Genomic DNA, 57,671 nt, shown 5'->3' with positions numbered 1-57,671 from the left:
GTCATGGCAAAGTGATGCCGGGATTCAGGGTTTACATGAAATGAGCTGGTCATCAACCAATGCAATCATCAACGGATTGTATTACCGTTCCTACTTTCAGATTACCTTGTGTAATGATTTCATTAACCAATCATCAGATGATAATTTAAGCAAACATGGAATTACAGGAGCAGATGCTGTAGCGGTGCGCAGGTTCAGGGCAGAAGCACGTTTCATCAGGGCATTTCAGTATTCGGTTTTAATGGATCTTTATGGAAACGTACCAATGGTAACGGAACAAACGCAGATTGGCGGGAAAGATTTGCCATTACAGATGCAGCGTAAAGAAGTGTTTAATTATGTAGAGTCAGAACTTAAAGCCATAGAAACCGAACTGGCTCCGGCCAAAACCAACGAATATGGCCGTGCAGATCAGGCGGCTGACTGGGCATTATTGAGCCGGATTTATTTAAATGCTGAAGTATACACTGGCACGCCGAGATATACTGATGCCATTACCTATTGTAATAAAATTACGGGTGCAGGTTATGCCTTACATAACAATTACCGTGAATTAACCATTGCTGATAATCATTTGAATAAAGATGAATTTATTTTAACCATTAACTACGATGGTACCAGTACACAGAATTATGGCGGTACCACTTACCTGATGCATGGTCCGGCTGGTGTACCTGCAGAGGTTTCAGGTTCTAGCGGAACTTGGGGCGGGTTGCGCATTACGCAGCAGTTTGTGAATCTTTTTGCAGATAAAACAGGGGCGACAGATAGCAGGGCGCAGTTTTACACGAGCGGACAAAATCTGGAAGTGAATGATTTGTATACCTCTACCGATGGCTATTCGAGTACCAAATACCGAAACAAAACCCGTTCAGGCGGACCGGCACCTCATCAGGATGTAGCGAAAGATTTCTCTGATATTGATTTCCCGCTTTTCCGTTTAGGCGAAATTTATCTCACTTATGCAGAATCTGTTTTAAGAGGGGGCACTGGCGGAAGTTTAAGTACTGCATTGGGTTATGTGAACCAATTGCGCACAAGAGCTTACAATGGAAGTACCGCAGGAAATATTAGTTCTGGCGCTTTAACTACTGATTTTATTCTGGATGAACGCGGAAGAGAACTTTGGTACGAAGCCTTCAGGAGAACCGATTTGATTCGCTTTGGTAAATTTACCTCGGCTAACTATTTATGGGCATGGAAAGGTGGTACCCGAAACGGAACGGCGGTAAATGCCAGATTTTCATTGTATCCACTGCCTCCGACAGATCTATCTGCCAATCCAAACCTTCGTCAAAATCCTGGTTATTAATTAACGTTTCAGCAAAATGAAAAAAATATTCAACTCCTTATTTACCCTTCTGCTATTTAGCATTTTTATGCCGGGTTGCAAAAAGGATGAAAGTAATAACGTGGTCGTCAATCCATCAGCATCAGCTTTAGCATTTAAAACTTCATCTGCTGCGGTAGTATTAAGTCCTGCCAATGATGCAGCCAATGTGGTAACCTTTAGTTTTAATGCAGCAAATTTTGGGGCAAATATAGTAACGGCTTATTCTTTGGAATTTGATCTGCCTGCAGATACCAGTGGCACCAATGCCTGGGCAAATGCAGTGGTGGTGAAAATTCCTGCAGGCACCTTACAGAAAACATATACCGGTGCTGATTTTAATGCATTAAGCGGTGTGCAACTCACATTGCCAACAGGTACTTCCAGCACAATCGCTGTAAGGTTAAAAGCAGAAGTATACCAAAATACGGGGGTAGCCTCTGCCATTAAACCAGTGTACTCCACCATCACCATGACGGTAAACCCTTACAAAGCCATTGTAGAATATCCGGCATTGCTGGTTAAAGGAGGCAATTCATGGAAAACACCAGCCACTAGAACCAATGGTTTTTTACTGGCATCTTCCAAATTTAACAGTAAATACGAAGGTTACCTGAACCTGCCCAACGCAGATGGTTATGGTGGTGATGCTTTTCAACTGGTATCAACCCTGGATGCGAGTAAAGTATATGGCTGGGGCGGAACGGCAACAACCATGAGCTTGAATAGTGGTAATTTATACCTTTCACCTTCACCAGCATATATGAAAGTTAATGCTGATGTAGCAGCTTTAACCATCACTTATACACCGGTTAAATTTTTCATCTCTGGAGATGATAATGGCTGGAGTACCTCTGCTACACCATTGAATTACAATGCCACAACCGGAAAACTGGAAGCCGCAAACGTAGCACTAACCGCCGGAAAATCATTTGTATTTACCTGTAATGGTGGTTATGACATTAGCTACAAAGTTGATGCCTCTGGCAATTTGGTCTTTGCAGGTGCACCAGTGTGGGGTGGAATCAATATCCCGGTTACCAAAACCGGCGTGTTTACTGTTACTTTAGATTTAAGTGCGGGCGACGGAAATTATACTTATACCATTAAATAAAATGAATATGTTCGCAAATTATATAAAAAGCATCAAATGGTTTACTTTAGTGGTGATCATAATTTTAACAGGTGCTGGTTGCAAGAAAACCATTAAAGGTGAAACGCAATTTTACCCTGAAGCTGATGCGGTAGGTACCTATGCTAAAGGTGCCGATGTAAGCTGGGTAACCGAAATGGAAGCCGTAGGGCGGAAGTTTTTCAACAGCGCCGGCGTGCAACAGGATTTGTTTAAAATTCTAAAAGATAAAGGTATTAACACCATCCGCTTAAGGGTTTGGGTTAATCCGGCTTCGGGATATTGTAATACCGCCGATGTATTGGCCAAAGCAAAACGGGCGAAGGCTGCGAATATGCGTGTGCTGATTGATTTTCATTATAGCGATACGTGGGCAGATCCTGCGCAGCAGAACAAACCAGCGGCCTGGGCCAATCAGGATTTCACCACCTTAAAAGCTTCCGTTCGCAGTCATACTGTTGCCGTTTTAACGGCTTTGAAAACAGAGAACATTATCCCGGAATGGGTGCAGGTAGGTAATGAAACCAACGATGGTATGTTGTGGAATGATGGAAAGGCATCTGTAAGCATGAAAAATTTTGCGGAATTGATTCAGGCAGGTTATGAAGGCGTGAAGGCTGTAGATCCAGCTTCTAAAGTGGTGGTACATATAGCCAATGGATATGATAATAGTTTATTCAGGTGGATTTTTGACGGACTAAAAGCCAATGGTACCAAGTGGGACGTAGTGGGCATGTCGCTTTACCCAACTGCGGCAGATTGGTCTGCAAAAAATACCCAATGTTTAGCCAATATGAATGATATGGTTACACGTTATGGTTCTGAAGTGATGATTTGTGAAGTGGGGATGCCGGTTACGGATGCTTCTGCTTGCAGAGACTTTATTAAAGATATTATGGCGAAAAATAAATCGCTTGCCAATAATAAAGGCTTAGGTGTTTTTTACTGGGAACCACAAGCTTACAACAGCTGGAATGGCTACAAGTTAGGCGCATTCGATGATTCGGGCAAACCTACCGTTGCGATGGATGCCTTTTTGCCTTAATTTGCAAGCTGTATAAGTCGTGACCATTCCCTCTTAGCGGGTACCCAAAGGGAAGGAGTGGTGACAAAAAACACATTTGATCAAAAACTTCTTACATGATTTTAAATAAACAATATTTATTTATTCTGGTCTTTATTTTAATGTCCGGCTTTGGCCAGGCACAAAATAAGCAAGGCATTTATGTAGATGCGAAAGGGGTGATCCGCTGGGAAAAAAACCATCAGGAAGCTGCCTTTTTCGGTACCAATTACACAGTGCCCTTTGCCTATGGCAATCGGGCTATCTTAAAAACGGGAATTAGTGCAGAACAGGCCATTAAAGATGATGTTTATCATTTCTCCCGTTTAGGTTTAGATGCCTTCAGGGTACATATATGGGATACGGAAATTTCAGATTCATTGGGGAACCTACTAAACAATGAACATTTACGCCTGTTCGATTTTTTACTGGCAGAACTGAAAAAGAGAAAAATCAAAACATTAGTCACACCCATTGCTTTTTGGGGCAATGGATACCCGGAAAAAGATGAGCCTACCGGAAGTTTCTCCAGTAAATACGGTAAACACAATGCGTTAATGAATGAAGCAGCTTTTAAGGCTCAGGAAAACTACCTGAAACAGTTCTTCAAGCATAAAAATCCATATACGGGGTTAACCTATCAGCAAGATGCGGATATTCTGGCAACTGAAGTGAACAATGAACCCCAGCATAGTGGCGCACCTGAACGCACAACAGAATACATCAACAGAATGGTGAGTGCCATTAAAAGTACCGGGTGGAGCAAACCCATTTTTTACAACATCAGCGAATCGCCTAAGTACGCGGCGGCCATTGTTAAAGCCGATGTGCAGGGACATAGTTTTCAATGGTACCCAACCGGTTTAGTAGCAGGCCATACCTTAAAAGGCAATTTCCTGCCGAATGTAGCTGCGTATAAAATTCCGTTTGATACCATTCCTGCCTTTGCCAACCGTGCAAAAGTGGTGTATGAATTTGATGCAGGCGATGTGATGACCCCCATTATGTATCCCGCCATGGCGAAAAGTTTCAGGGCAGCTGGTTTTCAATGGGCCACACAATTTGCCTATGATCCAATGGCTACAGCCTATGCCAATACCGAGTACCAAACCCATTATTTAAACCTGGCTTACACGCCTTAAAAAGCCATTAGCTTATTAATTGCCTCCAAAGCATTCCATCAGCTTCCAAGGTTATTTAAATCCGATAGTGAAACCAGTTTTGGTGCTTTTAAACTTGATTACAAAAAGGCACTCAGCGAAATGAATACAGCAGAGGCTTTTTATTATACCAATTCAACTGTTTCAAAACCAGTTAACAGCCTAAAAATTAAACATATTGCAGGAGTAGGCAGTTCTCCTGTAGTTCAATACCAGGGCAATGGCGCTTATTTTATTGATCAGGTGGCAAAAGGAATCTGGCGTTTGGAAGTGATGCCTGATGCCATTCCAGTCAGTGATCCTTTTGCAAAAGCTTCGCCTCAAAAAACGGTTACACAAATTGATTGGAAAAATTCAGTGATGGAAGTTAAACTGGATGATTTGGGCGCAGCATTTGAAATTAAAGGCCTAAATGCTGGTAATCAGTATGCTGCTCAAACAAAGACTGGTCGATTCAATATTTCGCCAGGAAGTTATTTGCTCATAAAGAAAGGGCTGAAGTCACAATGGAAAGCTAAAGATGCCTATGAAAATATCGTCCTTGGCGATTTCGTTGCACCAAAGGCCAGTTTAAAGGGGGTTTTTGTGAAACATCAACCTTTAAAAACCGCGAGTGAAAATGTAGATCTGGCAATTAAAATGGAAATTTTTGGTCTTGATCAAAAAGATTCTGCTTACATAGCATTGAACAATGCGCCTGGCCAATGGAAAAGCATGGGCTTAAATAAAATAGATCCGTACCATTTCACGGCAATTGTTCCTGCCGAAATGTTAAAGCCTGGAGTATTAAATTACCGGGTTATGGTTCACCAGGCCAATGGAAAATACCATACTTTTCCAGGGAATGTTCCGGGCAATCCTTATGTTTGGGATAGGCCGGAAACCGAAAGTTACCAAACCTATGTCGCGGCGAAAAATGCACATCTGGAAGTTTTCAATCCCGAATCAGACCGGAATAACATCAATATTTATAATCCGGATTGGAAGAATAATAAAATGGAATTTACCTCCTCTGAAAATCCGCTAAACCTGGAATTAAAGCTTTCAATGAATGCACCTGAAAAGGCAGCGATGATGGGTTTTCAAAGTTTTATTGGCGATTACCTGTCGGGAAGAATGACTGACTTATCCGGCATGAGCACATTGGTGATCCGGATGAAATCGAACCTTAAAAACACAAAAGTAAAAGTGGGTTTGATTGATACTGATGCACATTTCTTTTCAAAAGAAATTTCAGCTGACCACGATTTCCGGGAAATAGAGATTCCGTTAAACCAGTTGAAAGCAGACCAGCAATTGTTATTGCCACGACCATATCCTGGTTTCCTGCCCTTATATTATCAATCGCCAATAAACGCCGGGTTTGATTTAAACCGAATTGAAAAACTGGAAGTTACTTTTGGTTACAGCGACAAAATTCAACCCGTTAACTTAACCATATCATCCGTTTACTTTAAATAAGTGATTACCTTCATTTTAGCTTGATACCTTACTCCATTACATTGATCCTTTATGAAAATTTATTCTTTAAAAAGCACGCTGATTATCCTTTTCCTATTCACTGTTACGTTTACTTCATTTGCACAAAATAGAACTGAACAACTGCTTACCGACGGATGGAAGTTTTTTAAAGGTAAAAATGAAGCCTCATTTGCAAAAGATTTTAATGACAGGGCCTGGAGAAATGTCACCGTTCCGCATGACTGGGCAATAGAAGGGCCTTTTGATAAGGAAATTGATAAGCAAATGGTGGCCATTGTGCAAAATGGAGAATCAAAGCCGAGTGAGAAAACCGGTCGCACCGGTGCATTGCCTTATATCGGTGAAGCCTGGTACCGAAATACATTTAGCCTGCCAGCCAGTGCAAAAAACAAGCAGGTAATTTTGCAGTTTGATGGGGCAATGAGTGAACCCAAAGTGTATTTAAACGGTGTTAAAGTGGGCGAATGGAATTACGGTTATAACTACTTTTATATGGATATTACCGATCACATACTTGCCGGCCAAAAGAATGTATTGGCGGTTCACCTGAGTAATCAGCCAAAGTCATCCAGGTGGTATCCTGGTGCAGGTTTGTACCGCAATGTTCGATTGATTACTAAAAATAAAGAAAACATTGAACAGTGGGGTGTAAGCATTACTACACCAGAAGTAAGCAAGGATTTCGCCAAGGTGAACATCAAAACCAAACTTTCTGCTGCGGGGGCTAAACTGATCACCAGAATTTTAGATGGTCAGGGAAAGTTGGTTGCTACAGATACGGCCAAAACATACTTTGGCAATGAAGCCGATCAAAATATTAAAGTATTACATCCAAATTTATGGAGCCCTGAAACACCTTATCTGTATACCGCTGTTTCTAGCTTATATGATGGGAACAAACTTTTAGATGAAGTAACTACCCGTTTTGGTGTCAGATCAATCAGCTACCTTGCCGGAACTGGCTTCAGTTTAAATGGAAAGGTTCGGAAGTTTAAGGGCGTTTGCCTGCACCATGATTTAGGTCCGCTGGGCACGGCCATTAATATTGCTGCATTGCGCAGACAACTGCTGATTTTAAAGGATATGGGTTGTGATGCCATTCGCAGTTCGCACAATATGCCATCTTTAGAGCAACTGGAATTGTGTGATGAACTTGGTTTTATGTTCCTGGCCGAAACTTTTGATGAATGGGCCAAGCCAAAAGTAGAAAATGGTTATCACCGCTTCTTCCAGCAGGATGCGGAAAAAGATGTTGTGAATTTAGTTAAAGCCACCAAAAATCATCCCTGCATTGTCATGTGGAGTTCGGGCAATGAAGTACCGGATCAGTTTGGCGCAGAGGGTGTGAAAAGGGCTAAATGGTTACAGGAAATTTTCCACCGGGAAGATCCAACACGTCCGGTAACGGTAGGCATGGATCAGGTAAAAGCCACCATGGCTTCTGGTTTTGGTGCCTTGCTGGATATTCCGGGCTTAAACTATAGGGTGCATTTATACGATGAAGCATATAAAGCTTTTCCTCAAGGCATGTTATTGGGTTCTGAAACGGCTTCAACGGTAAGTTCAAGAGGGATCTATAAATTCCCGGTTGTTAAAGCTAAGAATAAAACTTATCCTGATTTCCAGAGTTCATCTTACGATCTGGAATGTTGTGATTGGTCTAACGTGCCGGATGATGACTTCGTAATGCAGGACGATAAGCCCTGGGTAATTGGTGAGTTTGTATGGACCGGTTTTGATTACCTGGGTGAGCCTACACCATATGATGAAAGCTGGCCTTCACGAAGTTCTTATTTTGGTATGTGTGATTTAGCCGGGATTCCAAAAGACCGTTATTATCTATACAGAAGCAGGTGGAATACAGGAAAGCCAACCTTACACTTACTTCCACACTGGAATTGGGAAGGCAGAGAAGGACAAACTACACCCGTTTTTGTTTACACAAATTATGAAAGCGCAGAGCTTTTTTTAAATGGTAAAAGCTTAGGGGTGCAAAAGAAGAACAAGGCCACGCCTCAAAACCGTTACCGTTTAATGTGGATGGATGTAAAATACGAGCCAGGTACATTGAAAGTGGTAGCCTATGATCAAAATGGCAAGGCTGTTGCAGAGGAAACGAAAACTACCGCGGGTAAACCTTACCGCATTGTACTTGATCCTGACCGGAAACAGATCGTTGCTGATGGAAAAGATATCTCATTCGTTACCGCAACAATAGTGGATCAAAATGGAAACCCTTGTCCAACCACTAGCGAGAGATTGAATTTTGAAGTGAAGGGTGAAGGCAAATTCAAAGCGGTTTGTAATGGAGATGCCACCTCATTGGAAATGTTCGATCAACCGACCATGAAACTGTTTAGCGGTAAACTGGTCATCCTGGTACAGTCTACAGGCAAGCCGGGCAATATGATCTTAACAGTGAAAGGTAAGTCACTGATCAGTGGATCTGTAGAAATTGCTGCCCTAAAGAAACAATAAATGAGAGAGGCTGCTTGAAAAATGAATTGATGTTCAATAAAATCTGGATTTATTGAACATCAATCAAAAAGCTTAATGGCTTACTGACCAGAATTGGCAGATTTTATTTCCTCTTCTTTTCTTAAACTTTCTTTGTGAATGGCATTGAAAACTTCAGTTACAAAATCAGGCGATAAATCATGCTTTTTACCTGCGGCTATATTTTTCTCCAGCACCTGCTGAAAACGTGCGGCCTGTAGGGGTGGGATGTGGTTCTTTGCTTTATAAATCCCTATTTCCTTCACTACAAGTTCGCGCTGACCCAATAGCTCAATGAGTTGCCGATCTAGGGAATCTATTTTCTTTCTATTACTTTCCAATGGGTTCATGGTAGAGGATGGAGAAGTTGATTGTGCAAACAGACGATCGCTGCCAATGATTAATAAAGTAACGAATAAAAATTTTTGAAGTTTCATAACCCATTAACGTCAATTGAAACAGAATTGATATTAAAACTGTAGTTATTATTTTTTAGAAAGCAGATTATAATACATTTTAATATTAAATAAAGAATGGCTTTGCAATGATTTAACATTAACGATAATTTTCATTTGTTTATCTACTTATATCAGTAGTATATCTATATTCTTATTTTACGTTCCAGCGAGATGGTATGTTTGCATAATAGTTCTCTATTCCAATAAACCCCAAACAAATTGATTGCTGTTTCGCATAAATGCCCTAAATGTAAGAACCCTGAAACTTATAGGGTGAAAAGAGGATTTCTTTTCAGTTCAGTATTCACGTTTATTCCGGTAAGGCGGTTTAAATGTTACCGCTGCTTCAATAAATTCTATATTTTTTAAGTTATAATTTTTAGTTTTTAATTCAGCCGATCGTTTAACAACATCGGTTTTTTGTGAAAAGATTAAAACTAAAATAACTAAAATTCTCATTTGATCTTATGATTGCGATCTTTATTGAGGAACAATAGTGTGAAAATAAAGGTTTTGTTTTGATGACAGATATTTGAAATTTAAGTAAAATTAATCATACAATTTGCATTTATTTTGATCAGTCGATGGAGGTCGCTTTTTTATAAATGATAATTTCTGCAGTATTTAGCGGTTATTTGTTTAAAATAACTGCTATCGGCGTCTTTTTTGACATGACTAACGCCAGAAATGAGGAATGAGAATAAAATTATTCCCTATATTTAGAGTTCAAATAATATATTCCTGATTTTTCCAAATAAATTCTATTTCGCAAATGCCTGCTTTTTACGCTTCAATTACTGATGAAAAGTTGTTAGCGATGATTAAAACCGCTGATAAGGATGCTTTTGCAGAAATTTACAATCGCTATTGGCCCATACTATACCGGCATGCCTTAAAAATGTTGAAAAATCACGACGAGAGTGAAGATGTTGTTCAGGATGTTTTTGTGAAATTATGGAAAATAGCGAATCAACTGGATGAAAATATATCCATTGGAGCCTATCTGTATGCTGCCACAAGAAATGGTATATTAAATATTTTCAGCAGAAGTACGGTAAAGGATAATTACCTGGCTGAGATCCGAAGTTTTATGAAAGAAGGATATGAAATAGCAGACCACAGGGTGAGGGAAAATATTTTAGCCCATCTCATTGAATCTGAAATTCAGAAACTTCCGTCCAGAATGCGTGAAGTATTCGAATTAAAACGCAAGCATAACCTTTCTTATAAAGAAATAGCCGAAAAAATGGATATTTCCGAACTCACCGTGAAAACCCAAATGAATAAAGCCATTTCCACCTTAAGAACTAAATTTGGAAATCACCTCGGCATTTTTATTGCCTTTTTATAATCTCCTCAAAAAAATAACAAAAAAATAACTTTTTTTTAATACGGCATACAACATTGTGTAGAGCTGCCTGTCATGCTAATATACCACCTATGATAGCGCATGAATAATAATAGCAAAAGTCAACCCGTCAGTGATTACCTGAGCAATAAGTTATCCGCTCAGGAAAGCGCACGACTGGAGACCTGGTATTTGCAAAATGCTGAAGCAGCAGCAGATCAGGAAATAGAAATTAATTACCCGGAGATTGGAAACAACATTTGGACAAAAATCAACCAAAACATTGAATTAGATCAAAGTGCTTTCAAAGGAAAAGAAAAAAGATCCTTTATCGCATCATTATCAACCTTCACTAAGCTTGGAATTGCAGCATCATTGCTTGTAATGATGGGTTTGGCCGTTATTTTAACTAAAAATAGCCATGAAGATCAGGATCACTTTGTAGTTGCTAAAGAAAAAGACATTGCTCCGGGTAAAAATATTGCCCTGTTAACATTGTCAAATGGAAGAAAAATAGATCTTGCTCAAATGGTTAATGGCCAGATGATTAAGGAGAATGGTTTAGAAATTATTAAAACAGCAGATGGTCAGTTAATTTATAATGTAACAGCCGATGCGAAAGGTCATTCAGGTCTTAATACCGTTTCAACGCCTGCCGGGGGGCAATACAAGATCGTTTTACCTGATGGATCAACCGTTTGGTTAAATGCAAGCTCGTCATTAACGTATCCGACTAAATTTGCTTCCAATGAGCGGAACGTTACCCTTACCGGAGAAGGTTATTTTGAAATCAAACACATAGAAGGCAAAAGTGGCAGATTACCATTTTCCGTTTCAGTGAAAAAAAATAATGCTGAATATGAAAGTGTTCAGGTTTTGGGTACACATTTTAACATTAATGCTTATTTGGATGAGCCTGCAATAAAAACGACCCTGCTTCAGGGAAGTGTGCGGATTGAAGGAGTGGAAGGCCAGACTGCCTTAATGAAACCCGGACAACAAGCTGAGGTTTACAAGGGGAAAATGCAGTTGCGGAATGCGGATACAGAGGAAGCGGTGGCATGGAAAAACGGCGAGTTTATTTTTAGGGAGGACTTACAAAGTGCGATGCGTAAGATAGCCAGGTGGTATGATGTAGAAGTATTTTATGACGAATCTGCACCAAAACAGCTCATGCTGGGCGGATGGATGTCGAGAGCAACTAATATATCTGAAGTATTGAACCATATTCAATTAACCGGAAAAGTTCATTTTAAATTAGAAGGAAGGAGGATCACCGTTTCCAAATAATCATCCGGTATCTAAAAAAAACCAGAAGTGCTTGGCGGCACCTCTGGAAGAAATTTGGATGCTGATAATAATTATCAACTATTAACCACATCATGCAAAGCCTTCGAAACGTAAGCATGGTGCTAAACCAAACAAACAAATGTATAAAAATTTTACTTCACTCGGGTTGCTCCACAGGCAGCTCAGCAAACTGCTGCTTGTTATGCGACTTACAGCCATGATCTTAATGATTGCTTTTATGCAACTGAGCGCAGCAACCAAGGCGCAGAAAGTTTCTATTGTGGAAAAAAATGCACCACTGGAACGCATCCTGAAAGAGATTCGTAAGCAAAGTAGTTACGACATTATTTATGATCTCAGCATTGTGCTGGATGCCAAGCCTGTATCTATCAATGTTAACCAGGTTAGCGTATTCGAGGCTATTCAAAAATCATTAAACAACCAGGGCCTTACTTTTTCGCTGGATGGCAAAACCATTGTAATTAAAGAAAAAAGTGTAACGGATAAACTGGTTGATATTATAAAGGCCGTTGATGTAAAGGTTTCGGTAAGGGATTCTTCGGGCAGACCACTTCCCGGAGCCAATGTGTACAACAAAACAATCAATAAGGTGTATACCACCGACAAAAACGGAGACTTGGTGATTAATGATGTGCCTGCCAATGGTTATGTCTTGCAAATTAATTATCTGGGCTTTAAGGGCGAGGAGATTTTCGTTGACCGGAAGACCATTACTTATTACATCATACTCCGACAGTCTTCAGCTGCGCTCGAGGAAGTGTCGGTAGTTTCAAACGGATATCAGAAAATAAGTAAGGAGCGTGCCGCAGGTGCCTATTCGGTTATTACCGGTAAAGAACTGGCAGCTAACCCGGCTGTAAATATTCTGGAACGCCTGGAAGGGCAGGTAGCGGGTGTTAAATTTGACATTAAAAACAACGCTGTACAAATTCGCGGTGTAAATAATTATGGAGCCGGCAACGGCATCCCGCTCATCGTAGTAGATGGATTTCCTTTAATGAATCCGAGCGACCGTGCAACCTTAACCTCACCCGTAAGCGGCAATACCTTTGGTAACTCAATTATCAGTAACATTAATATGGCAGATATTGAGCAGATTACCTTTCTTAAAGATGCTTCAGCTACATCCATATGGGGTTCAAGAGCAGCAAACGGGGTAATTGTTATAGAAACTAAGAAAGGAAAAAAGATTGCCCCGTCCTTGAACGTTGGTTATATTTTTGGCATATCAAAAAATCCTTCCATTGCAGATTTGCATTGGATGACCAGTGCGCAATACATTAATTTGGAGCAGGAGATGGTGGATAAAGGAATACTTGTAGACCCTTTAACAGCAGGGCAGGGGAATGAAATTTACACGCCCAACAACAGTGAAGCTACCGAATGGATGTTCCGGGTTAAAAGGGGTACAGCAACTGTGGCACAGCGCGATGCCGCACTGGCTGAAATTGCATCGAGAGATGGCATGAAGCAGATTGAAAAATATTTACTTCAGAATGCTATTAATCATCAGTATAATCTTTCTTATTCAGGCGGTTCTGAAAGCAGTACCTATTATATTTCTGGAAATTACACCAAAGATACTCCAATATTTAGAAGCAATTATGGCGAAAATGCTTTTGTAAATGCCAATACCTCAACCGATTTTTTTAATAAAAAAGTAACCTTGAGGGCATTGTTTAATTACCAGTATTCCAGGTCCCAGTTTAACCAGGCTGCAGTAAATGCACTTTCGGTAAGTACTACAGCGCTCCGTCCTTATGATTTATTGCAGGATGCAAATGGCAATAGTATTGGCAGAAATATTATCATTACCGATGCTTACGCAAACAAATTGGTAGGCCAGGGTTATCTGCCATTTACTTACAATACATTGGATGAGTTAAATTATTCAAATTCTATTGCTAAAAATAATGTACTCAGGATGAGTGCAGGTTTAAATGGTAAAATTGCGAAATGGCTAAATGCTGATGTTTCCATATCTAATCAGCGGCAGTTTGGTAGCTCCTATACACTGGATGATGCAAATAGTTATGCAGGCAGACTGCTTACAAATAACTTTACCCCGCTTGTTAATGGCCGGGCAGTTCCACCATCTTTTGCGGGTGGACGCTACATTACCTATGGGAACACATCATCAGAAACATCTCTAAGAGGTCAGCTAAACTCTGACTTTAATATCGGCGGTAAACACCAGTTCAATGCCATTGCTGGTGCCGAAATCAGAGAAACCAATTCGGATAATACATCTGAAACCAGGTACGGATTTAACGCAGATACACGTACAACTGCAACAGTTAATCCTACGCAAATATATCCGGATATTTATGGTTATGGCCAGTCTTTAGGTGCTAATTTAAGTAGTCTAATTGCTTACCGTAAGAGGTATTTATCCTATTATGGTAATGCATCATACAGTTATGAGGAAAAATATTTTGTTACTGGTAGTTTAAGGTTTGACGATGCCACGCTACTGGGAGTTGACAGGCGTAAAAGAGCCGTACCATTTTGGTCAGTTGGTTTGAGGTGGAATGCGAACAAAGAAGAATTTTTACAGAATACAGAATGGCTGAACGCACTTAGCGTTCGTGCAACTTTAGGTACGGCTGGTGTAGCACCACTGACTGGCACAAATGTGCCTATATTAACAATAACAGGTACCGATCCACGCACCAACCAGCCAGTAGGCAATATCGATTTACCTGCCAATTCTGATCTGGGTTGGGAAACCACAAAAATGGCCAACCTGGGAGTTGATTTTGGATTTTTTAAGGGCAGATTAAATGGAAGCTTTGATGTATATTTAAAAAGAACAACAGGCATTTTAGGGAACTTTGCCTATAACCCGACATATGGATGGTCGAACCTTAATTTCAATAGTGGCACCTTAAACGGCAGTGGTTATGAATTCACTTTAAACGGTGAAATTATCAGGGCTGGCAAGTTCAGCTGGAAGTCGATATTGAATTTTGGCTATAACACCAATAAGGTTACTGATCAGCGATATGCCAATAACGCCAGTAGTATCGCAGGGACAGCAGCGACAATTGAGGGCATGCCATTAGGAGCTACCTATGTTTATCGCTGGGCAGGACTTGATAATAAAGGTCAATCGCAGATTTATGACCGCAACAACAACATCATCAACAATACAACCAATCTTACCAATGCATTTACCAAAGATGATTTAGTTTACGTGGGTAGACGCTTTGCGCCTTATACGGCCGGTTTCAACCACAACTTCAGCTATGGTCAGTTGGAGTTAGGAGTAAGATTTGTAGGTTATTTTGGCCATATTTTCTTAAAAAATGCCGTGACCAATTATCCAAATTTTGCAGGCACATATTCAGGCGTGCTTGGTCGTCAGGGAGAACTGGATAATCGCTGGAGAAAACCAGGTGATGAAGCCAATCCTGATGTTATTCCGGGATTGACAGATTTGAACTTTAACAGCATTAACCGTTACCGTTTTTCAGATGCTTTGGTTCGAAATGCAGATAACATCCGTTTACAACAGATTTCTCTAGCGTATATCGTTCCACAGCGCTTCCTGCCCCGCAACTTTGTGAAATCTTTGTCGCTATCGGCAAATGTGCGAAACCTGGGGATTGTCTGGCGGGCAAATAAAGATGGTATCGATCCAGAATTTATCAATACAGGAAATTTTGGTAGCGTAACACCTACGCCAAGTTATGTTTTTGGAATTAATGCAACGCTTTAATCAACATGAAAAATAGATATTCAATTATATTGTTTGCCTTAGCAATTACTTTGGCGAGCTGCAGAAAATATGTGGAGATTGATCAGCTTTCAGTCAGGACACTAAAATATACTTCCGATTTCAGGAATACCATGAATAATAATAGTGTTCTGGAACCGACCTATTCTTATCCGATTCTTTCAGGTGATGATATAGAAATAACAGATGCAACAAGGCAAAACGCACTTGGCGATATTTTAGGCAATGTATACACCTGGGCACCAAAGTATACTTCAGAAAGTCAAAGCGATGCCGATTGGGACAAGCTATATAAAACCATTTATGTATGCAACCAGGTGTTAGACGGTGTTTTAGCATCTCAGGATGGGACGGAAGCAGAAAAGCAGCAGATTTATGCAGAGGCTTTGGTACACCGGGCATATACTTATCTGGTGTTGGTAAATACATACGGCAAGCAATATAATGCAGCCTCAGCATCAACTGACCTGGGCGTTCCGCTGCTGACCACACCAAATTTATTTGCTAAACTCAACAGAGCCTCTGTTGCCGATGTGTATAAGCAGATATTAAATGATTTAAGAATATCAATAAGTCGTTTGCCCGCGGTTGCAGCGTATAATGTACGCCCGGCGAAAGTATCAGGCTATGCCATATTTGCCAAAACATACCTCAACATGCGCGATTTTAATAATGCAGCGTTATACGCGGATAGCGCCCTGGCATTGCAAAGTGGCTTACTCGACTTAAAAACCTACGAAAATACACCTGTAGCCATTCCTATTAGGCTATTGAATCCTGAAATCCTGTTTTCCAAGATTTCAAATGTAGTTTACCCTGCTACTTCCCTAAGTAGTGACTTACTGACTTCCTTAGGAACGACAGACTTGCGCTATAAGTTGTTTTCAGATGTTAGAAGCAAGTTTGGCAATCAGTTTAGCACCTCCTTTACCGGAAGGGCATCCACCAAATACCTGATTAATGAATTTGTAATCAACAATGGCCCTACTGTGCCTGAAATGATGCTGATTAAAGCAGAATGTTTAGCCAGGGCTGGAAAAACTGCAGATGCAATGAGTTTGGTCAATAATTTGAGAATTAAGCGCTTTACAACGGCTAATTATGTTCCATTAACAGCGGCAAGTGCCGGTGATGCGCTTCGTATCGTTGTTGAAGAAAAAAGAAGGGAATTTTTTGGAACAGGGATGCGCTGGTTTGACCAGAAACGTCTGAATCTTGATAACGATTTCGCGATAACAAAGAATCGCAGTTTCAAGGGGGTTAATTATACTTTACAACCCAATAGCAACCTTTACTTATATCCTGTCGGAGATAAATACATTCTTCTGAACCCCGAATTGCAACAAAACCCTAGATAGAAAATCAATCCATGAAAAAACATTTTTTTAGAAAATGTATGCTACTGCTTTGCCCGTTTTTCGGGCAGCAGTTAGCTGCACAAACGGTAACCTGGCAGCCCGAAATACTAAAGCAAAACCAGAAAATCAGCTTTCAATACCAACCGAAAGGTGGCGATCTTGAATTTAGTGACGGGCCTAAAGCACTCGCGGCCGTATACAACGGTAACAAATGGACTACTGTCCCTGTTCAGTTAGCAAAAAAGAGCGACATCTGGACAGGAAACTATCAGCTTCCGGATCATGCCCTATTAATCGCTTTGAAATTTTATCAGGGTGATCTTCAAAATCCTGAAGCAGTTGACAATCAGAATGGTAAAGGTTATTACCATCAGGTTATGGATACTAAGGGAAAAATAATTCCAGGTACCTATCTGGCAGAAGCCGGTTTGAAAGCAGGCGCGACCGGCGATTGGACACTGAACAGCTTTGTTAGTCCTTCCAAGGACCAAAAGATGATTGATTCTTTGCTGCAAAAGGAAGAAAAGCTTTCTAAACGTATACCAAGGTCACTTCTGTTCAATTATCTCGATTTGAAGCAACTCATCATGCCTGCTGCTGAGTTCAGCGTAATGGCAGATAACCTGTTAAAGGGCGAACTAAAAAACGGAAATCTTAACGAACAGTTTTTAGCACAGGCACAACGCTATTACGATAAATTAAAAGATAAAAATGGTTCAGCAGCAGTAGAATCAGTTATTTTGAAAGATTACCCAAAAAGCAGCACGGCCAGGTTTTTAAGCTTCAGAAAAAATACGCAGGGAAAATACGGAAAGGATTTTGAAACAGGTGCTGAAGATTTTCTTAAGGCTTTTCCATACAGCGACTGGAAGAAATCGCCAGACAATCAGGGATATATTTACTATACGATATTCAGAAACCTGGCGACACAATACTTTGACGACGGGCAAAATGAAAAATTTTTAGGCTTATTTAAGGATATTGATTTTAAAACTGCCAACGAAATCTACCGCTGGAACATCACCCGAAATCAAATGGCGGGAAAAAGCGATCAGAAATTACTTTATAACGATAGCCGCATAATTATTCCTTATCTGCTGGAAAGACAAAAGGACAAATCTTATTCAGGCGATTTCGATGATGCCGAAAAAGCTCAGGAAAATGCGAATAATCAAATGGATGATCGCTTATTTACGCACATTGCCCTTGCAAATGCCCAGGGTGATTATGCCGGGGCAAACCAGTACTTCAAATATTTATCAGAAAAAGGCACTTTCGGAAATGCGGATTTAAATGAAATGCATGTTAATGTGTTAGAAAAACTGAACGATACCAAAGCCATTAAGCCCTTATTGGAATCGAGCGTGGCTGCCAATGCCGTAACGCCGGTTATGTTTACCAAACTTAAGGATTTGTATAAAAGCGAGCATGGCGGTAAGGAAGAAGGCTATGAGCATTACCTTGCCGGTTTAACACCATCAGACAAGAAAAATGAAATGAAGGTGCATGTAATGGCGAACATGGTTAACTACCCGCTTACGCCATTTAGTTTAGAAAATGCCGATGGTAAAATGGTTAATTCTAAAGATTGGGCAGACCAGATTGTGGTGATTGACTTCTGGGCAACATGGTGCAGACCATGCATTGAGGCTTTCCCGGGTATGCAACTTCTGGTTGACCAGTATGCTAAAGATCCGAAGGTTGCCGTATATATGATTGGTACCATGCAGTTTGGCGATTATAAAGCCAAATCTGTAAACTATGTAAAAAGTCAGGGCTTTCGTTTCAATCTTTTGCATGATGCTATTAGTCAGACAGGGACACAGGATCAAGTATTTAAGAGCCTTTTACCATTGTTTAAACAGTCCTCTATCCCACGCAAAATCATCGTAAAAAACGGTGTTGTACGCTACAGTTCAGAAGGATATTCCGGTAGTCCGAGCCAGTTACGCGATGAATTATCTACCGCGATTGAGATTTTAAGAGCAGAGAAATGATGATAAGAAAAACGATAATTACAGCCTTTTTTTCCTTTTGGATTGGGCTTTCTGTTCAGGCACAGATGAATCCGAAGATTAAGCTGCAGGATGCCTTAAAACTGATCCAGGATAACTATGTAGATCCGGTAAATGATGAGCAGGTTGTTGATGCGGCCATTAAAGCGATGTTAAGCAGCCTCGATCCGCATTCCAGTTACATCAGCCGGGAAGAAATTGAAGCCATGAATGAGCAAATGACCGGTAGTTTTGCCGGTATTGGGATCTCATTTGCCATGGTGGCTGATAGCACCTTTATAACGGGTATTAATTCTGATGGCCCGGCGGCAAGGGCAGGTTTGCAGGTAGGCGACCGGATTAGTACGGTTGACGGCGCCTCCATTTTCGGCAAAGGTTTAAGAAACCAGGATGTGATGCGACTGCTGCGGGGTGAAAAAGGGAAGGCTGTTAAGTTAGGCATTATGCGCAAGTTGCAAACCGCACCGCTTGAATTTAATGTGATGAGGGAACAGATTGCTGATCTCTCCATCAATACCAGTTACATGGTCAGCAAAAATATAGGCTATATTTCGTTGGCTATATTCAGTCTGTCAACCAGGAGAGAAATGGATGCAGCACTAAAGAAGTTAAAGGCTTTAGGCATGACCAAATTAATCCTGGACTTACAATCTAACGGAGGCGGACTTGTTGAAGCTGCTATCGGTGTAGCGGATGAATTCCTTCCGAAGGAGAAACTGGTTTTCTATTCGGTAACCAACTCCGGTGTAAAAGATAACTATATGACGGGTGGTTTTGGCCAGTTTATGACAGGCGATCTGGTGGTTTTGATTGATGAGTCAACAGCTTCATCAAGCGAAATATTAACAGGCGCTTTACAGGATTGGGACAGGGCAGTGGTCATCGGTAGAAGAAGCTTTGGTAAAGGCATCATGCAAAAAGGCCTTGAGTTAAGCGATGGTTCTGTAATCAAACTGACAGCTGCACGCTACTACACGCCATCGGGCAGATCAATTCAAAAGTCTTATGCTAAAGGTAAAACAGATTACTTTGAAGATTTTAACAGGCGTATGGCCTCTGGTGAACTGACTGAAGGCGGGCACATCAACTTTCCGGATTCTTTAAAACATACCACCCTCTTAAATAAAAGAACGGTTTATGGCGGAGGCGGGATTATGCCCGATAAGTTCATACCAATTGATACGGCGATTTACAGCGCATGGTTAAATAAATTGATGAACAGCGGGCGGGTAACACAGGCGGCTTTCAATTATGTACAACAAAACCGAAAAAGCTTAACAGACAAATATGCTGACTTTGATGCTTTTGATCATTCCTTTAATATAGAGGAGCAAATGATTGATCAGATCATGACCAGTGCGATTAAGCAGGGGCTTAAACTTCCGCCAGTAAGCGATAAGGTAGCAAGAAAAACCATTGCTGTAGAATTAAAGGCAGAGATGGCCGATATGCTCTATCTGGGTAAAGGCTATGCGCTTCGTGTTCGAAATGAAGCGAGTACGGCCTTTAGTACAGCATTAGATATCCTAAATAACCAAAAGATTTATAATCAATTCCTGGAAGCAAAACCTTCTAAAAATACAACCGCTCCATCCAAAATCACGAAAAAATAATCTATAAACCATGAAAAAAACAGTATTGGCAGCAACATTAGTGATAAGTGCTTTTGTTGCCTCTGCACAAACAGGCTATGTGATCAAAGGCCAGATCGGCAAACTGGGCAAACCCGCAAAAGCCTTTCTCTTAACTAAACCGGAAGGGAAGGAAAAACTAGATTCAGTAGAACTGGTTAACGGGGCTTTCACCTTTAAAGGTTCAGTGCCTTCACCAATGGAGGCTACGCTTCGCTTAAAACACGACAAATCCATCGATACACCCGGACGACGGATTAAAATTGATGGTATGGCCATCATTTTAGGAAACGAAAATATTACCATTACCGGGAAAGATTCCATTAAAACAGCTACAATCAAAGGTTCAACTTTAACCGATGAAAGTAAAAAAGTTGATGCCTTTTTAAGTCCTATTTATGGGAAACTGAAAGCCCTGGATAAAGAATTTGCTGATCAACCAGAAGCTAAAAAACAGGATAGAACCTATATCATGGACCTGGAAAAACGAGCAAAAGTGATCGAGAAAGAGATTTTTGATGCCAAAATTAATTATGTGAAGCAAAATCCCAATAAGTATATGGCTTTGATGGCGCTTAACTCCACATTAGGTCCGGGTTTCGACGCCGTAGAGATGGAGAAAATCTTCGCCTATATTTCTCCTGAACTCAGGACTTCTTTTTTAGGAAAGCAGGTTGCTGAACGTATTGCTAGCTTTAAAAAAACGCAGGAAGGTGTGGAGGCACAGGATTTCTCCCAACCTGATGTGGACGGTAAAATGGTTAAGCTTTCCGACTACAGAGGTAAATATGTGCTGATTGACTTCTGGGCATCATGGTGTGCACCATGCAGAAGGGAAAACCCGAACCTCGTTAAAGTATATGAGCAATATAAATCAAAAGGATTTGAAATTTTAGGTGTTTCACTTGATAAGGCTGCCGATAAAGCAAAATGGCTTAAAGCCATTGCTGATGATAAATTGACCTGGAAACAGGTTGGAGATTTAAAAGGCTGGGAAAATTCAGCTGCAGCTCAATATGATGTTAAGGCCATTCCGATGAATTTTCTGATTGATCCAAGTGGAAAAATTATTGCCAAGGAACTTCGCGGCCCTGCGCTCGAAGCGAAAATAAAAGAGATTTATGAAAATAAATCTAAGTAAAATTTTTTTTAGTTAATGATGACGAATGCAGGTTGATGGATGTCGCCTGCATTTTTTTGTTCTATTGGTTTAAATATTCCGGAACAGACCAGGTGGTTTACCTTGTTATTAATGGCTAAAATTAGAAAATCTACTTTTTTCCGCTGATTTGTATAAAAGGCCTCACCATCTTTTGGCCGTCTGCAGCTATCAATTCTTCCGTCATTTGTTTCACTTCGATGGTTTCAAAGCCAGATATTCTGAAGAATGTTTTCAGCTCGTTAAGTTCATAAAATTTAAAATCCGCTTGCGTCCAGGGTAAATCTCTTCCAAATTCTTTTTCGATAAAAGTCAGATTGAATAGTCCGCCAGTACGCAAAACCCGGTAAATCTCTTTAAAAATGAGTACCGGTTGTGCCCAGAAATAAACGGTATTGGCCATAAAACAACAATCAAAAAAGCGATCCTCAAAATTTAATTTTCCATCATTTGGTAAGGTTATCAATTCGCCGTAGCCATCATTTTTTTTAAAAAATTCAACTGATTTAGTTTGTTCCTTCACTTCTTCAGAAAACTGTATGCCATAATAACCAATCTCCTTGGCCTGTTGTAAGAGGAATGGCAGGTGGTGGTTGTTTTGCCGGTCAATCTCAAGTACAAAAGAATGGTCAGACAGGTTAAGCGCTTCTATCGTTTTATAAATGGCGGTTTGAGGTTTTGGTGATATGCCCTGTTTGTTTTTTCTGGCTGGTTTATGCGCAATAGCTGCTATTTGTTGGCTCTTCTTTTTATAATCAGTTGACTTTTCCATACGGCATTGTGAATCTCTTTCCATCAAAAAATTACTTTGTGCTTTAATTATTGAAATATAAATTGATCTGCAAAAGTGAGTATTGACAGCTTAAACGATTTACATAAAAAGGATTCTTTTTTGCAAGAAATGTAAATTTTAAAAATCATTGGGGTATAGTTCCGTTTTTTTTATCATTATTGCCCATATGGGGATTAATGTTGGTAAAGATTATGGCGCCTGGAAAAACGTGGGTGGGCGTTTTGAGCAGTTTCCAGATGAGAAACAGGTTATCAAGGAGCGCAGAAATCAATATAGTTTTTCTTTTAGTGAGGCTGAACTGGTACAGATGAGCACGCCAGACCTTTATATTGTATATGGTGATATTCGCTTCAAGCAAAATCAGATCTATTTCAGCCCGGGCCGTGATGTTCCGGATATGGTTAAATTGCGCTTCACCTTATCAGGAAGTGCAAGGATATACAACCAGGTGAATAAGAAACAATATGATTTTAACGCGAACCAGCAAAACATTATTTATATGCCTGAACTGGATGGTACCGGTGTGTATGATACCAACCAGAATTACCGTTTCTTTGAAGTGCATTTTGCTAAAGAAAAGTTCCTGCAGCTCGCTGAAAACTCCAATCAGGCCCTTCAGGTTTTAGCTGATCATCTGGATAGCGGGCGTTATGCGCAAATTGCTGAACAGGATCTTCCGGTTTCCTGGGCCATGCAAAACTGTATGCAGGAAATTCTACATTGTCAATACACCGGCGGATTAAAACTTCTTTTCATTGAATCAAAATGCACAGAATTACTGGTGCTCCAGGCCGAATCTTTTGAAAGGGCAGTGGCTAAAAAAAATAATTTACCATTGCCGTCTGCATACGATAAGGACTGTATCTATTTTGCCAGGGATTATTTAATTAAACATATTCATCAACCGCCATCTGTTGCAGCTTTAGCCAGGATCTGTGGTATAAACGAGTATAAACTGAAACAGGGATTTAAAGGCCTTTTTGATAAAAGCATATTCGGTTATCTAAATGATCACAAACTGCAGCAGGCCAAGGAAATGCTGCTGGAGGGGACACCCATAAAATCTGTTGCATTTCAATTGGGCTATTCATCCGTCCAGCATTTCAGCAATGCATTCAAGCAAAAGTTTGCCGTTTCACCTGGAAAGGTGAGGAATTAACGATTAAATCATTGATGACCAGTTAATGTCTTCATTTTGGCAGGCAGAAAGACTGAAGTATTTGTGGAAGAAACTTGCACCCCTTTTAACTTTATCCCGATCTGATAGCGCCACTCACCAGGGCTGAAAGCATGGTTGCCATTTTGATGGCTGCGGTATTTTAGCGTGAATAAACTTACTTGCCTGATTTTCGTTTCTTCGGCTGACTTTTATTATACCACATGATGAATCCCGTTACCGGCATTGTGGCGCAAATAAGAGAAATGATAAAAGCCAGTATTTTAGAAGGCATTCCGGCATAGGCACCAGTATGTAAGTCGTAATTCATGCTTCTGAATTTCTCTCCGCCAATAACCGTTTTATCATTATACTGCATCAGCAATTTTCCGGTATTCCGGTCAAAATAGTACCACTCAAAAAGGTGTGTTCGGTTTTTGGCCAGCCTCACCTGCACATCAAGCGGGTCGGTTACTTTTTCCCTGAAACGGATGGAAAAAAGATCCGCAGTATGGTGTTTGGTCAGTAAATTCTCCACTACACGATCTGTTGGCAGGGCAGGGTAAGCACTATTGGCTGTTGATGCCGGAATACTTCGCTTTTTGACCGTTTTAGCACCGTTTGCCAGGTATTGTACCGACTGATCTGCCCATGAAAAAGCGAAAACAAGTCCTGTAATACAGATCAGCATGGCTGGGATCAGGATATAAAACCCCATTACATTATGCAGATCATAATTAAAGCGCTTTTTTCCAACTCCTGATTGCAGCAATAAGCCCTTTTTGAAACCTTTTTTTGTCCATTTCCTGGGAAACCATAACACCAGGCCACTCAATAATAAAATAAAAAAACATGCCGCGGCTATTCCCGTAATCATGGTGCCGATGGAATCACCAAGCAGTAAATTCATATGCAGATTCAGCACCAGTTGAAAGAATTCATTTTTGGTGTTTTCCACATACATCACCTTGCCAGTATAGGGGTTAACGTAAACACGATAATAATATTTGTACTGCTTCCAGTAACCGAAAGCCTTTTTATTGGTCGCGGATGCGCGAAATACCCAGCTGCGGTTTTTGCCCGGATAAATTTCTGCCCGGGAAATCTTAACGCCTGGTTTCAGCGCATTCTGTGCAGCACCACGCAGTTGAGTAAAACTTAAAAAACGATCGTTTGGCCTGTTTTCAACATATAATCTGTCCCGGTAAAAAAATGCTTTAAGTTCATCTGAAAAAACATTGATACAGCCCGTTATACTCACGATGAAAACAACCAGACCAGTAATTAGGCCCATCCATTTATGTAACCAGAAAAACGATTTCCGAAGCATTACTAAAAAGAATAATTTAAGTTTAAACTCATGGTTGCGCCAATGCCACGCACATACTCTGCATCAATGGCACGGTACTGGCTGACTACTGGATAATATGAGTTATTCAGTAAGTTTTCTACACCTAAACCAGCAGACCATTTCTGACTGAAGCGGTAGCCTGCAGAAAGGTTAAAAAGACTGACCTCTTTTACATCACCCTCACTGTTGGCAAACAAGCCATTGGCACGTACATCAAAGCGGTCGCGGCTTCCGGTATATACCCAGAATAATTTCAGGTCAAGTGCTGATACCGGACGATAAGTCAGGTAAGCCGTTGCTTTAGGCGGAGCAATACGTAACCCATTCATGTAAACTTTGGTACCATTGGCTTGTTCTGCTTTTCCTTCTGTATAAGCATAACTGCCTCCAAGCGCCCATTGCGGACTGAAGTTTAAGTCTGCCGTAATTTCATAGCCCTTTATTTTTTCCGGCTCACGCTGTGGTACCAGAAAGCCACCCACATCTACCAGGTTTGCGCCCAGTTTTGAGGTGCTGATGAAATAGGCGGCTGTTACATTTAAAATTCCTAACCTGCTACTGAAACCAGCTTCATAATTATTGGTGATGATCGGATCTGTTGCAATACTTTCCAGCGTGCTGCTGGTAGCTGTTCGCAGGATCCGGCCCAGTTCGTTGATGGCAAAGCCTTGTGAAAAACTAACAAAGGGGTTAAAAATGTCATATTTGTTGTATCTTAAACCAGCATTAAAGGTGGTGGCACGATAAGGAATTTTTCCACCACTTACCGGGATACTTCCCTGCCCGTTAGGTCCGCGGGCAATGGTATTAAAATCTTTTACTTTAACAGTCGCATTTTCATATCGGATGCCTGCTTTCAGGATGAAATTGGTGAGGATATCAAATTTCATCTGGGCATAAGGTGCTATATTGAGCATGTTCATATCAGGGATGTAAACCCTTCCATCCGTTAATACCTGGTTGGTGCGGTCATTTAATACATCCAGTCCATAGGTTAATTCACCATTGCCCAAACTTCCGGCTTTCCATGGCGTATTTAATGTCAGCCTGACGCCTCTTTTAAAGGATTGTATTTTGGTTTGACCGGGGCCATACCAGGCTGTTCCCTGCGCAACATATCGGTTCATGGAAACAAATCCATTATAATAGGCGGAAAGGTCCAAGCTGCTCGATAGGGGTAAGGCCGTGTTGCGATAAGCCACCAATACATTATGATTATAAGGGGTGCCTGCCGCCTCGCCTGGATCATCACCTTTTTGCCCTACTGACGGGGTAATGCCATATTTGCCAACTACATTTACATAATCACTGTTTTGTACACTTCTGAAAAGGTTATAGGAAGCCACCATTTCGCTATGAGCATTGGGCTTGTAGGCCAGTTTGATAAAGGCATTATACAATGAATTTTCTCCAAGTCCGTCAGGCTGGGCAATGACATTCCCATCTGCGTCTTTCTGTACACCGGTGTAATTGTAAGTGCCGTTAACTACATATGAAAACTTGTTTATTGTGCCTGAAAAACCTTGTGAAAAACGGTATCCCAAAGTATTGGAGGGATGGGCTAAATTACCACTTATTCCCATGCTCGAAGTACTGCTTAAAGTTTGATCAGTATTTGGTTTTTTAGTGATGAAGTTAATAATACCGCCTGCAGAGCCATTCCCGTATATGGAGGTTGCCCCCTTGATTACCTCAATTCTTTCAATTACGGATGGATCAAGCGTTCTGATATCACGACTACCATTCATCAAAGGAGTGGATTGAGGAATACCATCAATTAAAACCAATACCTGCCTGCCCCTTAGGGTTTGCCCCGAATTGGTTGCTTTATTATTTGAAGTTCCAAGGCCAGGAACGGTATTACCAAGTATGGCGCTAACAGATGGGTTAACGTTTAATTGTTCTTTCACATCACGTGCGTTCAAAATGGTTACAGAAGATGGTACATCTTTCAAACTTTCAGCTTTCCTTCCTGCTGTTACAATGACTTCATTTAGGGCGTTTGCTGGTTGAAGTACGAAAGCGATGTTAAGAGTGGAATCACTGATCAGTGCAACATCCTGTTTTAAAGTTTCGTAGCCGATCAAGCTGATGGATAAACTGTATTTGCCAGATGATAATGTCTTTAAAATAAATTTTCCGTAGGTATCGGTCTGGCTCTTTTTTCCATTACTGAGGCTTATCGTTGCATTTGGCAAGGGTTGTCCTTCTGTATCTTTTACCGTACCGGATATAGAGGCATTGATCAAATCATTCTGCTGTGCCGTGGAATTTAACGGAATAAGCAAAAATAATATAAAAGAAATTAGGAGTGTAGACGGACTAAAAGGTAATAAGTAGGAATAGTTTCTGCTAAACATTTTCAGTAATGGCTTAAATAGGGAATATTGATATTAAATGTAATTTTTGCAAATATATCCTTATTTAGACTGAATACAAACTGTTTAAGGAAATCACTGGCAGACTTTAATTAAAAACCACTTCTAACCGCTTAGAAGATAAGAATGGGACTCAACAACATAATTTTTCTATTGAGGTTTTCCTTTTAAGAGAAAGTTTCCAACAGGCAGATAGGACGCGTTGTAACAAAACTGTTCGGCAATGAATACTTAACATTAGGTTAATACACGGTGTGGTAATTTTGTGGTAACCAATGGTAAGTAAATGTAAAATCAACAAACAAGCTCTGAAAGCTTTATCTGCCTTTCTCAGCAGGATGATGAGAGAAGATGAAAAACATAGACAATGTTCTGAGTTCATCTATTTTGCAGGATGTCCATACTTACCACTGGTACAGCGCTCCATTAAAAAAAACAAGATATTGATTCTGCGAATTGAAAAATAGATGTCTGAAGGTGAGTTACACCTTAAACCCTGCAGTTGGTTACCCGTTTTGATCAGGCTAAAAAACAATATGAATACGAAGTAAGTGAAAATGTTGAGGATAAGCAGGCAGTGGGCACACCGTACCAGATACCACTTGCCACAGATACTCGTTTTAAGATCATAAATAAATATAATGGATACCCGTAGAGATTTTATAAAAAAGGCAGCCCTGCTATCAGGCGGTGCTGCCTTATCCGGCATGTTGCCTCCAGCCATACAAAAGGCGCTTGCCATCGACCCTGCCATTGGAAGTACCTTTTATGATGCAGAGCATATTGTTTTCCTGATGCAGGAAAACCGCTCTTTTGATCATGCTTTTGGCATGATGCAGGGGGTGAGGGGCTTTAACGATCCACGAGCGATTACTTTGGCCAATCAGAATAAAGTCTGGCTTCAATCCAATAAAGAAGGTGAAACCTATGCACCATGGCACCTGAATATCAAAGAAACCAAAATTGCCTGGATGGGTTCAACGCGACATAACTGGACCGATCAGACTGATGCAAGAAATGGTGGCAAATATGACCGGTGGCTGGATGTAAAAAAGGCATATATAGCAACATATGCCCATATGCCGCTTACCATTGGCTACTGCAAAAGGGAAGACTTTCCCTTCTACTATGCACTGGCCGATGCCTTTACCGTTTGCGATCAGAATTTTTGTTCTGTTATTGCAGGAACACACCCCAACCGTTTTTACTGGATGACAGGAACAGTAAGGGAAAGCAATAAGCCAGAAGGCGTAGCGCACTTATGGAATAACAGCAATTATGATAAACCAACATTAAACTGGAAAACCTTTCCGGAGCGCCTCGAAGAAAATGATGTATCATGGAAAATTTACCAGAATGAATTAACCATGGGCTTTGGTCTTAATGGAGAGGAAAGCTCCTGGTTGAGCAATTTCGGTACCAATGTGATGGAATATTTTCAGCAATATAATGTTCGTTTGCATCCGGGAGCAATTGCTAACCTGACAGAAAAGAAAGCCTTGCTGCTGAAACAAATTGCAGAAGCTGCGAAACAGCCACTTACTGAAGAGGAGCAAAATAAAGTAGAGGCCATCAGAAAATTGCTGGCAAAAACAGAAGAGGAAATGAAAAGTTATACCATGGAAAATCATGCTGACTTATCTGACCTGTCTAAAAACTTAAACGCAAAAGCCTTTGGAATTAATTCAAATGATCCTGATTTTCACCAGTTAAGTCCTTTAAAGTATGATGAAAATGGTGTGGAAAGAGTGTTGAATATTCCTAAGGGAGATATTCTTCACCAGTTTCGTCAGGATGTGGATAATGGAACCTTGCCTACGGTTTCCTGGTTAATGACCCCGGCTAATTTCTCTGATCATCCGGGCGTGCCATGGTTTGGGTCATGGTTTGTAAGTGAAGTAATGGAAATCCTGACCAAGAATCCGGAGCAATGGAAAAAAACCATTTTTATCATGACTTACGATGAAAATGATGGTTATTTTGATCATGTACCGCCTTTTGTGCCGCCACATCCTTTTAAAAAAGATGCGGGAAAGGTATCGGATGGAATTGATACCTTATTGGATTATGCAGCGAAAGATCAGCAAACCAATCCCTCTACAAAAGAAAGTAATATCAGGGAAAGCCAGATTGGCCTGGGCTACCGCGTGCCAATGGTAATTGTTTCGCCATGGACCAGAGGCGGTTTGGTATGTTCGGAAGTGTTTGATCATACTTCTTCACTTCAGTTTCTCGAAAACTTTATTCAGAAAAAGTATAATAAAAAAATCGTGGAAGAGAATATCAGTCCATGGCGGAGAACGATTTGCGGAGATTTAAGCTCGGTTTTCAGGCCCTATAACGGTGAAAAGATTACCCATCCCACCTTAATGGAAAAAGAGCCTTTTATGCAAACCATTTATTCTGCTAAATTCAAAGAGCTTCCTGATAATTACCGTAAATTAAGTCAGGAAGAAATTAAGGTAATTAATACGAATCATCGCCTTTCACCATATTTTCCGCAGCAGGAAAAAGGAATCCGGGCGGCCTGTGCATTACCCTACGAACTTTATGTTAGTGGAAGGCTAAAAGGAGATCATTTCCAGCTTCAATTAAGTGCCGGCAATACCGCATTTGCTAAAAAGGCAGCAGGTTCGGCTTTTACAGTATATGGTATGAAGCCATTTAAGGGAGAACAATTAAAAGTATGGGATTATACCGTGAAAGCTGGTGATAAGTTAACGGACGAATTTGCCCTGGCAGATTTTGAAAATGGCCATTATCATTTAAAAGTTCATGGCCCTAACGGATTCATGAGAGAGTTTGCCGGTGATCAGCATAATCCTGCCCTGTCAGTAGCTTGTACTTACGAAAATCAGGCAGGAAAATTAACGGGTAATATCATGTTGTTGATCAGAAATACCAGCCGGCAGGCAGTAGTTGTAACTTTGAATGATTTAAGTTATAAAACCGGAAATAAAGTGATTAAAGTTGCTGCAGAAAGTACAGTAAATTATCTGGTTGATTTGACTAAAAGTTATAATTGGTATGATTTCAGTATCAGCGTAGCGGGAAAAAAGCAATACATCGAGCGTTATGCAGGCAGGGTAGAAACCGGCCGTGTGGGCAAAACCGATCCCTTAATGGGTGGTGTAGTATAGCATTTAAATAAATACTGCTGTGGTGATGGAAATTTAATGTTAAGGAATGGCTGTTCATTATCGGCAAACGATTTTCGCTGGCGGGTGTTATACTATAAAAGTAGATCAATTGGAAAATTCACGCCCTCAGGACCTGGCCGTCCTGGTACATGATAAGCTCAGGCTCACGAAGCAAAAATTCCCTCTTCCTGATTTTCAGGTGCTTTCTGATTTTTTTGACTGCTTGTTTTATTCAAGCATGTGTAAGGAAGAAAGTGATCTGATCAGGGTTACGGTAACTTTTATTGATCCATCCAACCCGGATCCGGCACCTCCGACACATATTGTTCCCGAAAGATGGAGTTGCATCGCCTTTGAGCATCCATTAAGCATGGATACCAAAACCCTGGCCAAGCTTTCAAAGGCTGCCGACCCTGCAAGTTCATCCCTTGCGGTTTATTATGATGAAAATGGCAAGCTTTATATTTGGGGAATGATTGATCAGGCCATGCATTATCAGAACTTCCTGAATTATGAATCTGATACCGGTTCCGAACAGCCGGGATTATTCCAGGTGGCAGTAAGTGATATCGGAACCTTGCATGTGCTTTTTGATTATGAACTGCTGGCTACATTAAAGCAAAATATTTTGGTTAAGCGCTACCTGGATGTGCTGACCATCGGGCCGATATCAAAGATACTGAGAAAGAATGCGGAATTTTTAAAGGTTAACCTTCGTGAATATCTTGAAAAAGAACATCCGGAGGAACAATATGCCGAGTGGGAAGATTTTTTGGACGGGCTGTGGATACAAACTTTTTCCAGGCTCCTCCTCAAGATTCAGAACTATCAGCATGGCGGCGCGATCTTGCTGGCGGATGACAGTGCCGACCTGGATGTAAAGTACCGGATACATTATGAACGGCTGACGCTGGCCATGGTTGCACATGCCAAGGCTGCTGTAGATAATTATGTTTCTGAAAATATCATTGAGGGAGGCATGCATACCGGCAAAAGAACCATCAGCAAGGATCTGTACCTGCGCGAGTCGGCATCTTTTTATCATAAGAAAGGAACAGCCGATGAAATCAAGGGAGCCATAGATTTCATTGCTTCACAGAGTTGTGTGGATGGGGTTGTGCTTTTTAACAGAAGCATGGTAACCAATGGCTTTGGTGCGGTATTACGGGCCAAGAAGATGCCGCGCAAAATTTATGTTTCTTCTACCGCTACGGCTACACCCAAGTCGCTGGAAGCACATGATCCGCGTTACTATGGAACCAGACACCGCTCTATGATTGCATATTGCTGGAACCATCCCACAGCTTTGGGGCTGGTGATTTCACAGGATGGTGATATCCGTGCGTTTTCAAAGATTGAAGATAAATTAATCATGTGGGAAAACATCAAAACGCAGCAATACCTCACTACCAGATCTCAGGGTAGAAAGAAGTAGTCCGTTGATTCAGGTAAAATCCTGCGGAGATAAATCTATTTAAGCAAGGCTTATGGTTTTAACTTTTCCGCTTATCAGTGTACTCCATATCGTATAAATGGTTTGGCTGCATATAGATAACATCATGCTGAAAATCAAGGAAAGTATTAAAGCGTTTTAACACTTCATTGCCTAGGATATGAACATTGATGCCACGCATGGGTTTATTTTGCGTCAATAACTGTGCAGGTACGTTATTCAATTCAAATGCGCCGATTTTTAAAGTATTTAAGTTTGCTGTTACAACCGGGATTTCATTTTGACGGGTACCATGGATCATCACTTTTTTAATCACCTCCATTTTTTCTGTCGGGAACCGAGCTGCTTTTAACAGGTCATTATCCAGCATAACCGTTCGCTGGTAGCCCAAATCAAATAAAAACCAGTTTTTGTGGCTGATACCATTTTGGATGATTTTGCTTTCTATAAAAGGCCTGTCGTTAATGTAGCGGATATTGAATTTGGAGAATCTGTTATTTTTAATTACCGTTTTTGGTAGCCTGGAATGCACGATCATGAGGTTAAGGTCGTAATTTAGTTCTACAACCATCCCATCAAAAAGATCCCATCCCAGTAATCCATCTGCTTCATTGCCAACCACCTGTGTGTCGTAAATCTTGCTTTTGTAAATCTTCTGACCTACTTTGATTTCGTGGAAAGTATCATAAAGTTTTGGCTTTAACCTGACCTTTTGCCGTAGTACATCGGTAGTGAGTGACATTTCAGTTGCGCCACTGTCAAAATTCATCACTAATGAATCCGTTTTATTTAATACAATGTGAACCAGATTCGTATTATAGGCATTAACGAAAAAAGGTATAGAATCATGCACTTCAGGTGTTAGATTACTGAAGTTTTGAAGTGGACGTGCCTGAATTCGGGTCAGGCAGGAATCTTTACCCTTCAGCAATACCACAAAATCATGATGCCCTCCCGGTTTAAGACGAAAAGTAATGGAATCAACATCGGTTTTAAACTTTACTGTTTTGCTTTTGCTAAATTTGTTGGTGGTATAGGTATCGCGTGCAATTTTCGGGTTAATGCCCCAACCTGATACCGAATTGCCTTCTTCATAAATTTTGGCACTTTTGGCACCCGCCAGAACAATGGGTAATTTTTTTTGAGCTAAGCTGGATAAAGTAATGGAGGCAAGCAGTAAGGTGAGAATTGTTTTCATTGGAGAGCAGGTTGACAGAAGATGATCAACTAAAATAGGAAAATTAAAATAATATTGAAATTAATTTTGCTTGACACCTTAAGGAAGATTATCATAGTAGAAGTGATAAACTTTTTTAGACATTTTAACCAAAAAAAGCCTGAAAATATTGAAATTCTCAGACTTTTTGAGGCCAAAGGTTGGCGAATATGCTTGAATACGCTGTTTAGTTTGTAGTATTTTTTGTCTTTTACCGGGCGCATTGCATTGCAGGCCAATTGGCTGATACGTTATTTTCCAACAATTACAGCACCACCATCCGGTAACAATCTGATCTTCATCGTTTTTGATTTACCTAGCGTGTGGGTCAGTTTTTCAGGCTTTCTGTCTTCCTGGTCAGCGTACAGGGTAACCGTTTTTTCTGTCAGCATGGGCAAGGAGAGGTTTAAGGTTTTCGTCGTTTTTTCGGCGTTAATGGCGGTGATATACCACTGGTCTTTATGACGACGGGCAAGCACACAATATTTTCCCGGATAGCCATCTATCAAAACAGTTTCATCCCAGGTAGTGGGTACATGCTTCATAAAATCGATCACATGAGCAGGCACATCCGTTAAATTATTTGGTGTAATTCCGAAGTTTTGAATCGGACTTTGAAACAATACAGCAGTAGCCAGCTGAAAGGTTTCGGTAGTTTTTCTGATGGTACCACCAGAATTGGTTTTGTTATGGCGTTTGTTAAGTAAAACGGGTCCGAATTCCATGGCACCTACAGCATTACGGATAAAGGGATGTAAACTGGCATTAAAAGCTTCCATATCATTGGCGTGCTGTCCGAAAATTAAGTTTTCTGAGGCCAGTACCGCTTCACTTCCCGCGTAGTTTGGATACATTTTTTCCCAGCCCCTTGGAAGTGTACAACCGTGAAAAATCACCGTAATACCATAACTATTTGCATCAGCAAGAATATCCTCATATAATTTCATCGTTTCCTGTTTGTCGCCACCAAAGAAATCTACCTTAATTCCTTTAACTCCAATGCGCTGCATCCAGGCCATTTCTTCCTTACGTGCTACGGCGGTATTCATTCTGTTCTTAGGGCCCTGTGGTGCATCATTCCAAAAACCGTTTGAATTATACCAGAGTGCTACCGAAACATTTTTTTCAAGGGCATAAGCTGCGAGCTCTTCAATTTTTTTCCGTCCGATCTGCTTATCCCATAAACCATCAATTAAGGTAAATTCATAACCCATGGAAGCGGCCAGATCAATAAATTTTTTCTGATCTTCAAAATTCACACTATTGTCTTGCCAAAGCAGCCAGCTCCAGGTAGAGCGGCCAAAAGTATATGGTTTACTTGCCGCATATTGAGGTTCGACTACATCAAATGGGATAGTGGTTTCCACAATCGGCTTCAAAGTCCTGCCCACAGTAATGGTGCGCCATGGTGTAGCGCCGGGTAATGAAATGGTAGGATTGGCACGACCCATACCGTTATTTTCACCCGTTTCCGGGAATGCAATTTTATAATTTCCGTCTTTTGTGCCTTCGCTGAGTTTTGACCCGCAATAAGCACCGTTTACGCCGGTTTCTGAAAGTAAAACCCAGCCCTGGGTACCCACACGAAATAAAGCCGGAAAGGTATAACCTACACCATACTTAGAAGGCACACCCATTGGCGCATCTACTGTATATTCTTCTTCATAACTGGGTTTCGTTTTCATCCAGCCAATCATTGGCGTAGCCTGAGGGGTAAGAAAGGTGGTGGTAACAGATGGAAAATGATAACCACTGAGTTCCTCTTCAATGATCATGGTGGCAGTCTCTCCGGTTTGAGGAAGACCATAACGGAAAGCAATATCATGATTACTTACCCTGAAAATCACGTTCAGCTGGTTCTTGCCCGCATTCTTAAATGTACAGGTCAGCTCATTTGCCTGGTAATGAACACTGCTTTTTTTTATTTTAGGTTCCTGGTATGTTTGATCTATTTGGCGCGATGCTTTGCTTTCTAACTGAAGCTGCTGAGATAAGTCTGCTCCGGCTCCCCTGATACCTAATGGAGAATCAGTAAGCATTTGCTGCCCGTCTAGAGAAACCTGATAGAACAACTTGCCTTGATTTAACTTCAGTTGCACAGTTAACTTGCCATCAGGACTGGAAACCTGAAGATCCTGTGCATGGGTGTTAAACCAAAATAGTAACAAAATGCACGCTGAAAAAATGTTTTTAACGATGGTCATATTAGGAGGTTGATAAATTTTTTATAAAACGGATAGGGTAGGGATACTTGTTGCCTGGAATACTTTTTAATGAAATAAGTTTGCTGCAATACACCAATTGGATATATACAGCACTTCAACATCGTAAAAATGGGAAAGTAGACGTTAGGTTTTTGAAGCATGGTGATTATATCTGCTTATCCTTGGCAGCGAAAATTCAAACATCGGCTCATGGAAATGAACGGATTGAAACGCTGCTTAAGAAATGTAAATATATTACTTTTTTATAAATGTCCTAATAACGTTTATAATGATACTTCAAAATCAAGATTGTTCGGCCTGCCTGTGGAAAATAAAATATGCTTTACTAAAACATTTTCATCATCTGGATTGTATTGCAGTACGATTAAGATTATTAACCCGAAATTTAAGATGAAGTTACTGTTACGAAGGTATTTCCTATTTCTTATGTTAGCTGCTGCTGCTGCTGTCAATGTACAGGCTCAGACTACTCCGGATTCGCTCGGGCGGCGACCGGATTCTACGGCGAAAACACAAATTCCGCCAGATCCGGTTCCAAAAGTACCAGCTACATCAGTACCGCCAATTAATGTTCCTCCAACTTCCAGCCCGGTCAAATCTGCTGTCCCGGCTTCCGCTAGTCAAAATACAATAACTAAAACTTCCCGGCCAAATGTTTCCGATACCACTTCAAGAGTATTGAAAGGTATTGTAAAAGATGAAAAAGGAAATCCTGTTCCTGGTGCCATTATACAGGTAGTAGGAAAAACAAATAAAGTAAATACTGATGCTGATGGCCGCTTTAGCATAAACCTTCCTGACCGTAATTCATCCATTCGGGTGTTGTTTATTGGCTATAATACCAAAATCTTGCGACCGGGTAATCAAATGGAAATAGTCGTTTCTTTAATGCCGGTAAGCAAGAAGTTAGATGATGTGGTAATTACCGGCTATTCATCCCAGCAAAAAAAGGATCTTACCGGAGCCGTTTCCCAGGTCAGGTCTACCGATATAGATAATATGCCTGTAGGCGGTGTAGATCAGGTATTACAGGGAAAAGCTGCCGGCGTATCCGTAACGCAAGGCACCGGTGCTCCGGGTGAAGGCATTGCCGTAAGGATTCGCGGTGTAGGAACCATTAACAATAATAATCCGCTGTATGTGATTGATGGTGTACCCAGTACTTCAGGCATCAATCAGATTTCTCCGACAGATATTGAAAGCATCAGCATTTTAAAGGATGCTTCTTCTGCTTCCATTTATGGCGCAAGGGCATCGAACGGAGTTGTGGTAGTTACCACTAAAAAAGGGAAATCTGGTAAATCAATAGTTAATCTTTCACAATATACCGGCGTTCAGGTTCATGGCGATTTAATCAAGATGGCCAATACGCCGCAATATGTTGCAGCCTTTAATGCTGCCGCCGTTGCTGATGGACGGACACCAATTCCTGCTTCCCTTGCTGCAAGCTTGCCTGATGTAAATTGGCAGAAAGAAGTGTTACAACCGGCACTGATTAATAACAGCAACCTTTCCGTAAGTGGTGGCAATGAAACCGGGAATTACCTGGTAGCTGCCAATTATTATAAACAAGATGGATTGATCAATAATAGCGCTTATGACCGGTTTAACCTGCGTACAGCGGTAAACAGCACCCTGTCCAAAGTGTTTTCTACAGGAATAAACCTGAATCTTTCTTATGCAAAAACCAAACAGGTAGGTGCTTCGGGTGATGGTTTTGGAAACGGCAATCAAGGAGCCAGCGTCATGCGTTATGCTCTTTTCCGTACGCCGGCTACTCCGGTGTTTAAAGCCAATGGCGATTATGTAGATCTGCCTGAAAATTCAAATTTCTTTGGTGATGGGTTAAATCCAGTGGGTTATGCAGATAACTTCGACCGGAACAATAATGCTTATAGCGCGTTAGGTAATGTATTTGTTGAGGCTAAAATTATCGACGGACTAAAATTCCGTACGACTTTGGGTGGAACATTGGTTATCACTGATTTTAAACAGTTCTTTAAAATTTGGGGAGACCGTGCACAAAACTCCCCTGGCAGTCTGGCCCGTTCTAATGCGAACCAGTTAGATTATAACTGGACCAATACATTAACCTATAACCTGAAGTTTGGTGAAAAGCATGATCTAACTATTCTTGCCGGAACAGAAAATATCAAAAGCCGCACGAACGGCCTTTCTGCATCCAGATCAATTTTCCCAAACCAATCTGAAGATTTTCAATATCTTGATAACGGAATTGGCATACAGCAAAATGGCGAGAACGAATCGAGATGGGCACTTTTCTCCCTTTTTGGTCGTGCTGATTATCAGTATGCCGATAAATACCTGGCCAGCTTTACTGTACGCATGGATGGATCGTCCAGGTTAAATCCGGCTAACCGTTATGGTAATTTCTATGCCGGATCAATAGGGTGGAGGCTGGATCAGGAAGCGTTTCTGAAAAATTTCAAGTCGCTTTCCATGCTAAAATTAAGGGCTAGTATCGGTCAAACCGGCAACCAGGAAATCAGCAATTATGCGTATACCTCATTGAATTCTTTTGTCGGGTTTTATCCCTTCGGTGGTACACCGGTAATAGGTAATTCGCTTACCTCAAGAGGGAATGCAAACATCACCTGGGAAACCAGTACGCAGAGTAACTTTGGTTTAGATGCCGGATTTTTTGATAATAAGCTTCAGTTCAGTGCCGATTATTTCATTAGGGATAATTCCGATATTCTTTTTGCCAATCCTTTGCCACCAAGTGCAGGCGGGGGCGGAAGTCCTTATGTGAATGCCGGTAAAGTGCGTAATCAGGGGCTTGAACTTCAAATCTCTTACCGTGATCAGATTTCTGAAAACTGGAGTTACGATGTATCAGGAAATATGGCTACGCTTCAAAATAAAGTACGTTCGCTGGCTGGATCACCGATTGTTGGTGGAAGAATAGACAATGAATATTATGCTACGCTTACTTCAGTAGGGCAACCAATAGGGGCATTTTATTTGCTTCCTATGGAAGGGATTTTCCAGAACAACCTGGATATCTTTACACATGCTTATCAGGGTAATGGCATTCAGCCAGGCGATGTGAAGTATAAGGATAGCAATGGAGATGGGATTATTGATGAGAAAGACCGGCAGTTTGCCGGAAGTCCCATTCCAAAACTCACTTACGGCTTTACCGGGAACCTGAAGTTTAAACAGTTTGATCTTAGTGTATTTTTTCAGGGGGCATATGGCAATAAGTTGTATAACCAGGTGGCCACAGATATTGAAGGTTTTTATCGTGCCTTTAATATTACCGAACGTGTAGCCACGGGCAGCTGGAATGGGGCAGGCAGTACTGATCAGTTTCCACGCCTTACCTGGAGCTCTGCTTCTTCCACAAACAATAAAAGACCATCAACCCGTTTTCTAGAAGATGGGTCTTATTTGAGATTAAAAAATCTGCAGGTTGGCTATAGTTTGAGCCCGAAAGTGCTCTCTGCCTTGAAAATAGCATCAATGCGCATTTATATGAGCGGACAAAATCTTTTAACCTTTACAAAATATACCGGCCTTGATCCGGAGATTTATACCAGTAGTAATAGTCAGGGCGATGGTGTAAGGGCTGTTGGTATTGACTGGGGAACTTATCCATCTGCAAGAGTTTATACACTTGGCCTGAACCTTAACTTCTAATCTGATGAAAAAAATATATATACTTTCTTTTGCCTTGTGCCTGATTTCTATAACGGGTTGCAAGAAATTTTTAGATCAGCCTGCACTGGGTTACTATTCTGATGCAGATCTGTTCAGCAATGAGTCTACGGCCAGAACGGCTGTGAATGCAGCTTATATCCCGCTTACTTTTACAGATGCTTCCAGTAATCCTGTTTGGGTATTAGGTGATGTGGCTACGGATGATGTTGTTATCGGAGGAAATGCGGGTGAACAGGCAGATTATACCGCTATTGATCTGTACAATATCCTGCCGGGAAATGCTGCCGTACAATCTTTATGGGCCAGGTATTATGATGGTATTAACCGCTGTAATGTGATCACTGATGGGCTTAAGACCGATAATATAGCAATCACTGAACCTGCTAAAACGCAATTGCTTGCCCAGGCGAAATTTCTGCGGGCATATTATTATTTCCTGCTGACTAATTTTTATGGAAACATTCCACTGCGCTTAAAAGTGAGTACGCTTGAGGACGCTGCCGTAGCTGCATCTTCGCAGGCACAAGTATACACCCAGATTGAAAAAGACCTCACGGAAGCCGCCGCCGGTTTACCCCAAAAATGGGAATCAAACAACGATCTGGGTCGGGCAACTAAAGGTGCCGCATTGGCTTTATTGGCCAAGGCCTCTCTATTTCAACAAAAATATACGCAGGCCATTCAATACAGTGAACAGGTAGAAGCTTTAGGTTATGCATTAACAGACCGCTTTGCCGATAATTTTAATGCATCTGCCAAAACCAATAGTGAAGCCATATTTTCAGTATGGCACAGCCGCGGGGTACAACCTTCACAGGGAAATTCCTTGAATTACTGGTTTGCACCCCGGGCTTTAAATGGAGCAGGTACTTATTTTCCAACACAAAGTCTGGTCAATAATTTTGAAGCGAATGATCCCCGGCTTGATTTGACTATTGCTAGGACAGGGAAATCCTATTATGATAATACTTTTGACCCTTCATGGAGCAGCACAGGTTATCTCTCTAAAAAACATGTTCAACCATTAAGTGAGGTACCTACTACCACTAAAAACGATGGAAACCTGAATTATGAGGCGTTGCGTTTTGCAGATCTATTGCTTATCAAGGCAGAGGCACTGAACGAATCAGGTCAATCTGCTGCTGCGCTAGTGCCGCTAAATAAAGTGCGTGAAAGGGCAAGAAAAAATTATGACGGTACGCCTCCGGCCGATCTGCTAGCTGCGGTAACAGTGATTAATCCATCCGATTTAAGGGAGGTAATCCGCAGGGAAAGACGCTCAGAACTTGCATTGGAGTTTCAACGCTTCTTTGATGTGATCCGTTATGGCGAGGCATATGCCAATGCTGCAATAAAGCCTGGTGCGCCAAACTTTAATTATACAAACAACCGGTTTTTTCCAATTCCTCAAACGGAATTAAACGCCAACGGTAAACTTTAATACCATTAAAATGAATATTAAAAATTATAAACCATCATTGAAATACCCGTTTTATCTGCTGCTGGCTATTGCTGTTTTTGCATCCTGTAAAAATGAAGCCAATCTGCCAGATTATGCTTCTAATAAATCAAGCCTTACCCAACTTACTGATTCTGTTAAGCAACTGTATAATCAAAGTGTGGAAGGCCACGATATCGGTCAGTACCCTAAACAAGCCAGGCTGCAGTTTAAATCTGCTATTGATCTGTCCGCAACAGTTGTTACAGGAGCTTATACTCAGGAGGAAGTGAATAATGCCTTAGCCAATTTGAGGCGTGCCGCCACTGACTTTGGTGCAAGAAAAATTGAAGAAGTAGCTGCAGCCAACCTGGTGGCGAAATGGCTTTTTAATGGTAATGCAGCAGATGCTACCGGCAATGGCCATAATGGAACTTTAATGACAGGGATTATCGGAACAGCTGATAATCACCAGGATGGCGGAGTTTTGCCAGTGGCCACTACCGATCGCTTTGGTCAGGCTAACAATGCCTATGCTTTCGAGCAGGGCGCTTATATTGAAGTTCCTTACAGCCCAGCACTTAACCCGCAGGTATTGAGTATCAGCCTCTGGATTAATGTTAAAGAAGCTTTTGCTGATAATTATCTCCTTTCTTTAAATAAATGGAATGGTTTTAAATTCCAGCTTCAGTCTGATAATTTTTTATTCATGACACTGAAAACCCCAGCTGCTACTTATGATAGGGATAGTAATCCTGGGAAAATGGCAGTGGGAACATGGCACCACGCTGTGGTTACGGCAGGGAATGGTACCATAAGCTTTTATGTAGATGGTGTGCAAACACGATCTGAAAGTGCTGCCGGTAACGCATCTGTCCTTACCACACCTGTAAATTTAGCCATTGGCCAGATTCTGCCCAAAGGCATATTAAGCTTTACAGATAAAAGCAGTCCGTTTTATTTTTCCAATGCTGCTTTTTTTAAAGGATCTATGGATGATATCAGGTACTATAATAAAGCTTTGAGTGCCGATGAAGTGCTGAAAATCTACAACAACGAAAAGCCGGATTAGAGTTATTCCGATACGTAAGTTAAGGAACTCCCGTAAACAGGGAATCCTGATAACAAATGCGACGAAAAACGAGGCTGTATCATAAATTCGAAATGTCATCCTGTCTAAGGACTTTAGAAAAATACCCGAATGGTGTTTATACAGGCTCAGCATGACAAATCTGGAAATATGATACAGCCTCTTATTTTATTAACAATTGATATTAAGATGTCTCTAGCGGATTCCACTGTACAATGGCTAAGTTAATTTTACGCCACATTAGCTTTCATTCAAAAAATGAGCATTTCCGTTATCAGGCATGACATTATTTAGGCAATCCATTTAAAAAGTTTAGCACATCCCGGCCAATCTCTTTAGCGTTTGTTTCAAGGGCGAAGTGGCCCGTGTGATAGAATTTAACCGTTGCATTAGGACTATCGCGTTTATAGGCTTCGGCACCAGCAGGTAAAAAGTAAGGGTTTTTATTCCCCCAAACGGCTAAAAGTTGTGGATGATAAGCCCTGAAATAGGCATGAAATTTTGGATACATGGCTCCGTTAGTGCTATAATTTTTTACGAGATCGAGTTGTATTTCAATATTTCCAGGGCGATCCAAAAAGTGTTGATCCAAAGTGTACGTTTCTGGCGCAATCATGTTAGATCAGATACTCCCTCATGGTACTGATATCATGTTGCTTCTTTAGATATAAAATCCTTGACCAACTTAGGCGAAGATTGTTTTAAGGAAATTAAACCTAATGATGCGAGATCACCTGCCTTATATTTCCTATTTACCTATAATTTAAAATGACGTCGGCATTCATGGATTTTTTTAAGAAAAAAACTTAAAAAATTTTTCTCATGTAAATTTAAAGTACAGAAATAAGTTAAAAGCCTCAATAAAAGATATTTAAAACAAATCAAAACTCAAAAAACAAACAAATTGAATTATTTTTATGCTGATTCGCGTATCAATAGAAATACAGCCAATTTTAGTTGTGTGTTAATTGATTTAAAACCGCTTTAAAATGCATTAAAATTAATATTTAGGGTGTTTTTTAGTGCAAAATATTTCTTTAAATTGGCCTGTAAAATCCCCAAAAACCATACATTTTTCATTTACGTAAATAGGTGATCCGCTTAAAAGGTGATTAACCTGATTGTGTAAAATTTATTAAGATGTATCCATACATTTTAATAAATCTCAGAACCATGTTAGGCACATAAGGGGCTTTATAAGGTTGGTGTATGGTTAAAGGGTTACTACTGTTTTTATTTAATAGGTTAGCAGGGTTAATATTGCTTATTGCGGTAAGTAATACTGCTGTACAATGTAAAACCAAAACACACATCAGCTTAGCTGCTTTTTCCTATTCGGCAACCATACATGCCGGAAAACTGTTATCTCCACCTCCTTATTCTGTACATTATATTGCCCCAGCACCCTGGCAATACTGGAGCAAGGCCAATGAGATTGTCATTGCATCAGAAAGTGGAACCGTTACCGGAACCATATCTAAAAGCGATGGTACTGTATTATTTAATTTTACCTGCACGCAGGGTACTCCTTATGTACAACGCTTTAGCGGGTTACCTAAAGACGCGCCCGCATACCCACTGAATACCGTAATTAACGCAGCAGGTTTAATAGTAAAGGCTACAGGCACAATTTCGGTGAACTTAAGAAATGTAGCTTCTGATAATTTAGGGACTGATGGTACTGATGAAGATATTAAAGGAAATGCTTCGCTCTTTAGTTTTGGTGATGCGGCAATAGGAACATCTTTTAGGGTAGGCTATTATCGGGATGGAAATCTTGCAAGTTCTGCGCACCCGCCAATCTATAGCATTATGGCCATCCAAAATAATACTATTGTTAAGATAGGCGGAGTGGCTACAGCTACATTAAATGCCGGACAGAGTTATTTATTCAATGCACCTATCGGAACATTGGTTGAATCTTCACAATCTACCGTAATGAACACTTCTGCAGATCTGGACGCGCCGGGTGGCTGCGGTGATGGTGCCTACAATCCTATTCCGCCAATTGCTTCCTTGGGTAAGGAGTATGTAGTGGTTAGGGGCGAAGGTAATATGATTGCAGAGCAAACTACAATAATTGCAACGGAGGCAAACACCAGCATAAGGGTGATCAATTTTGATCAAAACGGAGTTCAGAAAGGATCAACAACATACACCTTAGCACAGCCCGGAGATAAGCAAACCTTTAACCATGGTTATCTGAACGGAGATTATGATCCGGCAAAAAATACCGGTAGATATTCCTCTACCTATATCTCTTCGACTAAAAATATTGAAGTGTTTTCGGGTACGGCAGGTGCTTCTGGCGGCAAAGGTTGTGAGGTGGATGTGGCTACATTAGTCCCGATATCCAGTTGTTCCGGATCTAAAAAGGTAGAAACCACTAAATTTACAGCCTATAACCAAAATACTAACCTGGATTATTTCGGTTATATTATTACAAGTAGTACAGATAGAATTTTTTTGACTTCAAATGGCAACCCGCCTTATAACAATAAAGACATTGAAACTATAGCGGGCATAAACAGTCGCAAACCACTGGGCAGTACGGGCTTATCTTTAGTGAGTTTTACGCGTACTAATATCGGAGAGCCCGCTACCATTATACTCACTAGTGCAAGCAGGCTTACGGTTTCGATGGTGCAGCAAAGTAATGCCTTTTCGATGTCTAATTTTATTTCCCGTTTCCCTGAAAAGGCAGAACAACCTGCTGTCAGTCAAACAGATTGTACTGCTGCAACACTAACTGTTAAGCCAAATGCAGGCCCGTACCAATGGTATCTGAATGGTGAGCCGATAAACGGCGCTACGAACAATACGTACGTGGCCACATTATCTGGAAATTACAGTGTGACTACGCAGTTAGAATGTGGTATCAGCGCCCCTTCATTACCTTTAAACATCTCCCTTTGTAATATCGACCGCTCCATTACTAAAACGGTTAATGTAGCCTACCCGGAATTAAACAGCAATGTCGTATTTACCCTAAAGGCCGAAAATTTAGGTAATGGCAATGCAGTAGGGGTGTCAGTTACGGATTTGTTGCCTAACGGGTTTACCTATGTATCAAACGTAGCACCACAGGGCACCAGTTATGATCCAGCTTCTGGAGTATGGACCATAGGCGATTTAGCCAGTAATACCAGCATAAGTTTAACGATTACGGCCCAGGTGGTAAAAACAGGCCAGAATGTAAATACTGCGACCATTACGGGTACTCAATCTGATCAGGTATCCAATAATGATCAGAGCTCGGTTACCACCAATACAGGTTCTGGCGATCGAATAGTTTGTGTAGGTACGGCGATGGATGATATTATTTATGACATCCCGGCAGGTACGACTAACGTTAGCGTTGCGGGATTACCGGTTGGCATAACTTCAGCCTATAATCGTTCAACAAAAAAATTAACCATTAGTGGTACACCCACTACCGCAGGTTCAGCAAAAACTTACACTGTAACTGGTACTGCCGGAAATGCATTAAGCATAACCGGAAATATTACAGTAAACGGAAAGGTTAGCACACCCGTTTTTAACAGCGGATTAACTGATAAACGCTGTATTGGTGCTGGCACAGATACTTATAGGGCAACTGCAAGCAACACTACAGAAATAGTGTACTCGCTATTGCCTTTAGCGGCAGGTATTGTTGATGCCACCAGTGGTCAGGTAACCTGGAATGATACCTTTTCAGGTACGGCAACGATAACTGCTACTGCTAGAGGTTGCGAAGAGAAAAAAACAGATTTTATCGTAGTGATAAGTGGCCTGCCCGGTTTAACGCTTGGTACTGAACCTGAAATTTGTCAGGGCTTTACGGCATCATCATTAAGTTATACCAACCCGGTAAATAACCCTGTAACATATAGCATTAACTGGAATACAGCTGGTTTTGATCCTGTGATCAGCCAGACTTTACCAGTAGGAAGTATTCCTTTTAACATCCCTGTTAATGCCCCGGCAGGTATGCATACGGGCATACTAACCTTAAAAAATGCAGCAGGCTGCAGTGCTCAAATTAATTTTAACATTAAAATAAATCCAAAACCATCAGCACCGCATGTGCTGGTGCAAACTACATCTCAATATTAATTAAACAAAAAAATCAGTCCCCATGAAAAATTCTACTACAAAAACCATCCTCGCAGTTATTTTCGTTATCATCTGCACATTTTCAAAAGTATCTGCACAGGTACTTCCAAACACCCCTGGGGTGAGTTTATTCTGTAAGGGTTCAGACCTTACTTTGCCATCTCCTCCTTCCGGAGAAGACTGGATTGTGAAGTATAGTGCAACGCAAACCACTACGCCAGGTACAGGTATTACTTTAGTGTCAGGAAATAAAATTGCAGCAGCTGATTTAAATACCGGCTATTATTATTTAAGTTCCAAATCAACCACAGCAGGTGCCTGTGAGTCTGAATTGCAGGAAATACCCGTATATGTACTTAAACCTTTGGCAGTTGATTTTACACCTGCCAATTTCTGTTTGGAAAGTCCGTTGGCACAGGTTGGTTCAGTTACCAATCCGGAAGATCCTACCATCACTACATTGGCCTATCAATGGTATACTGTTGAAGGTACTGTAGAAACTGCAATAGCAGGTGCAACAGCAAAAGATTATACACCATCTGCGCCTGCTACAGTTGGAACAAAAAAACACAGGTTAAAAGTAGGTTATGTAATTGGTAGCAAAAACTATTGTGCGCAAACTGCAGATCATGATATTACGGTTACAGCTAAGCCAACAAAACCAACCATTACGCCAGGAACCATTACAGGTACTGCCACCGCAGTTACTTTCTAGGTAGAAGGTTACATTTTCTGAAATATAAGGTATAAATGAAACGAAGGGTATTCTCCTTTCTGTCATTGGCTTTGATGTTGTTTTTTATTCAAACAGCAATGGGCCAGATTGCTTCCGAAGGGCGGCAAACGATTGCGATCTCACCAGGATCGTCAGTGGTTTTGCGTGCAAATTCGGCGGGGGCAGCTTCGTATATCTGGTATAAGGATAATGTATTGGTGAACGGGCAAAATAAACAGACACTGATTACCGCAACTGCAGGAATTTATAGAGTGGCTACATGGAATGCGCTGGGCTGCTTCTCAGATATCTCTGATGAAATGGAAGTCGTTGTGCCACATAGATCTGTTGCCGATGTAGCCATCACCAAGCGGTCAGAATCAAAAATTGTAGTCGTTGACCAGGTCTTTGATTATTATCTGAACGTCATTAATAATGGTTCACATGATGCCACCCAGCTGGAAATTAAAGATGCGTTTCCAAATAACTTATTATTGGAACGCCTTGAACAGCCTACAGATGGCTTAGCCACCTTCGATCAATCTAAACAAACCATCAACTGGAATATTCCTTTACTGGCAAACGGTAAGTTTGCTGAACTGGTGGTTAAAGTGAGAGCGAAACAATCTGGTATAGTGAGTAATACAGCCGTGGTTACGGTTAAAGAGTTTGATCCGAATTTGGCCAATAATACATCAACCGATCAAAAAGAGATTTCAGGTTTAAGAATACCAAATGTTTTTACGCCTAATGGGGACGGCAAAAACGACACTTTTTATATCCAACTCCTGGAATCATTTGAATCAAATGAAGTAACCATTATTAACCGTTGGGGAAGTACGGTTTACCAATCCGGTCATTACCAAAATGATTGGACTGCTCAGGGACTGGCAGATGGAACCTATTTCTATATAGTTAAAGTGAAGAACGGAACATCAGCCTGGCAAGATTACAAAGGTTACATAACCGTAATACGGTAAATATGATAAAATATATAAGCATGAACATTTGGAGAGGGATATTTTTTGTTTTAATCATGATTACATCTGCTTTTAAGCTTTTGGCGCAACAGGATGCCCAGTTTGGACAGTATGTATTTAATGGCATGTATATCAACCCGGCATATGCAGGTTATAAGGAAGAACTTTATCTTCAGGCTTTTGCCAGGGCACAATGGACCGGCGTTCGAGGTGCACCGCAAACTCTTTCCATATCTGCAGATGAAGCAGTTAATGATGAAAGTTTAGGCCTCGGCATGATCATCACCAAAGATAAAATTGGTGCACAAAGTAGTTTAAATGCATCTGCAAACTTTGCCTACCGGATAAAACTGGATCGTACCGAAACCAATATCCTTGCCTTTGGTTTGGGCGTAGGCGTAATTCAATCATCCTTAAATGGTAATTTGCTGGAGGCTATTGAAGAAGGTGATAACCGTATCATTACGGGAGTGGTCAGTCAAACCACACCTGATGTAAGGGCCGGTGTTCATTATTCCAACGAAAAGTTTTTTATTGGCTTTTCTGCCAACAATCTTCTGGCCAAATCACTATCAGTATTTAGCGATTACAATGCGCTTAATGTAAAAGTTCAACCACATTTTTACCTCACCGCAGGCATGGCATTTCCTGTAAATGAGGATTTCGTTTTTAAACCTACCTTTTTAATTAAGGATGATTTACATGGACCAACTTCTCTAGATTTAAATGCCTTTATATTAATCAAAGAGCGTTTTTGGCTTGGCGCAGTTTACCGGACTTCAGTAGAACTTTATCCCAAAGGCAATCTGCAGCGCGGTCTGAACAGTAAGGCTGCTGCTGGTTTCATCAGTGAATTTTTTATCCGGTCCAACCTGCGTATTGGTTATGGTTATGATTATAGCCTGAACAAGCTAAATAATTATGATTACGGCTCGCATGAAATATCGGTTGGATATTATATTGAAACTAAAAAGAGCCGGAGACCGAAGTGTTATTTTTAAGTTTTGTGAAACCGACTAATTTAAAATAGTTTGAATGCGCTAACTGACATTCCTTTTTTAAACCCTGTAAATTTAAAACAAAGGATCAAGGTATGGTCATCACAAAATAAGTGGCAAAAAATGCAGATGCTAAATAATAAGATTTGGTGCTGGAGAGTTGGCAGTCATCATTGCCATTAAGATATTGAAACCTATTCTAAAAATGAAATAATAATAATTAATTGCCTTATAAATCAATACAGTAGCACTTTTGCGCTATTTTTATTTGCAACAGCGCTGGTTGAATCCTATATTTGCAACACTTTAAAAGAAACGGAGGACGTTTTTGACAAAGTAGATTCCGTAGCTCAGCTGGTAGAGCATTACACTTTTAATGTAGTGGTCCTGGGTTCGAATCCCAGCGGGATCACACCAAAGACTATCAAAACGTATAAAACCCTGCAATCGCACGATTAGCAGGGTTTTTGCTTTTAGGGAATTGCCAAAAATCGCACGAATTCACAAAACTTTGGTGAGTGATTCGGTGAGTAAGGCAAAACGGTTAAAATTGACTCACCGAATTGTACATAATCATTTAATGTACAGGCTGTTAAAAACTGAACATCTTGTGTGGATTTAGTTGCAAAGCTATGTTTGCATCGTCGTTATTTAGTGTTTTTTAACGGCGATGCAGCTCTCGAACCGAAAGTCGGTTCTCGGGTTGTTTCACCTTTAATCGTTAGATTATGAAGACCAATTTTAGCCTGCTTTTCTATCTGAAAAAGCAAAAGAACTATGTAAATGGAAATGTGCCAATCTACATGAGGATTACTGTAGAGGGAAACCGTGCGGAGATGGCCACCAATCGGGATTGCGACCCCAAACGATGGAACGCCAAGGGCGGCAGAGCCATCGGCTCAAAAGAAGAGATCAAGGTGTTGAATACCCATCTTGACCAATTGCAGAATGCGATTTATTATGCGCATCAGTGTGTTTTCGATATGGGACTGCCTATTACTGCCGAAGCAATCAAATCCAGTTACCTCGGTACGCTAACCAACTCCCATACCCTACTGGAAGCGGTTGCAGACCATAATTTGAAGATGGAACAACTTGTGGGAAAAGATTATGTGCGTGGCACATTGAACCGTTATAAAGTTCTGGAAAGACACCTTAAGGTTTTTATTCCTTTGAAATATGGTGTAGCCGATATGGATATTAGAACTATCGACCAGGCATTTCTAAATGGATTTGACCATTATCTAAGATCTGATAAGAACTGTGCGAACAATTATGTGGTAAAGAACATTAAAAACCTTGGGAAAATCCTTCGTATCTGTATAGAGAACGAATGGATAGACAAATCCCCATTTACCGCTTATAAAGGCAAAACGAAGAACGTCGATCGCTTTTATCTGAACAAAGAGGAATTGGCTCATATCGCGGGCAAAGAGTTTTTATCGGATAGATTGAAGCAGGTAAGAGACGTTTTTATTTTCTGCTGTTTTACTGGTTTGGCTTATGTCGATGTCTTCAAATTGAAACAGGAGAATATCAGAAAGGGAATTGATGGCGACCGATGGATCTTTACCAATCGGCAGAAAACCAAAACAAGGTCATCGGTTCCGCTACTGTCAACAGCTGTTGAAATTGTCGATAGATATTCCACCAACAAAGTTTGCCTCAATAAAGGCTTGCTTCTTCCAGTTCCCAGCAACCAAAAGATGAACGAATACCTGAAGGAAATTGCCGAACTGTGCGGAATTGAAAAGAAACTCACCTCACACATTGCCCGCCATACCTTTGCGACTACGGTTACCCTGTTGAACGGTGTACCGATAGAAAGCGTATCGAAGATGCTCGGACATACGAACATCAGGACCACCCAGCATTACGCGAAGATTTTGGATATCAAGGTAAGCGAAGACATGGCAGTGCTAAAGAAAAAGTTAGCTATGATATAAATCGATAAATTTAATAATCACAATCAACTGACAAATATTTAAAAATATTAGGCATTAATTCCTGTTTTGGTTAGCTTTGTAGGATGTTAAAGGAATTGAACAAAAGAGTAATCGTTGTGCACTGGAAAAGATTTGCCAGTACAGATATCGATGTGTTTTCAAGTCTGAAAGGATTTTGCGACAGCTACCCAACCTATAACTATCACACATTGAACAACTATCTTTCGAAAAAGAAGATTCCGTTCGAAAACGATGAAATCAAGATTGAAAGACAGCCACTGATACAAAAGATCAGAAGACCCGACCTTCCAAAGGTACTGTTCTGGGACTTTGATTTCGAAAAACTGGACTGGAACAGGAGTTACAAAACCGTTATCGAACGTGTGCTTGATAAAGGCAATACAATGGATTGGGAAGAGATGATCAGGTTTTATGGTAGAGAAAATGTTGTGAAAGCCCTTATAGAAGACATCACGTATCTTTCTGATATGACCATGGAGGCCGTTTGCAAATATTTTCAGTTGAGCAAAGAAAAACTTAGATGTTACACAAAGAAACAGTTACACCAAGGACACTGGATCTAATCCAGACACTGATGCAAGACCATCAGCTCAACTCCTTTTACCTTGTAGGCGGTACCGCATTATCCCTGAGGATCGGTCATAGGGAATCCATAGATATCGATCTTTTCAGCTCATCGGACTTTGATGGTGATGAACTCGCTGTATACTTAAGGAACAGCTATGGCGCGGATGTAAAACGCCATAAGGGCAATTATGTAAGTGGTAGCATTGGCGAAGTTGATTTTGATTTTATCTCGCACAAGTATCCATCTATCAGACCAATAGAAACGATTGAAGGCATACGGATGATGTCCAACCAGGATATATCGGCCATGAAAATCAATGCAATTGTGAATAGCGGACAACGAATCAAGGATTTTATCGATATGCATTACCTGTTAATGGAAATGCCTTTAGATGAAATATTGGATTACTACTGCCGGAAATATCCAAATGTTGACCCTAACACTGCTAGGTCGTCTCTAATGTACCATAACGATATCGACTTTAATGTTCCTGTAAAACTTATGGACACAAAGCTAAAATGGCAGGATGTGCAGAAAAGTATTTCAAAGGCGGCAAGTGAATATACCCGCTTATTAGAAAGCAGGGAATTATACCGTAAGCTTCAGGAAGCAAAAAATAGCCAGAAAAATGACCGTGGCAGAGGGATGAGTCGTTAGATTTACACAAATAACAGGGATAGGTTATCACAATTCGTGATAAGCAATCTTATCTTGAGGTACCAAACTGACATCTAAAAAACCTTTTTTTTAAGAGATTATGTCGAAATATCCTTTCTCTAACAACATCTGGATGGTTCCCCGGTTCTCCACTAGTCAAATTTAATCAGCTTCGCTTAACTTGAAATCTATTGTATTAGTCATATAAGTAAACAGATTGCATTTAAATCAAGTAATCTTTTAACGTTTCTAAGTATTATATATCTATTTGCTCTAGACTGAAGCAATATTGGTATTAACAATTTCTTTTAAATAATCTTCCATCTTTTGCAATAATATCAAAGAATTCGAAATCTCTTTTGTCGTAAACGTTGGCATCCCTGTTATTCCATGGGACATAGGATGCATGGTAACCTTTTGATATAGTTTGAGTTCTTTTAAGATTTTTTGGAAATTTGCAAACTCCAGATTTTTATAAGTTTCTATTAGATTTTGTAATCTAGAAATCAAATTGTTATCATTATTTTCCGCCAAAATGTTTTCAATTGAATCAATTAAATCAGATGCAGTTTTCTTATCTAGATAGTAGCTTGATTTACCATTTGTTATCCTATCAAGAATTTTTCTACTATCCTCAACTGCCCCAACCATTAATAGCTTTGAGTATTCATATAACAAAATTTCAAATTTCTTTCTAATTCTATTACCAATGCCTTCAATTTCGTCTTGACTAGGTGTTCCAGAAAGATTCTCAAATGCTTCTTTTATTGTTTTAACTCGTTCTATTTCTGATTTTATATAAAGCTTATGTTTATTTTTTATTTCAAACAAGTTGGCAAAAACCCATTTGCTATTAGATAGTTCAATTTCATTTATGACATACATTATTAAATTATAGAAACTGATGTTATGGGTAAATATTAGGATCTGCGTATCCTGGAATTTATCTAGAATATATTTAATTAAAAATGTTCTGTTTGATGAGTCTAAACTTGTTATAAAATCATCTAGAACAAGTATTTTACTTTTAGTGTTATCTTTAACCTTGTAAGCAACATTTAATAATATCAAGAGAGGGATCAAATTCAATTTTGCCTCGTTAAAATATTTTCTTATCTCTGATTTTCTTTCAATATTTCTTTCAGTATCAATTATCTTAATATCAAACTGTTCTTCTTCGTCTATTTCAATTTTAACATTTTCTAAAAAACTTGAAAGCGCCAGGTTAACCTCACTTTCTACTTGTTCATGACTATCGGTGCAGAAATCCTCTATATTATCTATTGAAATGCAAAACTTTTCAAGAAGAGATTTCAAATTTAATTTGTTTTCGATTAAAAGCTCTTCGATTGATATCAAAAAAACTTGATAGTTAGAAGCATCAAAATCACGATAAACCGTGTCATTTATTTCTATTTTAAAGTCCCTGTTCGAAATTTTATTATTAAATGAACTCCAAAACTCATTCTGTAGTTGCAATAAATCTTCTGGTGTTTGGGCCGTAATACTTGATTCAAGTCGATCACTAAAAAATACAGTTCTAATTGATTCATAAAGAGAACTTTTGCCTGCCCCATTTTCACCATATAAAAGTAAGTTCTTCCTATCCAATGAAAGAATCAATTCACCTTCAAATGCCTTAAAATCTTCCAACTTAAGCTTATTCATCCATTTAGCCCTTAAAAAAATTAACAATACGATCTTTTAATTCTTTATCCCTCTCTTCGAAATCAGAATATGAGAAATTACTATTTGAAAATAATTCACGTACTTCTTCAATACGAGAAATCTGAAAATATTCAGCCTTTTTATTTAACGGTATATTTCTCTTAGGGATGTCAAGAATTACAAAATTCCCTAGACTATCAATGATGTTATTCAAATCAATATCTTGCCAATCCGATACAAGGTGTTTTTTATCCTTTAGACTTATAATTTTATCAATATTATATGATGAAAGTGCACTTCCTGATTTAAGGTAATATGCTAGCAACGCGAAGCCTTTTTTTAATCTGCCTAAATAATTGAAGTCTTTTCTTGAAACATCGCTTTTATGATAAGTATTGATATCAATATTCAAAGACGTCTGTTTAATAATATTATAAATTTCGAACTTAACCGTAGAAGTTGAACCCTGATAGTATGTAAATCTAATTATAGATTTTAAAAATTCTTCAAATTCTTGATCTAATTTTAAGTTATTAACAAATAAGTAATTTACTATTGCATATTTTGGATATTGGTTAGTGTAAGCGTCTATAATCTGAATCCACTTAGCTAGGTTGGTTTCTTTAACTCTTTCTTGATTTAAAGCTTCTAAAATTTCGATTATCCTAAACAAGTCATTTAACACCTCGCGGTATTTCTTCAACTCAAATGGTGAAAATTTCTCATTGATAAAAAATTCTCTTAGGTTAGTTTCACTGGAAGTTATCCCTTCTTTACCACGAATTATATGCGAATAAAATCTAAAAATGTCATCGATATCTAAATTTAGGCTACTAGCATTACTTTTAAAATCGGTCCATTGCTCAATAAAGATGCCTTCTTCCTTGATATTCTTGGCCTTATTATACAGTTTTGCTTTAAATATATCTGCATCCTCTAGATTCATCCCTCTATTATTAATCGTTTCGAATATCACTAAGGCTTTCTCATTAGCTTCATCTTGTGTAGGCCCACTTAATTCAATGGGCAGCAAATAAACTTGTTTTAACAAATAAAATGTGAAATCTTTAATATCTGAATGGTTCTCAACATAATACTGAATCCAATTAAAAAAGTATAACGTTGTGGCCTCAAACCTACTTGAGCAGTAGCGCTCAATTACTTTTTGATTTTTATCCACTACTGAAGAAAACCTATTACGCAACCCATCCAAATCGTAGCTTAAAACATTAGTAATAGCCTCCTCATCGTTAGCTTCAAAGACATTAGATTTTATACGGGGTACTGTAGTAATTCCTTCCCAATCTTTTTTTTCCAACAGTTCTCCTAATATTTGAAGCTCTGGTTGAAACAGATAAAGTACCTTAAACAGAAGTAATAGGGTTATAAGTCGCTGCTGACCATCGACAACTTCTAACGTATCCCTATTATTATCTGCCTTGGCAATAATAATATTACCTATAAAATAATCTTGCTTAGAATTAAAGGCACTTAATAAATCATTATACAACTGAAAGGCTTGGTCGTACTCCCAAGAATATGGTCTTTGGTAAGATGGAATTATATATTGTTCTTCAATTTTAAAAATTTTTGAGAGCTCTTTCTGTTCCGCATTTAAAGATAGTGCCATATTATTTTTTATTTCTATTCATGTTTAATCTATTAACTATCTTCTTCTCAGTTTCTGTCTGTATTACATCAATGATAAGATTTGGGTCAATATTTAGTATGTAGGCTAAACGTAGTATTTCAGAAACGGTAAACTTTTCAGGATCAGCCAACTTCACAGAGTAACGTTCCGAATTGATACCTAACAATTTAATAATCTTAGTCGGATACAACTCAGAAATATCATACATCTTTTTGATCTTGTTGGTTTCAAACATTGCGCCTATTGACGAAAGGTCCTTTTCGGGACTGTTATTGTTGTTCTTCCAATTAGCCATATTAGTGGATTTGTAACTAAAGTCGTCAATAAATTACTATCCATTTACAAAAAAGAACTATTAGTAAATTTAAAAGTACGAATAGTTTGTTTTTATCTGGACTTTTTACTACGTTTGGGTATGAAAAAATAAAGAATTATTTTTAGCGATTACTTCACAAAATATTGAAGCATTCGCACTTCGAGTCTCGTCTTAGAAACCTGAGAAATTTCAAATGGATACGAGAGGTAAGTGTAGTGCTCACGTCATAGGCGTGAGCCTGCTTTTCCGTATCCAAGGCTTCTCAGGGCCACTAAGACGGGAAGTGGGTTTCACGCCTTATTTTGTGCCGCCCACTTCCAAGACTCATTTGAAAGAAATTTAAATGAGATCAATATGGAACCAAAATTATCACCAGAAGCCGAACACGCTGTCCATTTCAGGGAGTTTATCCATCGGCTCGCCCAGAAGTTCGAACCACTCCAGATCTTCAGCTTTTCGCAGAACAGCTACACTAATAATTCCCAAGGATGCTTTAACGACAATGAAGGCTATTCTAAATGCGACCATTGCCTATTGGTAGTTACCGAAACTGCAACCCGAATAGATTATGAAATGCAGGATTTTGCCAACACCTATTATCAACATGGAACGATTACCGTGATCTGCCATGGCAGGCAATCGGTTATGGACGCGGTACAGCAAAACAGCCGCTTTTTTATCGGAGTGCTTACTTATGGAAAACTGCTCTATAGTAAGGATGGACTGTTAGACAGTGATCCAATATCTGCGTTTATCCCCACAAAGGGCGCAATCAAGGCGCTTAAACATTATGAACATCGTATACCACTAGCTGACGGATTTCTGATGTGCGCATCCGAATGTCTGGAGAAGGAACAGTTTGGAATATGTGCCTTTATGCTCCATCAGGCCGTAGAACAGACTTGTATTTGCCTGGTGAGGGTTCATATTGCCTACCGTTCGGAATTCCATAACCTTTACCGCCTGCTCCGTTTGTGTACTTGCTTTTCCGAGCGCCCTTTTCAACTTTTTTTGTCCACTCCCGAAGATGAGCGGTTATTTGCTATCATGGCAAAAAGTTATTCTGGTTCACGTTATAAAGATGATTTTACGGTTTCCCGGCAGGATGCCGAGTCTCTTTATCAACTGGTCGCCTCTTTTCTTTTGCTGGCAAAGGAGATGTGCAATGAAAAGATAGCACTGCTGGCTAAATCGGCATCAGATTATGCAGTCTTGAAAACCGCTGATCATTTACAGATCGAAAAAATATTACAGGCCAATATTTGAAATTATGAACAAGCAAATAAAAAAAACATCAGATAACAGGATCGTTTATCTTGACCAAGATGAAATAACAAATCCGGTAAAAGTGCTACACGATTTTTTCAGTCACGCCTGGTTGCCCAATCATTTGAAGATGCTGAAACGCTGGCGAAACGATGTTGCGATCGCATCCGAAAAACCGAAAAAATGTAACCCAGACAGCCTGGTCTATCACTACGAACTGACCATAAAGCTGATAGAAGCCGCCTGGCTCTTAAAGCGCCACAAGCTAGGCAGGCTTGACTTCGATGACAAACAGGAAAGAGAAGTCGCAACATGGTACATCAAAACGGAAAGGAAGAAGCTACGGTACTATCCTGAAAATCTGGGCATTCGGGAGATCGTAAAGCCTTCATCTGTACTCAAGAAAATGTTCAGGATCTATAAACTGGACGGGTACAAAAAAATCCTGAACACATGGCTTCACGAAGCGCTGAGCAACTCCTTCATGGAAGAAAGCCTTTCCAAATCTGAAGTAATCACAGTTTACGAACAATTGGTTAAACTGTTTGAGGCTACCTGGCTGATTAGTGAGCGCATAAAAGATGGCAATTAAAACTTTATTTTCCGTCCCAACTGAACGAAGGGCCTAACGGAAAAGACAGGCCAACCACCAAACCTTTTCCGTAAACACCAGAGCAAAAACAGCGGGGCTGTGTGGGCTGGCCGTTTTTGCAGGCCGCAAATGCGCGGGGGGAAATTTAATGGCAAAATGCTATAGGAACAAAATTAAACAACGACCAATTCGGATAATTTTGCCGCGACATCTACCATTGTTTCTTCAGAAGTGCTAAGACCGCTTCGCGAGCCAAGTAAGGGACTTACTTCACGGAGATCGTCATATGTAGTGTTGTGTATAATTGGAACAAGTAAATCTCGTGCAAGAAGCGCAGATAGTTCTTTATCTGCGATACCCTCTCCTTTGAGGCGGCGCAGTAGCGCAGGAGTTACCAGAACGATCCCAACCCGAGACTTTGCCAATCCCTTGTCGATTTCACGGAGCAAGGATGAGCCTAACAAAACGTCTTTTTCACTGAACCAAACTGAAACGCCATTTGATTCGAGTAGGTCATGTAACTCCTTAGCAGCCCCTTTTCGATCGTCCCATGCGTGGCAAAGAAAAACGTCACGAAGGTCAGGTATAG

General features: G+C 40.2%; 39 protein-coding genes and 1 tRNA gene (1 of these 40 running past the window's edge). 29 read left to right on the top strand and 11 right to left on the bottom strand.

Annotation, left to right across the window (positions count from 1 at the left end; genetic code table 11):
- The 6 genes from OQ267_RS10200 to OQ267_RS10175 form a co-directional block, all read left to right on the top strand.
- Positions 1 to 1,312, top strand: partial view of a RagB/SusD family nutrient uptake outer membrane protein gene (locus tag OQ267_RS10200; protein ID WP_265835797.1) — the 3' portion only. 296 nt of this gene lie to the left of the window's left edge; the window shows 1,312 of its 1,608 coding nt (coding positions 297–1,608); its start codon lies beyond the left edge, outside the window; its stop codon occupies positions 1,310 to 1,312.
- A 16-nt stretch (positions 1,313 to 1,328) separates the two neighbouring features.
- Entirely contained in the window at positions 1,329 to 2,444 is a 1,116-nt protein-coding gene (locus tag OQ267_RS10195; protein WP_265835796.1) for a SusE domain-containing protein, read from the top strand.
- A gap of 7 nt (positions 2,445 to 2,451) precedes the next feature.
- Entirely contained in the window at positions 2,452 to 3,507 is a 1,056-nt protein-coding gene (locus OQ267_RS10190) for a glycoside hydrolase family 53 protein (RefSeq protein ID WP_265835795.1), read from the top strand.
- A gap of 95 nt (positions 3,508 to 3,602) precedes the next feature.
- Entirely contained in the window at positions 3,603 to 4,667 is a 1,065-nt protein-coding gene (locus OQ267_RS10185) for a hypothetical protein (RefSeq protein ID WP_265835794.1), read from the top strand.
- Positions 4,668 to 4,787: 120 nt separating this feature from the next.
- Positions 4,788 to 6,146 (top strand): hypothetical protein, encoded by a 1,359-nt coding sequence (locus OQ267_RS10180; protein ID WP_265835793.1) that lies wholly within the window; start codon positions 4,788 to 4,790, stop codon positions 6,144 to 6,146.
- A 51-nt stretch (positions 6,147 to 6,197) separates the two neighbouring features.
- Positions 6,198 to 8,645 carry a DUF4982 domain-containing protein gene (locus OQ267_RS10175; protein ID WP_265835792.1) on the top strand — a complete coding sequence of 816 codons (2,448 nt, stop codon included), beginning with the start codon at positions 6,198 to 6,200 and terminating at the stop codon, positions 8,643 to 8,645.
- Positions 8,646 to 8,725: 80 nt separating this feature from the next.
- Here the strand turns inward: OQ267_RS10175 and OQ267_RS10170 are convergent, their stop codons facing one another.
- Positions 8,726 to 9,100: a chorismate mutase gene (locus tag OQ267_RS10170; protein WP_265817292.1), complete on the bottom strand. Its 375-nt coding sequence runs from the start codon at positions 9,098 to 9,100 to the stop codon at positions 8,726 to 8,728.
- A gap of 793 nt (positions 9,101 to 9,893) precedes the next feature.
- Here OQ267_RS10170 and OQ267_RS10165 point away from each other — a divergent pair.
- The 7 genes from OQ267_RS10165 to OQ267_RS10135 all read left to right on the top strand — a co-directional run bounded on the left by OQ267_RS10165 (position 9,894) and on the right by OQ267_RS10135 (position 21,664).
- Positions 9,894 to 10,472 carry an RNA polymerase sigma factor gene (locus tag OQ267_RS10165; protein ID WP_088300668.1) on the top strand — a complete coding sequence of 193 codons (579 nt, stop codon included), beginning with the start codon at positions 9,894 to 9,896 and terminating at the stop codon, positions 10,470 to 10,472.
- Positions 10,473 to 10,571: 99 nt separating this feature from the next.
- Entirely contained in the window at positions 10,572 to 11,759 is a 1,188-nt protein-coding gene (locus OQ267_RS10160) for a FecR family protein (RefSeq protein WP_265835791.1), read from the top strand.
- A gap of 139 nt (positions 11,760 to 11,898) precedes the next feature.
- Positions 11,899 to 15,501, top strand: a complete 3,603-nt coding sequence (locus tag OQ267_RS10155; protein ID WP_265835790.1) for a SusC/RagA family TonB-linked outer membrane protein — start codon at positions 11,899 to 11,901, stop codon at positions 15,499 to 15,501.
- A 5-nt stretch (positions 15,502 to 15,506) separates the two neighbouring features.
- Positions 15,507 to 16,877, top strand: coding sequence for a RagB/SusD family nutrient uptake outer membrane protein (locus OQ267_RS10150; RefSeq protein WP_265835789.1), 1,371 nt, complete (start codon positions 15,507 to 15,509; stop codon positions 16,875 to 16,877).
- An 11-nt stretch (positions 16,878 to 16,888) separates the two neighbouring features.
- The gene (locus tag OQ267_RS10145) at positions 16,889 to 18,874 is read left to right on the top strand and encodes a TlpA family protein disulfide reductase (protein ID WP_265835788.1); all 1,986 of its coding nucleotides are present in this window, start codon (positions 16,889 to 16,891) and stop codon (positions 18,872 to 18,874) included.
- A complete protein-coding gene (locus OQ267_RS10140; protein WP_265835787.1) occupies positions 18,871 to 20,505 on the top strand; it encodes a S41 family peptidase in 1,635 nt (544 codons plus the stop codon). The genes OQ267_RS10145 and OQ267_RS10140 overlap by 4 nt, the downstream gene beginning before the upstream one ends.
- Before the next feature lie 10 nt (positions 20,506 to 20,515).
- Positions 20,516 to 21,664, top strand: a complete 1,149-nt coding sequence (locus OQ267_RS10135) for an AhpC/TSA family protein (RefSeq protein ID WP_265835786.1) — start codon at positions 20,516 to 20,518, stop codon at positions 21,662 to 21,664.
- A gap of 130 nt (positions 21,665 to 21,794) precedes the next feature.
- Here the strand turns inward: OQ267_RS10135 and OQ267_RS10130 are convergent, their stop codons facing one another.
- Positions 21,795 to 22,454 carry a class I SAM-dependent methyltransferase gene (locus OQ267_RS10130; protein ID WP_265835785.1) on the bottom strand — a complete coding sequence of 220 codons (660 nt, stop codon included), beginning with the start codon at positions 22,452 to 22,454 and terminating at the stop codon, positions 21,795 to 21,797.
- Between the two features lie 148 nt (positions 22,455 to 22,602).
- On the opposite strand from OQ267_RS10130, the gene OQ267_RS10125 reads away from it, so the two are divergent.
- Entirely contained in the window at positions 22,603 to 23,634 is a 1,032-nt protein-coding gene (locus OQ267_RS10125) for a helix-turn-helix domain-containing protein (protein WP_265835784.1), read from the top strand.
- A 175-nt stretch (positions 23,635 to 23,809) separates the two neighbouring features.
- Here OQ267_RS10125 and OQ267_RS10120 read toward each other — a convergent pair whose 3' ends face one another.
- Positions 23,810 to 24,961, bottom strand: coding sequence for a PepSY-associated TM helix domain-containing protein (locus OQ267_RS10120; RefSeq protein WP_265835783.1), 1,152 nt, complete (start codon positions 24,959 to 24,961; stop codon positions 23,810 to 23,812).
- A gap of 2 nt (positions 24,962 to 24,963) precedes the next feature.
- On the bottom strand, positions 24,964 to 27,342 hold the full coding sequence (locus OQ267_RS10115) for a TonB-dependent receptor (protein WP_265835782.1): 2,379 nt from the start codon (positions 27,340 to 27,342) through the stop codon (positions 24,964 to 24,966).
- A gap of 659 nt (positions 27,343 to 28,001) precedes the next feature.
- Here OQ267_RS10115 and OQ267_RS10110 point away from each other — a divergent pair.
- Positions 28,002 to 30,500, top strand: coding sequence for a phosphocholine-specific phospholipase C (locus OQ267_RS10110; protein ID WP_265835781.1), 2,499 nt, complete (start codon positions 28,002 to 28,004; stop codon positions 30,498 to 30,500).
- A 46-nt stretch (positions 30,501 to 30,546) separates the two neighbouring features.
- Positions 30,547 to 31,935 (top strand): putative sensor domain DACNV-containing protein, encoded by a 1,389-nt coding sequence (locus tag OQ267_RS10105; protein WP_265835780.1) that lies wholly within the window; start codon positions 30,547 to 30,549, stop codon positions 31,933 to 31,935.
- Positions 31,936 to 31,993: 58 nt separating this feature from the next.
- On the opposite strand, the gene OQ267_RS10100 is transcribed toward OQ267_RS10105, so the two are convergent.
- Together OQ267_RS10100 and OQ267_RS10095 are read right to left on the bottom strand one after the other, a co-directional pair.
- Positions 31,994 to 33,151 (bottom strand): hypothetical protein, encoded by a 1,158-nt coding sequence (locus OQ267_RS10100; RefSeq protein ID WP_265835779.1) that lies wholly within the window; start codon positions 33,149 to 33,151, stop codon positions 31,994 to 31,996.
- 269 nt (positions 33,152 to 33,420) lie between these two features.
- Positions 33,421 to 35,373: a glycoside hydrolase family 97 protein gene (locus OQ267_RS10095; protein WP_265835778.1), complete on the bottom strand. Its 1,953-nt coding sequence runs from the start codon at positions 35,371 to 35,373 to the stop codon at positions 33,421 to 33,423.
- Between the two features lie 411 nt (positions 35,374 to 35,784).
- On the opposite strand from OQ267_RS10095, the gene OQ267_RS10090 reads away from it, so the two are divergent.
- The 3 genes from OQ267_RS10090 to OQ267_RS10080 are packed head-to-tail and all read left to right on the top strand — an operon-like array spanning position 35,785 to position 41,588.
- Positions 35,785 to 39,057 carry a SusC/RagA family TonB-linked outer membrane protein gene (locus OQ267_RS10090; protein WP_265835777.1) on the top strand — a complete coding sequence of 1,091 codons (3,273 nt, stop codon included), beginning with the start codon at positions 35,785 to 35,787 and terminating at the stop codon, positions 39,055 to 39,057.
- A 4-nt stretch (positions 39,058 to 39,061) separates the two neighbouring features.
- The gene (locus OQ267_RS10085) at positions 39,062 to 40,519 is read left to right on the top strand and encodes a RagB/SusD family nutrient uptake outer membrane protein (protein ID WP_265835776.1); all 1,458 of its coding nucleotides are present in this window, start codon (positions 39,062 to 39,064) and stop codon (positions 40,517 to 40,519) included.
- Positions 40,520 to 40,529: 10 nt separating this feature from the next.
- Positions 40,530 to 41,588, top strand: coding sequence for a LamG domain-containing protein (locus OQ267_RS10080; RefSeq protein WP_088300652.1), 1,059 nt, complete (start codon positions 40,530 to 40,532; stop codon positions 41,586 to 41,588).
- Between the two features lie 304 nt (positions 41,589 to 41,892).
- Here the strand turns inward: OQ267_RS10080 and OQ267_RS10075 are convergent, their stop codons facing one another.
- Positions 41,893 to 42,222 (bottom strand): alpha/beta fold hydrolase, encoded by a 330-nt coding sequence (locus OQ267_RS10075; RefSeq protein WP_265835775.1) that lies wholly within the window; start codon positions 42,220 to 42,222, stop codon positions 41,893 to 41,895.
- Positions 42,223 to 42,815: 593 nt separating this feature from the next.
- On the opposite strand from OQ267_RS10075, the gene OQ267_RS10070 reads away from it, so the two are divergent.
- The 8 genes from OQ267_RS10070 (at position 42,816) to OQ267_RS10035 (ending at position 51,589) form a co-directional block, all read left to right on the top strand.
- Positions 42,816 to 45,704: a hypothetical protein gene (locus OQ267_RS10070; RefSeq protein WP_265835774.1), complete on the top strand. Its 2,889-nt coding sequence runs from the start codon at positions 42,816 to 42,818 to the stop codon at positions 45,702 to 45,704.
- A 22-nt stretch (positions 45,705 to 45,726) separates the two neighbouring features.
- Entirely contained in the window at positions 45,727 to 46,419 is a 693-nt protein-coding gene (locus OQ267_RS10065) for a hypothetical protein (RefSeq protein WP_265835773.1), read from the top strand.
- A 35-nt stretch (positions 46,420 to 46,454) separates the two neighbouring features.
- The gene (locus OQ267_RS10060; RefSeq protein WP_265835772.1) at positions 46,455 to 47,399 is read left to right on the top strand and encodes a gliding motility-associated C-terminal domain-containing protein; all 945 of its coding nucleotides are present in this window, start codon (positions 46,455 to 46,457) and stop codon (positions 47,397 to 47,399) included.
- Positions 47,400 to 47,419: 20 nt separating this feature from the next.
- Positions 47,420 to 48,400, top strand: coding sequence for a type IX secretion system membrane protein PorP/SprF (locus tag OQ267_RS10055; RefSeq protein ID WP_265835771.1), 981 nt, complete (start codon positions 47,420 to 47,422; stop codon positions 48,398 to 48,400).
- A gap of 336 nt (positions 48,401 to 48,736) precedes the next feature.
- Positions 48,737 to 48,809: transfer RNA gene (locus OQ267_RS10050), tRNA-Lys, on the top strand.
- A gap of 316 nt (positions 48,810 to 49,125) precedes the next feature.
- Entirely contained in the window at positions 49,126 to 50,343 is a 1,218-nt protein-coding gene (locus OQ267_RS10045) for a site-specific integrase (protein ID WP_265835770.1), read from the top strand.
- Positions 50,344 to 50,438: 95 nt separating this feature from the next.
- Positions 50,439 to 50,927 (top strand): DUF6922 domain-containing protein, encoded by a 489-nt coding sequence (locus tag OQ267_RS10040; protein WP_265835769.1) that lies wholly within the window; start codon positions 50,439 to 50,441, stop codon positions 50,925 to 50,927.
- Entirely contained in the window at positions 50,885 to 51,589 is a 705-nt protein-coding gene (locus OQ267_RS10035) for a nucleotidyl transferase AbiEii/AbiGii toxin family protein (protein ID WP_265835768.1), read from the top strand. Before OQ267_RS10040 ends, OQ267_RS10035 begins: the two co-directional genes overlap by 43 nt.
- Before the next feature lie 273 nt (positions 51,590 to 51,862).
- Here OQ267_RS10035 and OQ267_RS10030 read toward each other — a convergent pair whose 3' ends face one another.
- The 3 genes from OQ267_RS10030 to OQ267_RS10020 are packed head-to-tail and all read right to left on the bottom strand — an operon-like array spanning position 51,863 to position 55,203.
- Positions 51,863 to 53,257 (bottom strand): AAA family ATPase, encoded by a 1,395-nt coding sequence (locus OQ267_RS10030; RefSeq protein WP_265835767.1) that lies wholly within the window; start codon positions 53,255 to 53,257, stop codon positions 51,863 to 51,865.
- 4 nt (positions 53,258 to 53,261) lie between these two features.
- Entirely contained in the window at positions 53,262 to 54,887 is a 1,626-nt protein-coding gene (locus OQ267_RS10025) for a DUF262 domain-containing protein (protein ID WP_265835766.1), read from the bottom strand.
- Between the two features lies 1 nt (position 54,888).
- Positions 54,889 to 55,203, bottom strand: coding sequence for a hypothetical protein (locus tag OQ267_RS10020; RefSeq protein ID WP_265835765.1), 315 nt, complete (start codon positions 55,201 to 55,203; stop codon positions 54,889 to 54,891).
- A 375-nt stretch (positions 55,204 to 55,578) separates the two neighbouring features.
- On the opposite strand from OQ267_RS10020, the gene OQ267_RS10015 reads away from it, so the two are divergent.
- Complete coding sequence (locus tag OQ267_RS10015; protein ID WP_265835764.1) at positions 55,579 to 56,490, top strand: HEPN domain-containing protein; 912 nt, start codon at positions 55,579 to 55,581, stop codon at positions 56,488 to 56,490.
- 4 nt (positions 56,491 to 56,494) lie between these two features.
- Positions 56,495 to 57,082, top strand: coding sequence for a hypothetical protein (locus OQ267_RS10010; RefSeq protein ID WP_265835763.1), 588 nt, complete (start codon positions 56,495 to 56,497; stop codon positions 57,080 to 57,082).
- 173 nt (positions 57,083 to 57,255) lie between these two features.
- Here OQ267_RS10010 and OQ267_RS10005 read toward each other — a convergent pair.
- Positions 57,256 to 57,671: toll/interleukin-1 receptor domain-containing protein (locus OQ267_RS10005; protein WP_265835762.1), on the bottom strand; the 416-nt coding region annotated here is incomplete at its 5' end.

Source organism: Pedobacter sp. MR22-3 (genome assembly GCF_026240075.1).
Classification (GTDB): Bacteria; Bacteroidota; Bacteroidia; order Sphingobacteriales; family Sphingobacteriaceae; genus Pedobacter.
This window is presented reverse-complemented; position numbering and strand designations above follow the sequence as displayed.

Excerpts from the sequence above, each read along its gene's own strand:
- OQ267_RS10195 (WP_265835796.1), top strand. The coding sequence starts at position 1,329 with ATGAAAAAAATATTCAACTCCTTATTTACCCTTCTGCTATTTAGCATT.
- OQ267_RS10190 (WP_265835795.1), top strand. The coding sequence starts at position 2,452 with ATGTTCGCAAATTATATAAAAAGCATCAAATGGTTTACTTTAGTGGTG.
- OQ267_RS10185 (WP_265835794.1), top strand. The coding sequence starts at position 3,603 with ATGATTTTAAATAAACAATATTTATTTATTCTGGTCTTTATTTTAATG.
- OQ267_RS10180 (WP_265835793.1), top strand. The coding sequence starts at position 4,788 with ATGAATACAGCAGAGGCTTTTTATTATACCAATTCAACTGTTTCAAAA.
- OQ267_RS10175 (WP_265835792.1), top strand. The coding sequence starts at position 6,198 with ATGAAAATTTATTCTTTAAAAAGCACGCTGATTATCCTTTTCCTATTC.
- OQ267_RS10170 (WP_265817292.1), bottom strand. The coding sequence starts at position 9,100 with ATGAAACTTCAAAAATTTTTATTCGTTACTTTATTAATCATTGGCAGC.
- OQ267_RS10165 (WP_088300668.1), top strand. The coding sequence starts at position 9,894 with ATGCCTGCTTTTTACGCTTCAATTACTGATGAAAAGTTGTTAGCGATG.
- OQ267_RS10160 (WP_265835791.1), top strand. The coding sequence starts at position 10,572 with ATGAATAATAATAGCAAAAGTCAACCCGTCAGTGATTACCTGAGCAAT.
- OQ267_RS10155 (WP_265835790.1), top strand. The coding sequence starts at position 11,899 with ATGTATAAAAATTTTACTTCACTCGGGTTGCTCCACAGGCAGCTCAGC.
- OQ267_RS10150 (WP_265835789.1), top strand. The coding sequence starts at position 15,507 with ATGAAAAATAGATATTCAATTATATTGTTTGCCTTAGCAATTACTTTG.
- OQ267_RS10145 (WP_265835788.1), top strand. The coding sequence starts at position 16,889 with ATGAAAAAACATTTTTTTAGAAAATGTATGCTACTGCTTTGCCCGTTT.
- OQ267_RS10140 (WP_265835787.1), top strand. The coding sequence starts at position 18,871 with ATGATGATAAGAAAAACGATAATTACAGCCTTTTTTTCCTTTTGGATT.
- OQ267_RS10135 (WP_265835786.1), top strand. The coding sequence starts at position 20,516 with ATGAAAAAAACAGTATTGGCAGCAACATTAGTGATAAGTGCTTTTGTT.
- OQ267_RS10130 (WP_265835785.1), bottom strand. The coding sequence starts at position 22,454 with ATGGAAAAGTCAACTGATTATAAAAAGAAGAGCCAACAAATAGCAGCT.
- OQ267_RS10120 (WP_265835783.1), bottom strand. The coding sequence starts at position 24,961 with ATGCTTCGGAAATCGTTTTTCTGGTTACATAAATGGATGGGCCTAATT.
- OQ267_RS10115 (WP_265835782.1), bottom strand. The coding sequence starts at position 27,342 with ATGTTTAGCAGAAACTATTCCTACTTATTACCTTTTAGTCCGTCTACA.
- OQ267_RS10110 (WP_265835781.1), top strand. The coding sequence starts at position 28,002 with ATGGATACCCGTAGAGATTTTATAAAAAAGGCAGCCCTGCTATCAGGC.
- OQ267_RS10105 (WP_265835780.1), top strand. The coding sequence starts at position 30,547 with ATGGCTGTTCATTATCGGCAAACGATTTTCGCTGGCGGGTGTTATACT.
- OQ267_RS10100 (WP_265835779.1), bottom strand. The coding sequence starts at position 33,151 with ATGAAAACAATTCTCACCTTACTGCTTGCCTCCATTACTTTATCCAGC.
- OQ267_RS10095 (WP_265835778.1), bottom strand. The coding sequence starts at position 35,373 with ATGACCATCGTTAAAAACATTTTTTCAGCGTGCATTTTGTTACTATTT.
- OQ267_RS10090 (WP_265835777.1), top strand. The coding sequence starts at position 35,785 with ATGAAGTTACTGTTACGAAGGTATTTCCTATTTCTTATGTTAGCTGCT.
- OQ267_RS10085 (WP_265835776.1), top strand. The coding sequence starts at position 39,062 with ATGAAAAAAATATATATACTTTCTTTTGCCTTGTGCCTGATTTCTATA.
- OQ267_RS10080 (WP_088300652.1), top strand. The coding sequence starts at position 40,530 with ATGAATATTAAAAATTATAAACCATCATTGAAATACCCGTTTTATCTG.
- OQ267_RS10075 (WP_265835775.1), bottom strand. The coding sequence starts at position 42,222 with ATGATTGCGCCAGAAACGTACACTTTGGATCAACACTTTTTGGATCGC.
- OQ267_RS10070 (WP_265835774.1), top strand. The coding sequence starts at position 42,816 with ATGGTTAAAGGGTTACTACTGTTTTTATTTAATAGGTTAGCAGGGTTA.
- OQ267_RS10065 (WP_265835773.1), top strand. The coding sequence starts at position 45,727 with ATGAAAAATTCTACTACAAAAACCATCCTCGCAGTTATTTTCGTTATC.
- OQ267_RS10060 (WP_265835772.1), top strand. The coding sequence starts at position 46,455 with ATGAAACGAAGGGTATTCTCCTTTCTGTCATTGGCTTTGATGTTGTTT.
- OQ267_RS10055 (WP_265835771.1), top strand. The coding sequence starts at position 47,420 with ATGAACATTTGGAGAGGGATATTTTTTGTTTTAATCATGATTACATCT.
- OQ267_RS10045 (WP_265835770.1), top strand. The coding sequence starts at position 49,126 with ATGAAGACCAATTTTAGCCTGCTTTTCTATCTGAAAAAGCAAAAGAAC.
- OQ267_RS10035 (WP_265835768.1), top strand. The coding sequence starts at position 50,885 with ATGTTACACAAAGAAACAGTTACACCAAGGACACTGGATCTAATCCAG.
- OQ267_RS10030 (WP_265835767.1), bottom strand. The coding sequence starts at position 53,257 with ATGAATAAGCTTAAGTTGGAAGATTTTAAGGCATTTGAAGGTGAATTG.
- OQ267_RS10025 (WP_265835766.1), bottom strand. The coding sequence starts at position 54,887 with ATGGCACTATCTTTAAATGCGGAACAGAAAGAGCTCTCAAAAATTTTT.
- OQ267_RS10020 (WP_265835765.1), bottom strand. The coding sequence starts at position 55,203 with ATGGCTAATTGGAAGAACAACAATAACAGTCCCGAAAAGGACCTTTCG.
- OQ267_RS10015 (WP_265835764.1), top strand. The coding sequence starts at position 55,579 with ATGGAACCAAAATTATCACCAGAAGCCGAACACGCTGTCCATTTCAGG.
- OQ267_RS10010 (WP_265835763.1), top strand. The coding sequence starts at position 56,495 with ATGAACAAGCAAATAAAAAAAACATCAGATAACAGGATCGTTTATCTT.